General features: G+C 70.3%; 33 protein-coding genes (1 of these 33 running past the window's edge). 23 read left to right on the top strand and 10 right to left on the bottom strand.

Annotation, left to right across the window (positions count from 1 at the left end):
- From uvrB to ACTWQO_RS21050, 6 genes are all read left to right on the top strand, one after another.
- Positions 1-1487, top strand: partial view of an excinuclease ABC subunit UvrB gene (uvrB, locus tag ACTWQO_RS21025; protein ID WP_443238855.1) — the 3' portion only. It extends 652 nt beyond the left edge of the window; the window shows 1487 of its 2139 coding nt (coding positions 653-2139); the start codon falls outside the window, past its left edge; its stop codon occupies positions 1485-1487.
- A 139-nt stretch (positions 1488-1626) separates the two neighbouring features.
- Positions 1627-2205 carry a TerD family protein gene (locus tag ACTWQO_RS21030; protein ID WP_443238856.1) on the top strand — a complete coding sequence of 193 codons (579 nt, stop codon included), beginning with the start codon at positions 1627-1629 and terminating at the stop codon, positions 2203-2205.
- A 50-nt stretch (positions 2206-2255) separates the two neighbouring features.
- Positions 2256-4217, top strand: coding sequence for a TerD family protein (locus ACTWQO_RS21035; RefSeq protein ID WP_443238857.1), 1962 nt, complete (start codon positions 2256-2258; stop codon positions 4215-4217).
- A 223-nt stretch (positions 4218-4440) separates the two neighbouring features.
- A complete protein-coding gene (locus ACTWQO_RS21040) occupies positions 4441-5442 on the top strand; it encodes a TerC/Alx family metal homeostasis membrane protein (protein WP_443238858.1) in 1002 nt (333 codons plus the stop codon).
- Between the two features lie 131 nt (positions 5443-5573).
- Complete coding sequence (locus tag ACTWQO_RS21045) at positions 5574-5876, top strand: hypothetical protein (protein ID WP_443238859.1); 303 nt, start codon at positions 5574-5576, stop codon at positions 5874-5876.
- A 97-nt stretch (positions 5877-5973) separates the two neighbouring features.
- On the top strand, positions 5974-7074 hold the full coding sequence (locus tag ACTWQO_RS21050; RefSeq protein ID WP_443238860.1) for a calcium:proton antiporter: 1101 nt from the start codon (positions 5974-5976) through the stop codon (positions 7072-7074).
- Between the two features lie 69 nt (positions 7075-7143).
- On the opposite strand, the gene ACTWQO_RS21055 is transcribed toward ACTWQO_RS21050, so the two are convergent.
- Complete coding sequence (locus tag ACTWQO_RS21055; protein WP_443238861.1) at positions 7144-8448, bottom strand: MFS transporter; 1305 nt, start codon at positions 8446-8448, stop codon at positions 7144-7146.
- Positions 8449-8510: 62 nt separating this feature from the next.
- Positions 8511-9554: a S66 family peptidase gene (locus ACTWQO_RS21060; protein WP_443238862.1), complete on the bottom strand. Its 1044-nt coding sequence runs from the start codon at positions 9552-9554 to the stop codon at positions 8511-8513.
- A 103-nt stretch (positions 9555-9657) separates the two neighbouring features.
- Between ACTWQO_RS21060 and aroQ the strand changes: the two genes are divergently transcribed.
- Entirely contained in the window at positions 9658-10131 is a 474-nt protein-coding gene (gene aroQ / locus ACTWQO_RS21065) for a type II 3-dehydroquinate dehydratase (RefSeq protein ID WP_301979074.1), read from the top strand.
- Between the two features lie 253 nt (positions 10132-10384).
- On the opposite strand, the gene ACTWQO_RS21070 is transcribed toward aroQ, so the two are convergent.
- Together ACTWQO_RS21070 and ACTWQO_RS21075 are read right to left on the bottom strand one after the other, a co-directional pair.
- Complete coding sequence (locus ACTWQO_RS21070; RefSeq protein ID WP_443238863.1) at positions 10385-11041, bottom strand: MBL fold metallo-hydrolase; 657 nt, start codon at positions 11039-11041, stop codon at positions 10385-10387.
- 44 nt (positions 11042-11085) lie between these two features.
- Positions 11086-11772, bottom strand: coding sequence for a maleylpyruvate isomerase family mycothiol-dependent enzyme (locus ACTWQO_RS21075; protein ID WP_443238864.1), 687 nt, complete (start codon positions 11770-11772; stop codon positions 11086-11088).
- 224 nt (positions 11773-11996) lie between these two features.
- Here ACTWQO_RS21075 and uvrA point away from each other — a divergent pair, with 224 nt between their 5' ends.
- The gene (gene uvrA / locus ACTWQO_RS21080; RefSeq protein WP_443238865.1) at positions 11997-15026 is read left to right on the top strand and encodes an excinuclease ABC subunit UvrA; all 3030 of its coding nucleotides are present in this window, start codon (positions 11997-11999) and stop codon (positions 15024-15026) included.
- Positions 15027-15081: 55 nt separating this feature from the next.
- Here the strand turns inward: uvrA and ACTWQO_RS21085 are convergent, their stop codons facing one another.
- The 4 genes from ACTWQO_RS21085 to ACTWQO_RS21100 all read right to left on the bottom strand — a co-directional run bounded on the left by ACTWQO_RS21085 (position 15082) and on the right by ACTWQO_RS21100 (position 18778).
- The gene (locus tag ACTWQO_RS21085) at positions 15082-15993 is read right to left on the bottom strand and encodes a carbohydrate kinase family protein (protein ID WP_443238866.1); all 912 of its coding nucleotides are present in this window, start codon (positions 15991-15993) and stop codon (positions 15082-15084) included.
- Entirely contained in the window at positions 15990-17042 is a 1053-nt protein-coding gene (locus tag ACTWQO_RS21090) for a LacI family DNA-binding transcriptional regulator (RefSeq protein WP_443238867.1), read from the bottom strand. The genes ACTWQO_RS21085 and ACTWQO_RS21090 overlap by 4 nt, the downstream gene beginning before the upstream one ends.
- Before the next feature lie 206 nt (positions 17043-17248).
- Positions 17249-18196, bottom strand: a complete 948-nt coding sequence (locus tag ACTWQO_RS21095; RefSeq protein WP_443238868.1) for a hypothetical protein — start codon at positions 18194-18196, stop codon at positions 17249-17251.
- 210 nt (positions 18197-18406) lie between these two features.
- On the bottom strand, positions 18407-18778 hold the full coding sequence (locus ACTWQO_RS21100) for a response regulator (RefSeq protein WP_443238869.1): 372 nt from the start codon (positions 18776-18778) through the stop codon (positions 18407-18409).
- Between the two features lie 169 nt (positions 18779-18947).
- Between ACTWQO_RS21100 and ACTWQO_RS21105 the strand changes: the two genes are divergently transcribed.
- The gene (locus ACTWQO_RS21105) at positions 18948-20360 is read left to right on the top strand and encodes an ABC transporter substrate-binding protein (protein WP_443238870.1); all 1413 of its coding nucleotides are present in this window, start codon (positions 18948-18950) and stop codon (positions 20358-20360) included.
- Between the two features lie 199 nt (positions 20361-20559).
- On the top strand, positions 20560-23259 hold the full coding sequence (locus tag ACTWQO_RS21110; protein WP_443238871.1) for a nitrate- and nitrite sensing domain-containing protein: 2700 nt from the start codon (positions 20560-20562) through the stop codon (positions 23257-23259).
- 111 nt (positions 23260-23370) lie between these two features.
- On the opposite strand, the gene ACTWQO_RS21115 is transcribed toward ACTWQO_RS21110, so the two are convergent.
- Positions 23371-23526 (bottom strand): hypothetical protein, encoded by a 156-nt coding sequence (locus tag ACTWQO_RS21115; protein ID WP_443238872.1) that lies wholly within the window; start codon positions 23524-23526, stop codon positions 23371-23373.
- A 199-nt stretch (positions 23527-23725) separates the two neighbouring features.
- On the opposite strand from ACTWQO_RS21115, the gene ACTWQO_RS21120 reads away from it, so the two are divergent.
- The 13 genes from ACTWQO_RS21120 to pgi all read left to right on the top strand — a co-directional run bounded on the left by ACTWQO_RS21120 (position 23726) and on the right by pgi (position 40021).
- Positions 23726-24397 carry a response regulator transcription factor gene (locus tag ACTWQO_RS21120; protein ID WP_443238873.1) on the top strand — a complete coding sequence of 224 codons (672 nt, stop codon included), beginning with the start codon at positions 23726-23728 and terminating at the stop codon, positions 24395-24397.
- A gap of 53 nt (positions 24398-24450) precedes the next feature.
- Entirely contained in the window at positions 24451-26493 is a 2043-nt protein-coding gene (gene uvrC / locus ACTWQO_RS21125; protein ID WP_443238874.1) for an excinuclease ABC subunit UvrC, read from the top strand.
- A complete protein-coding gene (rapZ, locus tag ACTWQO_RS21130) occupies positions 26490-27503 on the top strand; it encodes an RNase adapter RapZ (RefSeq protein WP_443238875.1) in 1014 nt (337 codons plus the stop codon). The genes uvrC and rapZ overlap by 4 nt, the downstream gene beginning before the upstream one ends.
- On the top strand, positions 27500-28567 hold the full coding sequence (locus ACTWQO_RS21135) for a gluconeogenesis factor YvcK family protein (RefSeq protein ID WP_443238876.1): 1068 nt from the start codon (positions 27500-27502) through the stop codon (positions 28565-28567). The genes rapZ and ACTWQO_RS21135 overlap by 4 nt, the downstream gene beginning before the upstream one ends.
- A complete protein-coding gene (gene whiA / locus ACTWQO_RS21140; protein ID WP_443238877.1) occupies positions 28558-29541 on the top strand; it encodes a DNA-binding protein WhiA in 984 nt (327 codons plus the stop codon). Before ACTWQO_RS21135 ends, whiA begins: the two co-directional genes overlap by 10 nt.
- Positions 29542-29692: 151 nt before the next feature.
- Entirely contained in the window at positions 29693-32644 is a 2952-nt protein-coding gene (locus tag ACTWQO_RS21145; protein WP_443238878.1) for a M14 family zinc carboxypeptidase, read from the top strand.
- Positions 32645-32879: 235 nt separating this feature from the next.
- Complete coding sequence (gap, locus tag ACTWQO_RS21150) at positions 32880-33887, top strand: type I glyceraldehyde-3-phosphate dehydrogenase (protein WP_186281558.1); 1008 nt, start codon at positions 32880-32882, stop codon at positions 33885-33887.
- 123 nt (positions 33888-34010) lie between these two features.
- A complete protein-coding gene (locus ACTWQO_RS21155) occupies positions 34011-35222 on the top strand; it encodes a phosphoglycerate kinase (protein ID WP_443238879.1) in 1212 nt (403 codons plus the stop codon).
- A gap of 42 nt (positions 35223-35264) precedes the next feature.
- Complete coding sequence (gene tpiA / locus ACTWQO_RS21160; RefSeq protein ID WP_443238890.1) at positions 35265-36020, top strand: triose-phosphate isomerase; 756 nt, start codon at positions 35265-35267, stop codon at positions 36018-36020.
- Positions 36021-36122: 102 nt separating this feature from the next.
- Positions 36123-36353: a preprotein translocase subunit SecG gene (secG, locus tag ACTWQO_RS21165; protein ID WP_210576005.1), complete on the top strand. Its 231-nt coding sequence runs from the start codon at positions 36123-36125 to the stop codon at positions 36351-36353.
- A 199-nt stretch (positions 36354-36552) separates the two neighbouring features.
- Positions 36553-36888 (top strand): RNA polymerase-binding protein RbpA, encoded by a 336-nt coding sequence (locus ACTWQO_RS21170; protein WP_003957010.1) that lies wholly within the window; start codon positions 36553-36555, stop codon positions 36886-36888.
- A gap of 135 nt (positions 36889-37023) precedes the next feature.
- A complete protein-coding gene (locus tag ACTWQO_RS21175; RefSeq protein WP_443238880.1) occupies positions 37024-38292 on the top strand; it encodes an MFS transporter in 1269 nt (422 codons plus the stop codon).
- Positions 38293-38365: 73 nt separating this feature from the next.
- Positions 38366-40021 (top strand): glucose-6-phosphate isomerase, encoded by a 1656-nt coding sequence (gene pgi, locus ACTWQO_RS21180; RefSeq protein ID WP_443238881.1) that lies wholly within the window; start codon positions 38366-38368, stop codon positions 40019-40021.
- Positions 40022-40086: 65 nt separating this feature from the next.
- Here the strand turns inward: pgi and ACTWQO_RS21185 are convergent.
- A partial coding sequence (locus tag ACTWQO_RS21185) for an FtsX-like permease family protein (RefSeq protein ID WP_443238882.1) occupies positions 40087-41757 on the bottom strand: 1671 nt, incomplete at its 5' end.

Consider the following 41757-nt stretch of genomic DNA (forward strand, 5'->3'; position numbering starts at 1 on the left):
TGGCCGTCCGCATCGAGATGTTCGGCGACGAGATCGAGGCCCTGTCCACGCTCCACCCGGTCACCGGCGAGATCATCAGCGACGACGACCAGCTGTACGTCTTCCCGGCCACCCACTACGTCGCAGGGCCCGAGCGCCTGGAGCGGGCCGTCAACGACATCGAGAAGGAACTCGGGGAGCGCCTGGCGGAACTGGAGAAGCAGGGCAAGCTCCTGGAGGCCCAGCGGCTGAGGATGCGCACGACGTACGACCTGGAGATGCTCCGCCAGATCGGCTCCTGCTCCGGGGTGGAGAACTACTCGATGCACTTCGACGGCCGCGAGCCCGGCTCCCCGCCGAACACCCTCCTCGACTACTTCCCGGACGACTTCCTGCTCGTCATCGACGAGTCGCATGTCACCGTCCCGCAGATCGGCGCCATGTACGAGGGCGACGCCTCCCGCAAGCGCACCCTCGTCGACCACGGCTTCCGGCTGCCCTCGGCCCTCGACAACCGCCCCCTGAAGTGGGAGGAGTTCCAGGAGCGCATCGGCCAGGCCGTCTACCTGTCCGCGACGCCGGGCAAGTACGAGCTCTCGCGCGGGGACGGCTTCGTCGAGCAGATCATCCGCCCCACCGGCCTCGTCGACCCCGAGGTCGTCGTCAAACCCACCGAGGGCCAGATCGACGACCTGGTGCACGAGATCCGCAAGCGCACCGAGAAGGACGAGCGCGTCCTGGTCACCACACTCACCAAGAAGATGGCCGAGGACCTCACGGACTACTTCCTCGAACTCGGCATCCAGGTGCGCTACCTGCACAGCGACGTCGACACCCTGCGCCGCGTCGAGCTGCTGCGCGAGCTGCGCTCGGGCGAGTTCGACGTCCTCGTCGGAATCAACCTCCTCCGGGAGGGCCTCGACCTGCCCGAGGTGTCCCTGGTGGCCATCCTCGACGCCGACAAGGAGGGCTTCCTGCGCTCGGGGACGTCCCTGATCCAGACCATCGGCCGCGCGGCGCGCAACGTCTCCGGCCAGGTCCATATGTACGCCGACAAGATCACCCCGGCGATGGAGAAGGCCATCGAGGAGACCAACCGCCGACGGGAGAAGCAGGTCGCGTACAACAAGGAGAGGGGCCTCGACCCCCAGCCGCTCCGCAAGAAGATCAATGACATCGTCGCGCAGATCGCCCGCGAAGACATCGACACGGAACAGCTCCTCGGCTCGGGCTACCGCAAGATGACGGACGGCAAGGGCGCCAAGGCCCCCGTGCCCTCGCTCGGCGCCAAGGCGGCCAAGGGCGGCAAGCCCGCCAAAGGCAAGGCCAAGGAGACCGTGCCGACCGACCGCCCGGCAGCCGAGCTCGCCGGGCAGATCGAGGAGATGACCGAGCGCATGCGTGCCGCCGCCGCCGACCTCCAGTTTGAGATCGCGGCACGGCTGCGCGACGAGGTCTCCGAGATGAAGAAGGAACTGCGCCAGATGCAGGAGGCAGGGCTGTCCTGACCTCGCGTCGAACGCGCTGTGTTGCAAGACCGACACAAAGTGCGGACCGGGGTACGTCACTGTCAGTGGCTCTGCGTAGGGTTCACGTCATCCGCGGACTCCGCGGCAACAGGGGACAGTTCGAGAGGGGAATCAGCGCGTGACCGTCAACATGACCAAGGGTCAGGCCATCAGTCTGCAGAAGAACGACGGCGGCAGCCTGACTTCGGTGCGCATGGGTCTCGGCTGGCAGGCGGCTCCCCGGCGCGGCCTGTTCGGCTCGCGCACCCGGGAGATCGACCTCGACGCCTCCGCCGTACTGTTCGCGGACAAGCAGCCGGTCGACGTCGTCTTCTTCCGCCATCTGGTGAGCGACGACGGCTCGGTGCGGCACACCGGTGACAACCTGGTCGGCGGTGTCGGCCAGGGCGGCGACGACGAGGCGATCCTCGTCGACCTCGCGCGTGTCCCGGTCCACATCGACCAGATCGTCTTCACCGTGAACTCCTTCACGGGCCAGACCTTCCAGGAGGTGCAGAACGCGTTCTGCCGCATCGTCGACGAGACCAACGGCGAGGAGCTCGCCCGCTACACGCTCGCCGGCGGCGGTGCCTATACGGCCCAGATCATGGCGAAGGTGCACCGCAGCGGCCCGGGCTGGACGATGACGGCCCTGGGCACCCAGGCCAACGGCCGTACCTTCCAGGACCTGATGCCGGCGATCCTGCCGCACCTGTAACGCGCCCGGCGGGCAGCACACAACACGATGAAGCACAGGGGGACGCAGGCATGACGGCCGAGCTGGTGCGGGGGCAGAACCACCCGCTCTCCCAGGCCCGCCTCGAGATCCGGGTCTCGGCCGACAAGCCGATCGTCGCCGGAGCCACGCTCAGCGACGAGCGCGGAAAGGTGCAGGGCGTCGAGTGGGTGGCCCACCCGGGCACACCCACCCTGCCGGGCCTGGAGGTCTCCCGGCAGGCGGCCGCCGACCATCGCCTCGCGGTGGACCTCGGCGCCATGCCGGAGGCCGTGCACCGGGTCAGTGTGCTGCTCGCCCTGCCCTGCGGGGTGGGAGGCCCGGTCCAGTTCGGCGCCGTGGCCGCCCCCTTCGTCGCGGTCACCGGCCTCGACGGCACCGAGATCGCCAGCTACACCATCACCGGCCTGGAGGCCGAGTCAGCAGTCGTCGCCCTGGAGCTGTACCGCAGGCAGGGCGCCTGGAAGATGCGTGCCGTCGGCCAGGGGTACGCCGGCGGCCTCGCCGAGCTTCTCGCCGACCAGGGCCTGCCCCAGGCCCACCAGCTCGCCGGTGGCATCAACGAGGCGGTGGCCCAGGGCGTGGCCCGCTCGGTGCAGGCACCGCGCACCTCGGACGGCGACCGCTCCCGGCAGGCGGCCGCACCGGCCCTCGGCCCGGACCAGACCGGCTCTCCGTACGGCGCTCAGGGCGCCCCGGAGCCCCGGCAGGGCTACCCCACCGGATCGGCGGACCCCTCGGCCGCCACCCAGCCATCCGCGTCCGGCGCCGGCGGCCCGATCGACTACAGCCATCCACGCCGGCAGAACGCGGCTCCGCCCCCGCCCCCGCCGAGCGCACCCCCGGCCCAGCCGGGGCAGCCCGCCCGGCCCGTCGCGGGTGACGCGACCGGCTGGTCGATGGAGGAGCGGCTCTACAACCAGGTCTGGGGCATGTTCGAGGACCTGGCCCGCACCACGGCCGCCTACCGCAGTGCCGTCGACTTCGCCGACTCGCGGATGGAGAAGGAACTCGACCAGGTCCTGTCCGACCCGCGCAGCCGGATCGGGGGACAGGGTGACGCCGCGCGGGAGACCGCACGGGCCAAGCACACTCAGCTCGTCGACCAGGCCAGGATGGTCCTTGACCGGGACCTCGCCCAGCTCACCGCCGAGATCGAAGTCGTCGAGCCGGCGCTGCCCTTGGCGTTCGCCCGCTGGGACAATCCGGTGTGGCACGGCTACCGGGTGCCGATGGAGATCCCCATGGCCCTGCGCCTCGGCGATCTGCATCTGCCCGAGTGTCCCGAGCTGCGCATACCCATGCTGGTCAGGCTGCCGCTGGAGCGGGGCCTGTGGATCGACAGCGGCCGGTCCGGATCGCTCGACGGTGTGTACAGCGACTCCCATGACCTGCGGCAGTTGGCCATGGAGACAGCGGTGGCGCATGCGGCCCGGCTGCTCGCCGTCTATCCGGCGGGTGAGTTCACCGTGCATGCCATCGACCCCGCCGGTTCGGGAGCACAGGCGCTCGCACCGCTCGTGCAGACCGGCGTGCTCGCGGCGCCGCCCGCCATCGGGGCGGCCGGTGTGTCGGACGTCCTCGCCCGGCTCACTCAACGTGTCGACCTGGTGCAGATGGCGGTGCGCGGCGGCGCGGCCGACTCGCTCCCGCCCGGCCTCGACACCTCCGAGCAACTGCTCATCGTCAATGACTTCCCGCACGGCTTCGACGACCGGGCCGTGACTCAGCTGCGCTACCTCGCGGACGAGGGCCCGGCTGTCGGCGTCCATCTGATGATGGTCGCTGATCGCGAGGAGGCCGCCGGCTACGGCCCGTTGCTCGACCCGCTGTGGCGTTCGCTGATGCGACTCACGCCGGTACCCGACGACCACCTCGCCGACCCGTGGGTCGGCCATGCGTGGACATACGAGCCGTGCCTCGTACCGCACGGCAGCCAGGTGCTCCAGCAGGTGCTCACCCAGGTCGCCATAGCCCGCACCAAGCACAGGTAAAGCCTGTCTGACCAGGGTTTTTGGCCTTTCTTTTGCCAAGCGCTTTACCTTTCCTTGGTGATTGGGGTACTGTTTTTCGTGCGGAGGGGAGTACTCCCTGACTACTGCGGCGTACCCGTCAATACGGATCAGGCCAGATCCCGGGGCGTCGGCCCACTTGGGTGGAAGAGACCTCCGGCAGCGACGACGCTGACATTTGCCGTTACGTACTGCCGGAGGCGCAGTGGATGTTTCCGTGACCCTGTGGGTCCTGACGATCTTGGGGCTTGCCGCCCTGATCGCGGTCGACTTCTTCATCGGCCGCAAGCCGCACGACGTATCCATCAAGGAAGCCGGGATCTGGACGATCGTCTGGATCGTTCTGGCCGGTCTCTTCGGGCTCGGTCTGCTCGTCTTCGGCGGCGGACAGCCCGCCGGTGAGTTCTTCGCCGGGTTCATCACCGAGAAGTCGCTGAGCGTCGACAACCTCTTCGTCTTCGTCCTGATCATGGCGAAGTTCGCCGTGCCCTCGCAGTACCAGCAGCGCGTGCTGCTCGTCGGTGTGCTCATAGCCCTGGTGCTGCGCGCGATATTCATCGCCGCGGGCGCCGCGATCATCGCCAGCTTCGCGTGGGTGTTCTACATCTTCGGCGCCTTCCTGATCTGGACCGCCTGGAAGCTGATCCAGGAGGCCCGGGCCGACGAGGAGGACGAGGAGTTCGAGGAGAACAAGCTCCTCAAGGCCGCCGAGCGTCGCTTCGGTGTGGCCGACCGCTACCACGGCACCAAGCTGTGGATTCAGCAGAACGGCAAGCGGGTCATGACCCCGATGCTGGTCGTGATGCTCGCCATCGGCTCCACCGACGTCCTGTTCGCGCTCGACTCGATCCCCGCGATCTTCGGCCTGACCCAGGACCCGTACATCGTCTTCACGGCCAACGCGTTCGCGCTGATGGGTCTGCGGCAGCTGTACTTCCTCATCGGCGGCCTGCTGAAGAAGCTGGTCCACCTCAGCTACGGCCTGTCGATCATCCTCGGCTTCATCGGCGTCAAGCTGGTGCTGCACGCCCTGCACGAGTCCGGGGTCCACGTCCCCGAGATCTCCATCCCCGTCTCGCTCGGCGTGATCTGCTCGGTCCTCATCGTGACCACGATCACCAGTCTGCGGGCGTCGAAGAAGCAGGCGGCGGCCGAGGAGGCGCAGAAGGAGGCCGAAGGCGCTCCGAAGGCCGACATCGAGGCCTGACCGCTTCGGGCGTAGAAACAACCATCACCGGGAGCGGTGCGCGGCGAATTGCCGGGCACCGCTCCCGGTGCTTGTTTGGGTCTTGAGCGCGTTCCCCGCCCCGGGGACGCCGCGTCCGGGTGGAGGCACCCATGAAGTTCGTGCAGATCATCGGCTTCGAGACCGAGCGCCTTGAGGAAATGGAGCAACAGCTCCAGGAGTTCGCCCAGCGCAACGCGGGCAAGGCCGGCGGCCCCACACACCGCATGCTTCTGAAGGACCGCGACAACCCCCGCCGCTACCTCGCCGTGCTCGAGTTCGACTCGTACGACGACGCCATGCGCAACAGCGAAGACCCCGAGACGACCAAGTTGGCGGAGCAACTGGGCGCGTTGAGCATCGGTGAACGCACCTACACCAACTGCGACGTGCTGGACATGCGCGAGCTCAAGTAGCCCGGCGTCCCCGGACAGGCCCCGCAGGGCCGGAGCGGCGGGGCCCGGACGGCCGGACCGGAATGCGTGGCCTGTTCCGGTCTGCGACGATCACCGCATGATCGCTCGGCTCGGGTCGCTCACGACACAGTGGACGCTCCTCGTGCCGGTGCTCGCCGCGATCCTCCTGATCCTCACCTGGGGGCGAGACCTGCCTGGCGCGGTCGTCGCCGTGGTGACGCTGGTGCTCGCCGGCGCCGTACTGGCCGCCGTCCACCATGCCGAAGTCGTCGCCCACCGGGTCGGGGAACCCTTCGGCTCCCTCGTGCTCGCCGTCGCCGTCACGATCATCGAGGTCGCCCTGATCGTCACCTTGATGGCGGACGGCGGCGACAAGAGTTCCACCCTCGCCCGGGACACGGTCTTCGCGGCCGTGATGATCACCTGCAACGGCATCGTCGGCCTGTGCCTCCTGGTCGCCTCACTCCGTCACGGCACGGCCGTCTTCAACCCCGAAGGCACCGGCGCCGCTCTCGCGACGGTCGCCACGCTGTCCACGCTCAGCCTGGTCCTGCCGACATTCACCACGAGCAGGCCCGGCCCCGAGTTCTCCGGCGTCCAACTGACCTTCGCCGCGCTCTCCTCACTGATCCTGTACGGCCTGTTCGTCGCCACCCAGACCGTGCGGCACCGTGACTACTTCCTCCCGATCACCCGGCAGGGCGAGGTGATCACCGCCGACGAGCACGCGGACGCGCCCTCCGCCCGTGCCGCCGGGATCAGCCTGGGACTGCTCGGCCTCGCTCTGATCGGCGTGGTCGGCCTGGCCAAGGGGGTGTCGCCGACCATCGAGTCCGGCGTTGCCGCCGCCGGACTGCACCACGCCGTCGTGGGTGTGATCATCGCGCTGCTCGTGCTGCTCCCCGAGACCATCGCCGCGCTGCGCTCCGCCCGCCGCGACCGGGTGCAGACCAGCCTGAATCTCGGGCTCGGCTCGGCGATCGCCAGCATCGGCCTGACCATCCCCGCCGTCGCGCTGGCGTCGGTGTGGCTGTCCGGGCCGCTGGTCCTCGGCCTCGGCTCCACCCACATGGTGCTGCTCGCACTGACCGTGGTGGTCAGCTCCCTGACGGTCGTGCCAGGACGGGCCACGCCACTCCAAGGAGGGGTCCATCTGGTGCTGTTCGCGGCGTACTTGGAGCTGGCGATCAATCCATAAGGCAATTCATCGACTCATGGCGCATAGTCGCTTGCGCAAACGCTTGCGCAAGCGATTACGCGCCATCCGTCATCCCGCGGCAGCCTCCGTCGCCACCACCCGTACCGGGCGCGTCTCCGGCAGCAGCGCGAAGCACCCCAGACTGAGCAGTGCGATCCCCGTCAGATACGCGGCCACGCCCCATGGCACACGGCCGCTCTGCTCGGCCAGCGCGGTCGCCACGATCGGCGTCAGCGCGCCGCCGAGAACCCCGCCGAGGTTGTAGCCCACCGCGGCGCCGGTGCAGCGCACCCGCGGCTCGTACAACTCCGGCAGATACGCGGCGATCACGGCGAACATCGTGATGAACGCCAGCATCGCCCCCAGGAAGCCGAGGAACATCAGCAGCGGCGCACCCGTGGCGAGCAGCGCGACCATCGGGAACATCCACAGGGCGGCGGCAGCGCACCCCACCAGGCACAGGGGCCGTCGGCCGCAGCGGTCGCCCAGCAGCGCCGCGACCGGCGTGAGGGCTCCCTTCACCACCACGGCGGCCATGATGCAGGTCAGCATGACGGTACGGCTCACCCCGAGCCGCTCCGTCGCATAGGCGAGCGACCAGGTCGTCACGGCGTAGAAGATCGCGTACCCCACCGCGAGCGCACCGGCGGTCAGCAGGACGAGCCTCCAGTGGTCGCGCACCACCTCCGCGAGCGGCACGCGCGCGTGGTCGTCGATTTCGAGGAAGCTGGGGCTCTCGGTGAGGGAGGAGCGCAGCCACAGCCCCGCCACGGCGAGCACTCCGGCCGCCCAGAACGGGACCCGCCACCCCCAGGTCGCGAACTGCGCGTTGGTCAGCGTCGCCGACAGCGCCAGCATCACGCCATTGGCGAGCAGGAACCCCAGCGCCGGCCCGACCTGCGGAAAGCTCGACCACAGCCCGCGTCGTTCGGCGGGCGCGTGCTCCGCCGTCAGCAGCACGGCCCCGCCCCACTCCCCGCCGAGCCCGAGCCCCTGCAGAAACCGCAGGACGAGGAGCAGCACGGGAGCGGCCACACCGATCGTGTCGTACGTCGGCACGCAGCCGACCGCGACCGTGGAAGCGCCGGTGAGGAGCAGCGACGCGACAAGGACCGGACGTCTGCCGTGCCGGTCCCCGATGTGCCCGAACAGCACCGAGCCGAGCGGCCGGGCGACGAAGCCCACGCCGAACGTTCCGAACGCGGCCAGCGTCCCCGCCACCGGTGAGAAGGTCGGGAAGAACAGCGGCCCCAGGACCAGTGCCGCCGCGGTCCCGTAGACGAAGAAGTCGTAGAACTCGATGGCCGTCCCGGCGAGCGAGGCGGTCGCGAGCCGCAGCATGGAGGGTGCCCTTACGGTGCGTACGTCGTGCATGCCGCGTCAACTACCCACGGTGATCAACGGTTACGGGAGCGCGCGGGGGCGCGGGACGTGCCTCAGTACGTCACCGTGATGCGCCGGGCCGGGCCGTCGACGCGGATCGTGCCTCCGTAGGGGATGACGAGTTGGGGATCGGTGTGTCCGAAGTCCACATCGAAGACCACCGGAAGATCGGGGGCGTACGCCTCCAGCGCCCGCACCACCGCCTCGCGCTGCCCGGCCGCGTAACGCACGCTCTCCTCCGGGCTGTTGGGGTGCTCGAAGGACCAGGTCTTGGGGCGGCCCATCAGGAGCGCGGCGAACCGCTGGAGCAGCCCGCGCTCGCCCATGTTCCGCAGGGTGCGGAAGACCTCGTCGCTGCTCGGCAGATCCTCCGAGGTCTCCAGCAACAGCACTCCGCCGTCGTACTCGGTGAGGTCGTGCGAGATCTCCCGGTCGGCCATCAGCAGCCAGCCGAGGATCTCCAGGCAGCCGCCCCAGCTGCGGCCCTCGACCACCTGGTCGGCGTTCCGCCAGGTCCATCCGGTGCCCGGCCGGGTCTCCGGCTGCGCGTCGAAGGTCGCCGGATCCGCCCAGTCGCGGTCGATGTCCCGCCAGTGCTCGGCGGGCCGCAGTTCATACTCGCCCGAGGTGAACAGCGCTGCCCGCAGGGAGTCGGCGGTCTGCGGGTGCATGGCGCCGGGACGGCCCAGCTCGACCATCACGGACGCGCCGTGGTAGCCGACGATCCCCGTGTTGTGCAGATACGCGAGCAGGTTCGTGTTGTCGCTCATCCCGAAGAACGGCTTCGGGTTCGCCCGGATCAACTCCCGGTCCAGCAGCGGAAGTACGGTGATCTGGTCGTCGCCGCCGATCGAGGCGATGACTGCCTTGATGTCGGGGTCGGAGAAGGCCGCGTGGATGTCGTCGGCGCGCTCCTGGGGCGTCGAGCCCATCGTCCGGGTCGCCGGATACTCGACCGGTTCAAGGCCGAACTCCTTGCGCAGCCGCTCCATGCCCAGTTCGTACGGGCGCGGGAAGAGCCCGGCGAGACCGGCGGACGGCGAGATCACGGCGATACGGTCACCCGGCGACAGCTTGGGCGGGTACGAGATCGTCATCCAGGGAGGGTAGGGCCGGTCGCGCTGTCGGCGCACCGTGATAAACCGGGTCCGAGCAGCGGTCCTCGACGGATCGCCCCACCCGTGACGGACCGGAGGAACCGTGCCCCGCACCCTGGCCAACGCCCCGATCATGATCCTCAACGGCCCCAACCTGAACCTGCTCGGTCAGCGCCAGCCGGAGATCTACGGCTCCGACACCCTCGCCGACATCGAGGCGATGTGCGCCAAGGCGGCGGCAGCGCACGGCGGCACGGTGGACTTCCGGCAGTCCAACCATGAGGGTGAGTTGGTCGACTGGATCCACGAGGCGCGGCTGAACCACTGCGGCATCGTGATCAACCCGGGCGCCTACTCGCACACGTCGGTGGCGATTCTGGACGCACTCAACACCTGTGACGGCATGCCGGTGTTGGAGGTCCACATCTCCAACATCCACCAGCGCGAGTCGTTCCGGCACCACTCGTATGTCTCGCTGCGCGCCAACGGGGTCATCGCGGGCTGCGGAGTCCAGGGGTATGTGTTCGGCGTGGAGCGGGTCGCCGCGCTCGTGGGCGCGGCGCAGACCGAGGCGTAAGTCCCGTCGGCCAGGCGCCTGCCCCTTACCGCCGCCCCGCTTCCACGATCGCGGCACCCCGTGTGAGGCATACGCCGGGGCCGCCGGCCGAGGGCGGGGATCGAAGGACCGGCGGCCCGTGCCACGCAGGAGCCGTCATCCTGCGCGGGGCTGCTTCCAGTTGACTGCGCAACCACGTACGCCGGGAGCGTGCGCAGGGCTCCGGCGCGTGTGAAAGGTTCACACGGGGTGCGCGCGCCCTCCACGCCTGCCCTCACCACCCCCGCGCGTGCCACTCCGGCAGATGTGGTCGCTCCGCGCCAAGGCTCGTGTCGTTGCCGTGCCCCGGGTAGACCCAGGTCTCGTCCGGGAGGGCGTCGAAGATCTTCGTCTCGACGTCGTGGATCAGGCTGGCGAACGCCTTCGGGTCCTTGCGGGTGTTGCCCACGCCGCCCGGGAAGAGGCAGTCGCCGGTGAAGACATGGGGATGTCCGTGCGGGTCGTCGTAGACGAGGGCGATGGAGCCCGGCGTGTGCCCGACCAGGTGGCGCGCGGTGAGCTCCACGTGTCCCACCCGGATGGTGTCGCCGTCGTCGACCAGGACGTCGGTCGGCACGGGGATGCCGTCGGCGTCGTCCCGCCCGGCGTAGGTGCGGGCGCCGGTGGCCGCGACGACCTCGGCGAGCGCCTGCCAGTGGTCCCCGTGCTGATGCGTGGTGACGACGGACGCGATGCCGTCGTCACCGATCATGCCGATCAGCGTCTCCGCGTCGTTGGCGGCGTCGATCAGCAGCTGTTCGTCCGTGGCCCGGCAGCGCAGCAGATAGCAGTTGTTGTCCATCGGACCGACCGCGATCTTGGTGATCATCAGGTCCTTCAGCTCGTGCACCTGCGCCGGGCCGCCGACCGTCACCTCTCCGCTGTACGTCATGGCGGCAGCCTATAGCGGGGAGGTGCCGCAGAACCGACCACGCCCTACAGCGGGGGCAGTGCGGGCAGCGGACCGCCGTCCGCGGTCAGCCCGGAGCCGTCCCGGCGCCCGGCGAGCCAGCCGAGCAGGTCGGGCCGGCTCCCCGTGACGGTGACGTCCGGTGCACCGGACGCCCGGCCCGTGCTCCACACGCGCGTGCCGTTCGTGAGGCGGGTGGGCGGCACGTCGCTGTGGCCCGTGAACCGCGCCGCGAGGAAGTCGATCTCCCGCTCGACGAACTCCTCCGGCAGATCCTCCAGCTCGTACCCGATCCCGAGGTCCACATGGTGCAGCTCCACCTCGACCCACCGCCGGAACGGCACCCGGGACGCCGAGTCGGTCACTCCACCCCGCAGCTCCACCGTGCGTGACCAGTCCGCGGGCACGGCCCCCGCCTCCTGGAAGCGAGCGGCGCTGTCCCGCACATCGGCGAGCTGGACGTCGAGGGGGCGCGGGGCGTCCCGCTCGATGTCGGCGTCCCGCGCCTCTCCGGAGACGTACATGGGCCGGCCCTGGAGCACGTTCACGAGGGCGTCCGCATTGCGGGCGAGGTGGGCGAGGACATGGCCACGGGTCCAGCCGGGAAGCCGTGACGGCTCGGTCACCGCCGCGTCGTCCAGCTTGACGGCTGCGCTGAGCAGTCGTTCCGTCGCGTCACGTACAGACACCAGGTCACGAGCGTGATCAATCATGGTGCTGACCCTAGTCCCGCCACACCTTTGGGTGAAGGTGGTGAACGTGTGCCGTAAATCGAAAGCCCGTGCTATATCGTCGGTGGCGGCGTCGGGCATGCTGGATGGCCCGGGATTGTTATGCCTTCGGGAATCCGACCCGGCGTTGTCAGTGGCTCCCCCTAGTCTGAGAAAGCACGGGGGCCTCGCCCCTGTCACTTCTCTCAAGAAAGGTGCGGACCGGCGTGGCCGACCGTCTCATCGTCCGTGGCGCGCGCGAGCACAATCTCAAGAATGTCTCGCTCGACCTGCCGCGCGACTCGCTCATCGTCTTCACGGGCCTGTCGGGGTCGGGCAAGTCCTCGCTGGCCTTCGACACCATCTTCGCGGAGGGCCAGCGGCGGTACGTGGAGTCGCTGTCCTCGTACGCCCGCCAGTTCCTCGGGCAGATGGACAAGCCGGACGTCGACTTCATCGAGGGCCTGTCCCCGGCCGTCTCCATCGACCAGAAGTCGACCTCGCGCAACCCGCGCTCCACGGTCGGCACCATCACCGAGGTCTACGACTATCTGCGCCTGCTCTTCGCCCGCATCGGCAAGCCGCACTGCCCCGAGTGCGGCCGCCCGATCACGCGGCAGTCGCCGCAGGCCATCGTCGACAAGGTCCTGGAGCTGCCGGAGGGGAGCCGCTTCCAGGTGCTGTCGCCGCTGGTGCGCGAGCGCAAGGGCGAGTTCGTCGACCTCTTCGCCGATCTCCAGACCAAGGGCTACTCCCGCGCGCGGGTGGACGGCGAGACCATCCAGCTCTCCAACCCGCCCACGCTGAAGAAGCAGGAGAAGCACACCATCGAGGTGGTCGTCGACCGCCTCACGGTGAAGGACTCCGCCAAGCGCCGCCTCACCGACTCCGTCGAGACCGCGCTCGGCCTCTCCGGCGGCATGGTCGTGCTCGACTTCGTCGACCTCCCCGAGGACGACCCCGAGCGCGAGCGCATGTACTCGGAGCACCTGTACTGCGCGTACGACGACCTGTCCTTCGAGGAGCTGGAGCCCCGCTCTTTCTCCTTCAACTCGCCCTTCGGCGCCTGCCCCGAGTGCACCGGCATCGGCACGCGCATGGAGGTCGACCCCGAGCTGATCGTCCCGGACGAGGACAAGTCCCTCGACGAGGGCGCCATCCACCCCTGGTCGCACGGCCACACCAAGGACTACTTCGGCCGCTTGATCGGCGCCCTCGCGGATGCGTTGGGATTCCGGACGGACATCCCCTTCGCCGGGCTTCCGCAGCGCGCCAAGAAGGCACTGCTGCACGGGCACAAGACGCAGATCGAGGTCCGGTACCGAAACCGGTACGGCCGCGAGCGTGTGTACACGACGCCCTTCGAAGGCGCGGTCCCCTTCGTCAAGCGCCGGCACAGCGAGGCCGAGAGCGACGCCAGCCGTGAGCGCTTCGAGGGCTATATGCGCGAGGTGCCCTGCCCCACCTGTGAGGGCACGCGCCTGAAGCCGATCGTCCTCGCGGTCACGATCATGGAGAAGTCGATCGCGGAGGTCTCCGCGATGTCCATCAGTGACTGCGCCGACTTCCTGGGCGAGCTGAAGCTCAGCGCCCGCGACAAGAAGATCGCCGAGCGCGTGCTGAAGGAGGTCAACGAGCGGCTGCGGTTCCTGGTCGACGTCGGCCTGGACTACCTCTCGCTGAACCGCGCGGCCGGCACGCTCTCCGGCGGCGAGGCCCAGCGCATCCGCCTGGCCACCCAGATCGGCTCCGGTCTCGTCGGCGTCCTGTACGTCCTCGACGAGCCGTCCATCGGCCTGCACCAGCGCGACAACCACCGGCTCATCGAGACCCTCGTCCGGCTGCGCGACATGGGCAACACACTCATCGTCGTCGAGCACGACGAGGACACCATCAAGGTCGCCGACTGGGTCGTCGACATCGGCCCCGGCGCCGGTGAGCACGGCGGCAAGGTCGTGCACAGCGGTTCCCTGAAGGAACTGCTCGACAACCCCGAGTCGCAGACCGGGCAGTATCTGTCCGGCAAGAAGTCCATCCCGCTGCCCGACATCCGGCGTCCGCACGACCCGACGCGCCGGCTCACGGTGCACGGCGCCCGCGAGAACAACCTCCAGGACATCGACGTCTCGTTCCCGCTCGGCGTGTTCACCGCCGTCACGGGCGTGTCCGGCTCCGGCAAGTCGACGCTGGTCAACGACATCCTGTACACGCACCTGGCCCGCGAGCTCAACGGAGCCCGCAGCGTTCCGGGGCGGCACACGCGCGTGGACGGTGACGACCTCGTCGACAAGGTCGTACACGTCGACCAGTCGCCCATCGGCCGCACCCCGCGGTCGAACCCGGCGACGTACACCGGCGTCTTCGACCACGTCCGCAAGCTGTTCGCCGAGACGACCGAGGCGAAGGTCCGCGGCTACCAGCCCGGCCGCTTCTCGTTCAACGTCAAGGGCGGCCGCTGCGAGAACTGCGCGGGCGACGGCACGATCAAGATCGAGATGAACTTCCTCCCGGACGTGTACGTCCCGTGCGAGGTCTGCCACGGCGCCCGCTACAACCGGGAAACCCTGGAGGTCCACTACAAGGGCAAGTCCATCGCCGAGGTCCTGAACATGCCGATCGAGGAGGCCCTGCACTTCTTCGAGGCCGTCCCCGCGATCGCCCGCCACCTCAGGACACTGCACGACGTCGGTCTCGGGTACGTCCGTCTCGGCCAGTCCGCGACCACCCTGTCCGGCGGTGAGGCCCAGCGCGTGAAGCTCGCCAGCGAGCTCCAGAAGCGTTCCACCGGACGCACGGTCTACGTCCTGGACGAGCCGACGACGGGTCTGCACTTCGAGGACATCAGCAAGTTGCTGACAGTGCTGGGCGGCCTGGTCGACAAGGGCAACACCGTCATCGTCATCGAGCACAACCTCGACGTGATCAAGACGGCCGACTGGGTTGTCGACATGGGCCCCGAGGGCGGCGCGGGCGGCGGTCTCGTCGTCGCCGAGGGCACGCCCGAGGAGGTCGCCGGAGTTCCCACCAGCCACACGGGCAAGTTCCTGCAGGCGATCCTCGGCGCCGACCGCATCAGCGACGCGGCCGACGTCACGGCTCCGAGCAGGGCGGCGGCCAAAAGGACGGTCGCGGCCAAGTCGACCACCAAGAAGACGACCACGGCCAGGACCGCCAACAACACTGCGACCAAGAAAGCGGCCGGCGCCACCAAGAAGGCCGCGCCCGCGAAGAAGACCACTCGGGCCCGCAAGGCCTGAGCGGACTCACCGGTGCCGCCCGGCTCTCCGCCGGGCGGCATCACGCCGGAAGCCTCTACAGATCACCCAGCTCAGAGGCGTACGGCGGCTCCGCCCCCGCCCGTGAGCAGGTGATCGCCGCCGCGCGCGCCGCGAACCGCAGCAGTCGGGTCCAGCCCTCGGCGCCCAGCTTCGTGAGCGCCTCCGGAGACAGGGCGTCCCACGCGGACAGGCCGTGCAACAGGGCCGCGTTCACGGTGTCGCCGGCGCCGATCGTGTCGACGACGTCGACCACCTCGCCCGGCACGGAGTGCACCGAGCCGTCCCGGGTGAAGGCGGTCAGCCCGTCGCCGCCCTGCGTGATCACGACCGCCGAGGGCCCCGCGGCCAGCCACTCGCGCGGGGTGCCGCCCAGCCACAAGGCGTCCTCCTCGGAGAGCTTGAGCAGCGACACCGAAGGCAGCCAGCTCTTGAAGCGGGCGCGATAGGCGTCCGCATCAGGGATCAGTCCGGCGCGGATGTTCGGGTCGAGCGCGGTGAACACGCCCTGCGCGGAGGCGGTGCGCATCAGCTCCTCGTACGCGGTCGCGCCCGGCTCCAGGACGAGCGAGCAGGTGCCGAAGGACACCGCGCGGGCCGCCTCGGGGAGCCGGTCGGGCACGGCGAAGAGGCGGTCGGCGGTGCCCTCGACGTAGAAGGAGTAGGCGGCCGAGCCGTTCCCGTCGATCGTGGCGACCGCGAGGGTGGTCGGCTCGGTGCCGCGCTGCACGGCCGACACGTCCACGCCGGCCTGCCGCAGCCCGTCGAGCAGCGCCTCGCCGAAGGCGTCGTACGACGTCCGGGAGCAGAAGGCGGTGGGGGAGCCGAGGCGGCCGAGGGCGACCGCCGTGTTGTAGGGGCCGCCGCCGAGCGCCGGCTTCAGGCCCGCGAGGGCGCCCCGGCTCTGCGGTACCAGGTCGATCAGGGCCTCACCGGCGACGACGATCACGAGACGGTTCCTTTCGCGGGTGTGCGGGGCTGTCCGGGCTGCTCGGCGCAGCCGCACGAGGTGCGGTGGACGAAGGTGCAGTCGAGCCGTACGGTCCGGGCGGGCCGGTCCGGCGAGGCGAGGCGGTCCAGCAGCACCCGGACCGCCTGGGCGCCGATCTCCCTGCTGGGCTGGGCGATCGCGGTGAGCCGGGGCGAGAACAGATCCGCCCAGGCGAAGTCGTCGAAGCAGCACAGCGCGATGTCGTCGGGCACGGACCGGCCGTGGGCGCGCAGCGCGCGCAGGGCGCCGAGCGTCATCGTGTTGTTGGCGGTGACCAGCGCGCTGGGCGGTGCGCCGAGGGAGAGCAGGGCAGCGGTGGCCCGCTCGGCGCCAGCCGACTCGGAGTCGCCGTGCACGACGAGGCGTTCGTCGTACGGGAGCCCGGCGGCGGCGAGGCCGTGCCGGTAGCCGGTGATCCGCTCGGCGGTGGTGCTGAGCCCGGGCAGGCCCGCGACCAGGCCGATACGCCGATGCCCCAGCTCGGCGAGATGGCTGACCAACCGCGTCGTCGGTGCCGCACTCTCGGCGCAGACCTGGTCGAAGCGCGGCGCCCCGTCCGCGTCGACCACCCGGTCGAGGAGCACGGTGGGTACGGCGTGTCGGTCGAGGTACGCGAGGAGTTCACGCGGGTCCGCGGAGGGGGCGACGATCATGCCGTCCACGCGTCGCTCGTGCAGGAGTTGGACGACCTTGCGCTCGTGGCCGGGGTCGTCGTGGGGGTCGGCGATGAGCAGGCTGTAGCCGCGTTCCAGGGCGCCGGCCTCGACACCCTGGAGAATCTCCGTGAAGTACGGGTTGCTGATCGCCGACACCGCGAGCCCGATCGAGCGCGTACGGGACGTGACCAGCGAGCGGGCGAGGGTGTTCGGCGTGTAGCCGAGCTCCTCTATGGCGTCCAGGACCGCCTGACGGGTGTGGGGTAGCACCGGCCGGGTGTCGTTCAGCACGTGCGAGACGGTCGCCACGGACACGCCGGCGCTCCGTGCGACATCGGCCATGGTCGGCACTTCCCGTTCCCCTCCCCGAGCCCGCGCGGGCCCTCCGACCGGGAAGGTATCCCATCCGCCGACAGACGTAAACGCTTGCGCAAACGCTTACGCGCAAACCGCACGACAGCCCGCGCCGACCGAACCTCGGCCCCAGCACAGACCGCCCTCGGCCCCGTCACAGACCGCCCTCGGCCCCAGCACAGCCCGCCCTCAGCCCTGCCCCCTCACTCCCAGTCCCACCCGATCCCCACCATCCCCGTCCGCACCCGCGGCTCGACGATGTGCACCGAGTGGTGCCGTCCGCTGAGCGCCAGCTCCTGGCGGCCGCTGCGGGGGGCGGCCGGCGAGTGCTGATGGAACCGGTGGCAGCGCACCGGCAGGGCGTGTTCGTCGAACCGCACCTGAAGGGCGTACTGGCCGCCCGCAGGCCCGGACCCGCGGACGTACTCGCGGGACACACCGGCGGTGCCGTCCTCGACGCCGTACCGGAAGAGGAAGGTGTCGCCGGCTCGCAGCCGGGTGTCGAAGAGCAGCTCGGCCACCAGCACGCCCGTGGCGTGATCCCAACGGACGCGCCCCGTGCGGCAGTTCTCCAGGGCGTGCACGGTCATGCGCTCCGGAGCGCACCCTTCGTCGCCGTGGTGGACGGCGAAGAAGCGGTCGACGCCGTCCCGGTGGGCGCGCACGATGTGGTGCGACTCGCGGCCCTGGAGTTCGCGGTGCGCCCCGATCCGTACCCGCTCGTGGTGCCCGAGCGCATGCAGCCCGCCCTCGGATCGCGCATCGAGGTCTGCCAGCAGCCGCTCCAGGACGCCCGAAGCCTCGACGAACGAGCGGTAGGAGCGACCGGCGGACCGCTGCCCGGCGGAGGGTTCGTCGGAGTCGGCGAGCAGCCGGATCAGGGACTCCTCCGGCAGCCCGAGGATCTCCTCCAGCGCCCGCACGGCCCGCAGCGACTCGGGGCGCTGCGGGCGCCGTGCCCCCTGCTGCCAGTAACTCAGGCTCGTCACACCGACCTTGACGCCGTAGCGGGACAGATGGTGCTGCACGCGCTGCAGCGGCAGTCCACGGGCGGCGATCGCGGCGCGCAGCGCGACGTGGAACGGGCCGCCTCGCAGGGCCGTGTCCAGTTCGGCGGCGGCGACGTCCGCGGCTTGGGTGGCGTGCGGCATGCAGGGGCCTTTCTGTCGAATGTTCAACGGCTGGTCAGACCGTTCGCGCAACTGTCAGGGGCCACCCCCGTCGGCGCCGGGGAAGTCTTCACATCCGTACGCCTGCGTTCACGGCCCCGAGTTCCCCCGCATTGAAGCGTGTTGACCAGGTCCCGACAACACCTCATGCGGAACGGAGGTGCGGTCCCGGCCGTGCCGCCGTCCCCGAGGTCAAGTCGGCGCGCCGGAGCCGCCGTTGCCGAGAACCTCCTGGATCGCGCGGGCGGACAGCGCGGACTTGTGCAGGAACCCGCGCGCGGGGCTGGCCGCGATGAGCTCCTGGAAGTCCTCCCGGAAGTGGGTCGAGACCAGGATCACCGCGGGTACCCTGCCGGTCAGCAGCCGGGCCACGTCGAAGCCGTTCTCGCCGTCGAGGTCGAGATCGACCAGCGCGACGTCCGGTGCCGCCTGCTGGGCCAGCGTGAGCGCCTCAGCGCCCGTCGTGGCGAGACCGACGACCCGTACACCACCCCGCTCCAGCAAGGCGCGTGCGGCCTCCAGGAACCGGGCGCTGTCATCGACAAGGAGACAGCGCAAGGTCATGGGCCCAGATTGCCAAGCAAGGGGCGGCTGCGCCTTCCTGCTAGCCGGAAAGTGCTGAAGTCCTGTGCCGGAAGAGAGGTTCGGACTCACCCAGCGCAGTCGCCCGCCGACCGGCGGTAGCATGTCGGCACCCTGGGGAGGCCCGTGTCGCCCGGTGAGGGGGTGCGTCATGAACGCCACGAAGGTGTCGCACGAAAGCACGGGCACGCGCGCGTGGCCCGGCGTCCGCCGGGTCCGGGGTGTCCTGGTCCCGGGGACGTTGTGCGCCGCGCTGCTGCTGGCCTCCTGCGACAACGGAGGCGGTGGCACGTCGGATGACGGGCGCTCGGCGCGCAAGGACACCACCTGTGACGGGAAGATCGACGGGACCGTGCACCTCAGGGTGTGGTTCCACGCCGGCCCGAGCGGTGAGCTCAGCACACTGAAGGCGCAGGTTCGCGAGTTCAACAAGGCGCAGCGGCAGGTGCGGGTCGAGCTGGTCACGCTGCCCGAGAACCGCCCGTACACCGACCTGGTGCTGTCCGCCGCGGCCAGCGGCGACCTGCCCGACCTGCTCGACTTCGACGGGCCGAACCTGTACAGCTATGCCTGGTCGGGCAAGCTCAAGCCGATCGACTCCTGCGTCCCCGACAGCGTCCGTGACGATCTGCTGCCCTCGATCCGAAGACAGGGCAGCTACGCGGGCCGGTTGTGGGGCGTCGGCACCTTCGACTCGGGCCTCGGGCTGTTCGTGCGTACGTCGGCTCTCAAGGAAGCCGGGGCGCGCATCCCGACCGGCCCTGACGACGCCTGGACGGCCACCGAACTCACCGGCATCCTCCGGAAACTCCGTGAGCAGGGCTACAAGGCCCCGCTCGACCTCCGGCTCGTCGACTCGTCACCGGGCGAGGAGTGGAACACGTACGGCTTCGCGCCCGCCGTGTGGTCGGCGGGCGGCGACCTCATCGACCCCCGGCGCGGAGGCACGGCCGACGGCCACGTGAACGGGCCGGAGTCGGTCAAGGCGCTGACCACGATGCAGAACTGGGTCGAGGAAGGGCTCGTCGACATGGTCGAGGACGACCGGGCGTTCGTGACGGGCCGCAGCGCGATCAGCTGGGGCGGGCACTGGGTGTACGGGGAGTTCGACAAGGCGTTTCCCGGTGACGTCACGATCGTTCCGCTGCCCGACTTCGGCTCGGGCACCGTGACCGGCATGGGCTCCTGGCAGTGGGGCATCCCCGCGGGCGCCGCCGAAGGTGACGCGGCCTGGCGGTTCCTCTCGTTCCTGCTCGAGCCCGCGCAGGTGCACCGGATGAGCGTGGCCAACGGGGCGATCCCGGCCACGAACAGCGCCCTGAAGCTCTCCACGACGTACGCACCCGGCGGCGCCGAACGCCTGTTCCTCGAGCAGTTGCGGGGAGGATTCGCCCGCCCCCGGCCGCAGACGCCCGCCTATCCGACGATCACGGACGCCTTCTCCCGGGCCTTCGCGAAGATCATGCTCGACGGGGCTCCCGTCAAGTCCACCCTGGACGCGGCGGCCAAGCGGATCGACGAGGACCTGGCCGCGCACGACGGCTATCCGACGAAGGGGCCGTAGACCGCCCATGCCGCCCGTAGGGCGCGCGCCCGTGGACGGCCGCCGGGCCGAGCGGCATGCTGTTGGTCCTGCGCAAGCAAGGAGGGCCGGAGGCGCCCGCGGACTCTGCGCAAGCCGGGCCACCGAACCATTCGATTCTCCCGCGGAGTTCGCGGGGACACGCCCCCCGGAATCCGCCCCCGGAACCTGAGAGCCGGTCATGCTCCGCCCCCGACCACTCACCCCGCCCCGCATCCCCTTCCTCGCCCGTCTCCGCATCGGCCGGAAGCTGATGCTTCTCGTGCTGCTGCCGGTGACGACCATGCTGGTCTTCACCCTGGTCGGCGGCGTGAGCCAGTGGCGGGAGGCACGGGCTCTGGAGGAGTTCCGCGCCGCGACCCAGGTGTCGTTCGCGACCACATCGCTCACTGATGCGGTCGCCCGGGAGCGCATCGCGGCTGTTCAGGCCCGGCTGCGCCCCGGCTCGACCACCCTGCGGGAACGGTCCGCCGCCCAGCAGGCCACCGAGGCCGTCCTCCACAAAGCCCTTGACGACAGCGGCTCCTGGACCGGCCAGCCCGATGTCGCCGGCCGGATCGACGCCGCCGACCGCAAGCTGCACGCCCTGCGCATCCAGATCCGGACCGGCTCCCTCAGCGCCCCGCGGCTCGCCGGCCAGTACGACACGATCGAGGACGACCTGCTCAGCACCGTCGCCACTCTCGAATCCGGCCGCCCCACCCGGGAGTCGGGCCGCGCCGCCGACGCCCACCTCGCGCTCCTGGACGCCATCGAGGCCGCCGAACGCGAACGCGCCGAACTCGCCGTCCTCTTCCACGCCCCGCCCGCGCGGGCTGCTGCCACGAACCCCTGGTCGGCTCTTGAGCGGTCCCGCCTGGACGCCTTCCGGCAGACCGCTTCCGACGCCCTCCAGGGCGAGCTCTACGCGACCCTCCTGCGGAACCCGGGCCTGGTCGTGCGCAAGACCCGGGACACACTGGCGGATCCGGACGGCAGACGGGACTGGCCGTCGTACGACCGCTGGATGACCGCCTCGACGGCCCGGATCGACGCCCTGCGCGGCATCCAGGGACGGGCGGCGGCCGAGCTGGGGCGCACCGCCGCCGACGACCTCGACGCCGCCCAGCAGCGCGAGATTCGCGACCTCGTCGTCTCCTTCGGCGTCCTCGCCGCCGTCACCGCCCTCGCGCTGGCACTGCGACGTTCGATCACCCGGCCGCTGAGCGAGGTCTCCGCGGGCGCCAGGGCGTTGTCGGAGGGCGATCTGTCGTACGACATCCGGTACGCCGGCCAGGACGAACTCGGCGACGTCGCCGACACGTTCCGCGAGCTGCGGGTGACCACCGAACGGCTCGCCGCCGAGATCCACGCCATGAACGAGGCGATCGACGACAACCGGCTCCAGCACCGGGCGGACGTCGGCGCGTTCCAGGGGACCTGGGCACGGCTGCTGGGCGGCATGAACGGCACCATGGCGTCCTTCGCCGCGGCCCACGGCCGGCGCCGCCAGGCCGAGCAGGAGCTGGCGAGCATCTTCCACCTCTCGCTCGACCTGCTGTGCATCGCCGGGCTCGACGGCTTCTTCAAGCGCGTCAATCCCGCCTTCGAGCGGACCCTCGGCCACACCACCGAGGCCCTCATCGGCACGCCCTGGCTGGAGTTCGTGCACCCGGACGACCGGGCACGCACGCGTGCCGCACTCGAACGGCTCGCCGGCGGTGTGGAGCTGGCCGAGTTCGAGAACCGCCTGCTGCGGGCCGACGGGACCGAACGCTGGCTCCAGTGGAGCGCGCGCCCGGTCACCGACGAGGGCCTCATCTACGCCGCCGCACGCGACGTCACCGAGAGCCGCCGCACGGCCCGCGAGCAGGCGGCGCTGCGCCGGGTCGCCACCCTCGTGGCCCGCAGAGTGCCGCCACAGGAGGTGTTCTCCGAAGTCGCCGATCAGGTCGGGACGGTCCTGGGCAGCGGCTCCGTCGCCGTCCTGCGGTACGCCGCCGACGGCACCGCCACCGTCCTGGGCACCGCCCGCGGTCCCGCGGCCGAGGGCGAGGCGGTCGCGGCCGACGTGGCGGCGACGCGGCGCCCCGCGCGCGTGGGACGTGCCGTCGGCGCGCCGATCGTCGTCGACGGCCGTCTGTGGGGTGCCGTCGTCGCGGCCGCCGCCGGGCCCGAACCACTGCCCCCGGGCACCGAGTCGAGGCTCGCCGACTTCACGGAACTCGCCGCCACCGCCCTCGCCAACGCCGACAGCCGGGCCCAGCTCACGGCGTCACGCGCGCGCGTGGTGGCCGCCGGGGACGCCTCCCGGCGCCGTATCGAACGCGATCTGCACGACGGGGTCCAGCAGCGCCTGGTCTCGCTCCAACTGGACCTGAGGACGGCCCAGTCGATGCTGGAGGAGCAGCCCGACGCCCTGCCCGACCAGCTCGACCACATCGCCAAGGGGCTCGACGACGCCTTCGCGGACCTGCTCCAGGTCGCCCGCGGCATCCACCCGGCGATCCTCTCCAAGGGCGGCCTCGGTCCTGCCCTGCGTGCCCTGGCCCGGCGCTCCTCGGTCCCCGTCGAGCTGGACCTCCGTCTGCCGCCGGACCGGCTCGCCGAGCAGACGGAGGTCGCCGTCTACTACGTCACCTCCGAATGCCTCACCAATGCCGCCAAGCACGCGCGCGCGGGCGTCGTACAAGTGACGGCGCGGACCTACGACGACGTCCTGGAGGTGACGATCGCCGACGACGGGACGGGCGGCGCCGAGCCCGCACGGGGCTCCGGCCTGATCGGCCTCATCGACCGTGTCGAGGCGATCGGCGGCAGGCTGGCCGTCAGCAGCCCGCCGGGCCAGGGCACGACCCTGACCGTACGGTTGCCGCTGAACAGGGCCGCGACGGATACGTGACCGCCCGGAACGTACACGAGGGGAGTCGTCCGGGACGGGGGGACCCAGGACTCTGTGACGTGCGCATACGCTCCGGGCGGCCTCTTCGGACGGTGGGCCTGCCGTCCGGCTCTAGAGGCGGTCGGTACCGCCGTTCCCGGCGAGCCGCAGCCGCTTGGCTCGCACGATGTCGGGGTCCCTGGGGTCCAGGGCCCGCGGGTACAGGTCGTCCGCGTCGCGGCGGGCCCGGGCCGGCCGCCGTGCTTTCTCGATCCGCGTCCGCCGCATCCGCCGCGCCCTTCGCCGTGACCCGCGGCCTCCTGTAGAAACTGCTGGTCCGTTTGCAACCGCTGCCTAGAGCATCGCCCGCCGATGTCCCCATGTCGTCACGGCCACCCCCCAATTCCGCTTCCTGCTAGCCGTAACCCAGGCGGTCGGGCAGGCTGTTGGGGCGCAGTACATCGGTCGGGCAAGGGGAGCCGGGACCATGGACGCATCGCAGCAGCCCGCGCGGGGACGGGTCGTACTCGCCGACGACGACGTTCTGCTGCGCGAGGGTCTCGCCAGCCTCTGCGAGCGCGTCGGATACGACGTGGTGGGCCAGGCGGGTGACGCGGAACGGCTTCTGGAACTGGTCGCCGAGGAGAGACCCGACCTCGCGATCGTCGACATAAGAATGCCGCCGGACCACTCCACCGAGGGCCTGAAGGCGGCCCGCACGATCCGCGAGCGCCACCCCGGCACCGGCATCCTCGTCCTGTCCGCGTACGTCGAGGTGGAAGACGCCCTGGAGCTGCTGGCGAGCGGCCGGCAGGTCGGCTATCTCCTCAAGAGCCGGGTCACGGTGGTCGACGAGTTCATCGAGGCCCTGGAACGGATCCACCGGGGCGGCTCGGTCGTCGACCCGTCCCTGGTGCACGAGCTGTTCTCCGCCCAGCGCCGCGACGACCCGCTGTCCCACCTCAGCGCCCGCGAGCGCGAGGTCCTCGCCCTGATGGCCGAGGGCCGCTCCAACGCGGGCATCGGCCGCCGCCTGTGGGTCACCGAGGGCACCGTCGAGAAGCATGTGCGCAGCATCCTGGGCAAGCTGAACCTCCAGGAGGACACCGACGCCCATCGCCGTGTCCTCGCGGTCCTGACCTTTCTCGAGACCCGATAGGCGTTGTCCACAGGCTCGTCGCTCTGTCACCCCTCGCCAGTAGGGTGTGAAACATGGCCGACCCCTCCAGCTACCGCCCCAAGCCGGGGCAGATCCCCGACTCACCCGGGGTGTACAGGTTCCGTGACGAGCACCGCCGGGTGATCTACGTCGGAAAGGCGAAAAGCCTGCGCCAGCGCCTGGCGAACTACTTCCAGGACCTGGCGGGCCTGCACCCCCGCACCCGCACCATGGTCACCACGGCCGCGTCCGTGGAGTGGACCGTGGTGTCCACGGAGGTCGAGGCCCTGCAGCTGGAGTACTCCTGGATCAAGGAGTACGACCCCCGGTTCAACGTCAAGTACCGCGACGACAAGAGCTACCCGTACCTCGCCGTGACGATGAACGAGGAGTTCCCGCGCGTGCAGGTGATGCGCGGCCACAAGAAGAAGGGCGTGCGCTACTTCGGGCCGTACGGGCACGCGTGGGCGATCCGCGACACCGTCGACCTCCTGCTGCGCGTCTTCCCGGTGCGCACCTGCTCGGCCGGCGTCTTCAAGAACGCCGCCCGCACCGGCCGCCCCTGCCTGCTCGGCTACATCGGCAAGTGCTCCGCGCCCTGCGTCGGCCGGGTCTCCGCCGAGGAGCACCGCGAACTCGCCGAGGAGTTCAGCGACTTCATGGCCGGACGCACGGGCACGTACCTGCGCCGCCTGGAGAAGCAGATGACGGCGGCGGCCGAGGAGATGGAGTACGAGCGGGCGGCCCGCCTGCGCGACGACATCGAGGCCCTGAAGAAGGCCATGGAGAAGAGCGCGGTCGTGCTCGCCGACGCGACCGACGCCGACCTCATCGCGGTCGCCGAGGACGAGCTGGAAGCGGCCGTGCAGATCTTCCACGTCCGCGGCGGACGCGTGCGCGGCCAGCGCGGCTGGGTGACCGACAAGGTCGAGGAGATCACCACCGGCGCCCTGGTGGAACACGCACTCCAGCAGCTCTACGGGGAGGAGACGGGAGACGCAGTCCCCAAGGAGGTCCTCGTCCCGGCGCTGCCCGACCCGGTCGAACCGGTCCAGCAGTGGCTCACCGACCGCCGCGGCTCGATCGTCTCCCTGCGCATCCCGCAGCGCGGCGACAAGAAGGCCCTCATGGAGACGGTGCAGCGCAACGCTCAGCAGGCACTCGTCCTGCACAAGACCAAGCGCGCCTCCGACCTGACCACGCGCTCGCGCGCCCTGGAGGAGATCGCCGAGGCCCTCGACCTGGACAGCGCCCCCCTGAGGATCGAGTGCTACGACATCTCGCACCTCCAGGGCGACGACGTCGTGGCCTCCATGGTCGTCTTCGAGGACGGCCTCCAGCGCAAGAGCGAGTACCGGCGCTTCCAGATCAAGGGCTTCGAGGGCCAGGACGACGTCCGCTCCATGCACGAGGTGATCAACCGCCGCTTCAGGCGGTACCTCGCCGAGAAGGAGAAGACGGGGGAGTGGAGCGAGGAGGACGGCCTCGTCGAGGAGAACGGACGGCCCAAGCGCTTCGCCTACCCGCCGCAACTCGTCGTCGTCGACGGTGGCCGGCCGCAGGTCGCTGCCGCCGCGCGGGCCCTGGAGGAGCTGGGCATCGACGACATCGCCGTGTGCGGGTTGGCCAAGCGCCTGGAGGAGGTCTGGGTGCCGGACGAGGACGACCCCGTCGTGCTGCCCCGCACCAGCGAGGGCCTCTATCTGCTCCAGCGGGTCCGCGACGAGGCCCACCGCTTCGCGATCACCTATCAGCGCACCAAGCGTGCCAAGCGCTTCCGGTCGAGCCCCCTGGACGATGTGCCGGGACTCGGCGAGACCCGCAAGCAGGCACTGATCAAACACTTCGGGTCGGTGAAGAAGTTGCGATCCGCGACAATTGACCAGATCTGTGAGGTTCCGGGCATAGGTCGTAAGACGGCCGAGACCATTGCCGTGGCCTTCGCCCAGGCGGCCCCGGCGGCACCCGCCGTGAACACGGCAACCGGAGAGATCATGGACGACATGGAAGACGGGGCGCCCGAGACGACGGCGGGCACCCCGGGGGAGCCCGTGTCCGCGGGCACCCCGGACGAGCGACGGGGGATGGAGAGATGAGCGAGCAGGACAAGCAGCCCACAGCCGACCGAGATCAGCCGCACAAGGACACACGCGAGGATCCCGCTCAGCAGGCCACAGGCCAAGAAGACCAGAACGACGGAGAACAGGTGACTACGGGCATCGACACCGCCGGGGCCCCCGAGCCGGCCATCCCCGAGCTGGTGATCATCTCCGGCATGTCCGGGGCCGGCCGCTCGACGGCCGCCAAGTGTCTGGAGGACCTCGGCTGGTTCGTCGTCGACAACCTCCCACCCGCGCTGATCCCCACCATGGTGGAGCTCGGCGCCCGCTCCCAGGGCAATGTCGCCCGGATCGCGGTCGTCGTCGACGTCCGCGGCCGGCGCTTCTTCGACAACCTCCGCGAGTCCCTCGCCGACCTCGCGGCCAAGCACGTCACCCGCCGGATCGTCTTCCTGGAGTCCTCCGACGACGCCCTGGTGCGCCGCTTCGAGTCGGTGCGCCGGCCGCACCCCCTCCAGGGCGACGGCCGCATCGTCGACGGCATCGCCGCCGAGCGTGAACTGCTGCGTGAGCTGCGCGGCGACGCCGACCTGGTGATCGACACCTCCAGCCTCAACGTGCACGAGCTGCGCGCCAAGATGGACGCCCAGTTCGCCGGCGAGGAGGAGCCGGAGCTGCGGGCCACCGTCATGTCCTTCGGCTTCAAGTACGGCCTCCCCGTCGACGCCGACCTGGTCGCGGACATGCGCTTCCTGCCCAACCCGCACTGGGTCCCGGAGCTGCGCCCGTACACCGGCACCCACGAGGAGGTCGCCGCGTACGTCTTCAACCAGCCCGGCGCCAAGGAGTTCCTCGACCGGTACGCCGAACTGCTGCGGCTGATCGCGGCCGGGTACCGCCGGGAGGGCAAGCGCTATGTGACCATCGCCATCGGCTGCACCGGCGGCAAGCACCGCTCGGTCGCCATGTCGGAGAAGCTCGCCGCGCGTCTCGCGGCCGAGGGTGTGGAGACGGTGGTCGTACACCGGGACATGGGACGGGAATGACAGGACGTACACCGCGGCTGAGCAGGCTGCGCCGGGCCGTGCCCGAGGCCCGGGCCGGCCGGCCCGCCGAGGCCCGCGGCGGCCGTGCGCGCCGTCGCGGCACACAGCCCAAGGTCGTCGCCCTCGGCGGCGGCATGGGCCTGTCGGCCTCGCTCGCCGCACTGCGCCGGATCACCGGCGACCTCACCGCCGTCGTCACGGTGGCCGACGACGGCGGTTCCAGCGGGCGCCTGCGCGATGAGCTGGGCGTTTTGCCGCCCGGCGACCTGCGCAAGGCGCTGGCCGCGCTCTGCGGCGACGACGACTGGGGCCAGACCTGGTCCCGCGTCATCCAGCACCGCTTCCAGTCCCAGGGCGACCTGCACGACCACGCGGTCGGCAATCTGCTGATCGTCGCCCTGTGGGAGCAGCTGGGCGACCATGTCCAGGCCCTCGACCTGGTCGGCAAGCTGCTGGGCGCGCACGGCCGTGTGCTGCCCATGTCCGCCGTACCGCTGGAGCTCCAGGCCCTGGTCAAGGGCCACGACCCGGACCGGCCGGAGGACGTCGACACCGTCCGCGGCCAGGCCACCGTCGCGCTCACCCCCGGCGAGGTGCAGTCCGTGCACCTCGTACCGCACGGCCCGCCCGCCGTCCCCGAGGCCGTCGAGGCGGTCCTCGACGCGGACTGGGTGGTGCTCGGCCCCGGCTCCTGGTTCTCCTCGGTCATCCCGCATCTGCTCGTGCCCGAGCTGCTGGACGCCCTCACGCAGACGAAGGCACGCCGGGTACTCTCCCTGAACCTCGCGCCGCAGCCCGGAGAAACCGAGGGCTTCTCCCCGCAGCGTCATTTGGAGGTTTTGGGACGACACGCCCCTAAACTCGCCCTGGACGTGGTGCTGGCCGACGAGGCCGCCGTGCCCGACCGCGCTGTACTCACCGAGGCCGCCAAGCGGCTCGGTGCGGCGGTCGAGCTGGCGCCGGTGGCCCGGAGGGACGGCAGCCCCAGGCATGACCCGGAGCTGCTGGCCGCCGCGTACGACCGTATTTTTCGGATGCATGGAAGGATCGGCCCATGGCGATGACGGCAGCGGTGAAGGATGAGATCTCCCGGCTCCCCGTCACCCGGACCTGCTGCAGGAAGGCGGAGGTCTCCGCCGTTCTGCGGTTCGCCGGCGGCCTCCATCTGGTGAGCGGGCGCATCGTGATCGAGGCGGAGCTGGACACCGCGATGGCGGCCCGCCGGCTCAAGCGGGACATCCTGGAGGTTTTAGGCCACAGCTCCGAGCTGATCGTGATGGCGCCCGGCGGGCTGCGCCGCGGTTCGCGCTACGTCGTTCGGGTCGTCGCCGGCGGTGACCAGCTGGCCCGGCAGACCGGCCTGGTCGACGGCCGTGGCCGCCCTATCCGCGGCCTGCCCCCGCAGGTGGTCTCGGGGGCCACCTGCGATGCCGAAGCGGCCTGGCGCGGCGCCTTCCTGGCCCATGGCTCGCTGACCGAGCCCGGTCGCTCGTCCTCTCTCGAAGTGACCTGCCCGGGTCCCGAGGCAGCGCTCGCCCTCGTCGGCGCCGCCCGCCGTCTGTCGATCGCCGCCAAGGCCCGTGAGGTGCGCGGCGTCGACCGGGTCGTCGTCCGCGACGGAGACGCCATCGGCGCTCTGCTGACCCGGCTCGGCGCCCATGAGTCGGTGCTGGCCTGGGAGGAGCGCCGGATGCGCCGCGAGGTCCGGGCCACGGCGAACCGGCTCGCCAACTTCGACGACGCCAACCTGCGCCGCTCCGCGCGCGCGGCCGTCGCCGCAGGCGCCCGCGTCCAGCGCGCCCTGGAGATCCTCGGTGACGACGTGCCCGAGCATCTCGCGGCGGCGGGCCGGCTGCGCATGGAGCACAAGCAGGCCTCCCTCGAGGAGCTCGGCGCGCTCGCCGACCCCCCGCTGACCAAGGACGCCGTGGCGGGCCGTATCCGCCGTCTGCTCGCGATGGCCGACAAGCGGGCCCAGGACCTCGGCATTCCGGGCACGGAGTCCAGCCTCACGGAGGAGATGGCCGACGCCGGCTGACCCGAACGCGCTCGCAACACGCCGGTGCCGACGCTCAACTGGGCGTCGGCACCGCCGTGTTGCACAGCGTTGAGGCACCCTTGACTCGATCATGAACTGTCATGAGCCTGGCATCTGTTCGCTGCTGTGGCGACCTTTGCTAGGGGGGTTCATGAGACATAGAGCGAGATCGATCCTCGCTGTCGGCACGCTCCTGATCGGCGGAGCGAGCATCGCACCCATTGCCCAGGCACAGAGCGGTAGTTCGTCCTCCGGAGGGGACGAGGTCAAGGTCTTCCGCGCCGACGTCACCAAGAAGCAGGTACCCCTGCTGCTGGCCACCGGACAGGACGGCCACGAACTCGGCGAGCAGGTGCCCGACAAGGGCACGGCCACCGTCGAGGTCTATCTCACCGACCAACAGGCCGACAAGCTCGAGAAACAGGGCATCGGCCTCACCGAGCACACGCTCTCCGGCAAGGCCGAGGCCCGCGTCGAGGCCGCGGCCGAGGGCGTTTTCCGCCCGTACAGCTCAGACGGCGGACTGCGGCAGGAGATCCTCGCCACCGCACGGGCCAACCCGGGCCTGACCAAGGTCGTCTCCATCGGCAAGACCATCAACGGCCAGGACATCCTGGCGCTGAAGCTCACCAAGAACGCCAAGAAGACGAAGGACGGAGCCAAGCCCTCCGTCCTCTATCTCTCCAACCAGCACGCGCGCGAGTGGATCACGCCGGAGATGACCCGGCGGCTGATGCACCACTACGTGGACAACTACGCCACCGACAAGCGCATCAAGAAGATCGTCGACTCGACCGAACTGTGGTTCGTCCTCTCCGCCAACCCGGACGGCTACGACTACACCTTCGAGAACTCCGACAACCGCCTGTGGCGCAAGAACCTGCGGGACGTCAACGGCGACGGAGTCATCAGCACCGGCGACGGCGTCGACCTCAACCGCAACTTCGCCTACAAGTGGGGCTACGACGACGAGGGTTCGTCCCCCAACCCCACCAGCCAGACCTACCGCGGCGCGGCCCCGAACTCCGAGCCCGAGACCCGGGCCCTGGACGCCTTCGAGCGGCGGATCGGATTCGAGTACGGCATCAACTACCACTCCGCCGCCGAGCTCCTCCTCTACGGCGTGGGCTGGCAGGTCGCCACACCCACCCCGGACGACGTGGTGTACGAGGCCCTCGCCGGCACGCCGGAGAACTCCGCGATCCCCGGCTACCACCCGCAGGTCTCCTCGGAGCTGTACACGACCAACGGCGAGGCCGACGGGCACGCGGCGAACGTCAACGGCATGGCGATGTTCACCCCCGAGATGTCGACCTGTGAAACCGCGTCCAGCGTCGACCCCGACGACCAGTGGAACCCGGGCGACTGCCAGTCGATCTTCACCTTCCCGGACGACGAGACCCTGATCCAGCAGGAGTTCGCCAAGAACATCCCCTTCGCGCTCTCCGTCGCCGAGTCCGCCGCCCACCCCGACCAGCCGTCCTCCTCGGTCGGCCTGAAGGCCGCCGACTTCACCCCGGCCCCGTTCACAACGTCGTACTCCCGCGGAGCCGACCAGGAAGTCTCCGTCGTCGCACGGAAGTCGGTGCGCGACAAGGAGCTCAAGTACCGCGTCAACGGCGGCCGTACCCGGGACAGCGCTCTGCGGCCCTGGAAGGGCGGAGAGACCTACGGCGGTGAGGACAACATCCACTTCGACGAGTACCGGGCCAAGGTCCGGGACGGCGAGCCCGGCGACAAGGTCGAGGTCTGGTTCACCGGCAGGACCAGGAGTGGAAAACCCGTCTCCAGCAAGCACTTCAGCTACACGGTCGCCGAACGGCCCAGGGCGGACACGCTCGTGGTCGCCGAAGAGGGCGCGGCGGCCACGCAGGCGAAGACCTACGTCGAGGCGCTGAAGGCCAACGGACGCAGGGCGATCGTCTGGGACGTCGCCACCCAGGGCGCGCCCGACGCGCTCGGCGTGCTCAGTCACTTCGACACGGTCGTCCACTACACGGGCGCCGGCGTCCCCGGCAACGCCACCCAGCTCCAGCTGCGCGCCTTCCTCAACGAGGGCGGCAAGCTGATCGAGGCGGGCGAGCAGGCCGGCGGCTCCGTGGACCTCGGCGGCGGCACCCTGTCGAACGACTTCAGCCAGTACTACCTGGGCGCCTACACCCGTACGTCCCTGCCGGACGCCACGTCTTTCGAGGGCTCGGGCCTGCTCGCGGGCGCCACCACACCGCTGGGCGGCGCTGCCGGCAACCCGCTGAACGCGGCGGGGTCCTACAGCGTCACCTCCGACACGCTGCCCGTGGACACCCACCCGCAGTTCGAGAGTGCGGGAGCGGGCGCCTACCCCGGCACCGTCAACCCGTACGGCCCGTACGAAGGCGCCTCCATGGCCGCCGTCACGCACAGCGACTACGCCTGGAACCGCCTCACCCGCACCATCGACCTCACCTCGGTGAGTGCGTCCGAAAAGCCAACTCTGCGGACCAGGCTGCTCTGGGACACGGAGAAGAGCTACGACCACGCCCTCCTGGAGGCGCACACGGCCGGTGCCGACGACTGGACCACGCTCCCGGAGGCAGGCGGCGCGACCAGCACGGCGGTGCCCGCCGAGTGCAATGCCGGGTACTTCATCCAGGCGCATCCCGCCCTCAAGCGGTATCTGACGCTCTCGGGAGGGGTCTGTACGCCCACCGGCACATCCGGTTCCTGGAACAGCTTCACCGGGTCGTCGTCCGGCTGGCAGGAGGTCTCCTTCGACCTCTCCGCGTACGCCGGGAAGAAGGTCGAGGTCTCCCTCGGCTACGTCACCGACCCCGGCACCGGTGGCCGCGGCGTCCTCGCCGACAACGCGTCCGTCGTGATCGGCGGCAACGCGGTGGAGACCGAGGGCTTCGAGACGTCGCTGGGTGCCTGGAGCACCCCCGGTCCGCCCGCGGGCAGCCCCGCGGTGGTCAAGGACTGGGGACGCGCGGGTGAGCTGTTCAAGACGTACGGCGCCGTCACCACGGACGACACCGTGTTGCTGGGCTTCGGTCTGGAGCACGTCACCGCGCCCATCGGCCGTACGACCCTGATCGGCAAGGCTCTGGAGGCGCTCGAGGGGTGAACCGGCCGGTCAACGGTGACCGACTCTCCGTAGCGAAATCGAGTGATCTGTGAGTGATCACGTCTCTCGGTCGGGGCGGTCCGTACCCCTACTGGCGGGTACGGACCGCCCTGCCGTGTATGGGGCATCTCGATGTCACCACCGAGGCCACAGGGAGGTAGGGTCGTAGGCGGTCGGGGACATCCCATACAGCTCGCCGGTCTCGAAACCGGCGTACCAACGAGGAGATCGGTTCGTGACGATCCGCGTAGGCATCAACGGCTTTGGCCGCATCGGTCGTAACTACTTCCGCGCGCTGCTGGAGCAGGGTGCAGACATCGAGATCGTGGCTGTCAACGACCTGGGTGACACCGCGACCACCGCTCACCTGCTGAAGTACGACACGATCCTGGGGCGCCTCAAGCAGGAGGTCACCCACACCGCCGACACGATCACCGTCGACGGCCACACGATCAAGGTGCTCTCCGAGCGCAACCCCGCCGACATCCCGTGGGGCGAGCTGGGCGTCGACATCGTCATCGAGTCGACCGGCATCTTCACCAAGAAGGACGACGCCGCGAAGCACATCGCGGGCGGTGCGAAGAAGGTCCTCATCTCGGCCCCGGCCAAGGACGAGGACATCACCATCGTGATGGGCGTCAACCAGGACAAGTACGACCCGGCGAACCACCACGTCATCTCCAACGCCTCCTGCACCACCAACTGTGTGGCGCCGATGGCCAAGGTCCTCGACGAGAACTTCGGCATCGTCAAGGGCCTGATGACGACCGTGCACGCGTACACGAACGACCAGCGCATCCTGGACTTCCCGCACAAGGACCTGCGCCGCGCCCGTGCCGCCGCGGAGAACATCATCCCGACGACCACCGGTGCCGCCAAGGCCACCGCCCTGGTCCTGCCGCAGCTGAAGGGCAAGCTGGACGGCATCGCGATGCGTGTCCCGGTCCCGACCGGCTCGGCCACCGACCTCGTCGTGGAGCTGTCCCGCGAGGTCACCAAGGACGAGGTCAACGCCGCCTTCAAGAAGGCCTCCGAGGGCGAGCTGCAGGGCTACCTGTCCTACACCGAGGACGAGATCGTCTCCTCGGACATCGTCAGCGACCCGTCGTCCTGCACCTTCGACTCCTCCCTGACCATGGTTCAGGAAGGCACGTCGGTGAAGATCCTCGGCTGGTACGACAACGAGTGGGGCTACTCCAACCGCCTCGTCGACCTCACGGTCTTCGTCGGCAACCAGCTCTGATCCACAGATCAGGCACCTCGATGTGAACGCAGGGCTCGGGCAGCGCAGGGACGCGCCGTCCGAGCCCTGACTCACGTACAGATCAGCACTCTTGGACCACCAGCCCTCCCAGGAGCCCTCTTCATGAAGACGATCGACGAACTCCTCGCCGAAGGCGTGGCCGGCCGGCGGGTCTTCGTCCGCGCCGACCTGAACGTCCCGCTCGACAGCGGCACCATCACCGACGACGGCCGCATCCGCGCCGTGCTGCCCACCGTGAAGGCCCTCGCGGACGCGGGCGCCAAGGTCGTCGTCGCCTCGCACCTGGGCCGCCCCAAGGGCGCCCCGGACCCCGCCTTCTCCCTCGCCACCGTCGCCTCTCGCCTGGGTGAACTCCTGCGCAGGGGCGTGGCGTTCGCGACCGACACGGTCGGCGAATCCGCCAAGTCCGCGGTCGCGGGCCTCCATGACGGCGACGTCGCCGTCATCGAGAACCTGCGCTTCAACGCCGGCGAGACCTCCAAGGACGACGCCGAGCGCGGCGAGTTCGCCGACCGGCTGGCCGCCCTCGCGGACGTCTACGTAGGCGACGGCTTCGGCGCGGTCCACCGCAAGCACGCCTCGGTGTACGACCTCCCGGCCCGCCTGCCGCACTACGCCGGCTACCTCATCGCCACCGAGGTCGGTGTCCTGAAGAAGCTCACCGAGGACGTCCAGCGGCCCTACGTCGTCGCGCTGGGCGGCGCCAAGGTCTCCGACAAGCTCGCCGTCATCGACCAGCTGCTCGCCAAGGCGGACCGGCTGCTCATCGGCGGCGGCATGGCGTACACCTTCCTCAAGGCCAAGGGCTACGAGATCGGCGTCTCCCTCCTCCAGGAGGACCAGATCCCGGTCGTCCAGGAGTACATCGAGCGTGCGGAGAAGAGCGGGGTCGAACTGGTCCTCCCCGTCGACGTGGTGACCTCCACCGGGTTCCCGGACCTGAAGGCCAAGGCGCCGACGAACCCCACCACCGTCGCCGCGGACGCCATGCCCGCCGACCAGATGGGCCTGGACATCGGTCCGGAGTCCCGCAAGCTGTACGCCTCGAAGCTCGCCGACGCCGCCACCGTCTTCTGGAACGGCCCCATGGGCGTCTTCGAGCACCCCGACTACGCCGAGGGCACCAAGGCGGTCGCCCAGGCACTCGTCGAGTCCAAGGGCTTCACCGTGGTCGGCGGTGGCGACTCCGCCGCGGCCGTCCGCATCCTGGGCTTCGACGAGACCGCATTCGGCCATATCTCGACCGGTGGCGGCGCCTCCCTCGAATACCTCGAGGGCAAGACGCTCCCCGGCCTCGCCGCACTGGAGGACTGACCCTTTATGGCTGCTTCTATTTCTTCGGGGCGCACGCCGATCATGGCGGGCAACTGGAAGATGAACCTCAACCACCTCGAGGCCATCGCGCACGTCCAGAAGCTCGCCTTCGCCCTGGCCGACAAGGACTACGAGGCCGTCGAGGTCGCCGTCCTGCCGCCCTTCACCGACCTGCGCTCCGTGCAGACCCTGGTCGACGGCGACAAGCTCAAGATCAGGTACGGCGCCCAGGACATCTCGGCGCACGACTCCGGTGCCTACACCGGCGAGATCTCCGGCCCGATGCTGGCCAAGCTGAAGTGCACATACGTGGCGATCGGCCACAGCGAGCGCCGGCAGTACCACGCCGAGACCGACGAGATCGTGAACGCCAAGGTCAAGGCCGCCTACAAGCACGGCCTGACGCCGATCCTGTGCGTCGGCGAGGAGCTGGAGGTGCGCGAGGCGGGCAACCACGTCACGCACACGCTCGCCCAGGTCGAGGGCGGCCTCAAGGACATCCCCGCCGAGCAGGCCGAGTCCGTCGTCATCGCCTACGAGCCCGTCTGGGCCATCGGCACCGGCAAGGTCTGCGGTGCCGAGGACGCCCAGGAAGTCTGCGCCGCCATCCGTGGCAAGCTCGCCGAGCTGTACACCCAGGAGCTGGCCGACCAGGTCCGCATCCAGTACGGCGGCTCCGTCAAGGCGGGCAACGTGGCCGAGATCATGGCCCAGGCCGACATCGACGGCGCGCTGGTCGGCGGCGCCTCGCTGGACGCCGACGAGTTCGTCAAGATCGTGCGCTTCCGCGACCAGTAAGTATGCGCTAGCGGCGATCCGTCGTACCCTTGCGGGGGCACAGCTCGGTGGCTGTGCCCCTGTCGTCCATCCAGATCCGAGGAAGTTGGTCCAGCCGTGGTTATGGGGTTCTCGATCGCCCTGATCGTCTTCAGCGGTCTGCTGATGCTGCTGGTGCTGATGCACAAGGGCAAGGGCGGCGGCCTCTCCGACATGTTCGGTGGCGGCATGCAGTCGTCCGTCGGCGGCTCCTCGGTCGCCGAGCGCAATCTCGACCGCATCACTTTGGTGGTCGGGCTGCTCTGGTTCGCGTGCATCGTTGTACTCGGCCTTCTGATGAAGGTGAACAACTGATCGGCACGCACATTCCGTACGTAAGGCCCCATGTTCGGTACGCGCAGCTGAGCGCGGCCTATCATGGGGCTTGCGTCTAGGTGTGGGGGCTGTAACTCCAATCACTGGACGCGCGTTGGGCCTTACGTAGACTGAGGCGCTCGCAGCGAAGCGAAACGCCGACTCGCTTCGCGGCACCATCACGCAGGGAGTTACGACCGTGGCAAGTGGCAACGCGATCCGAGGAAGCCGGGTCGGGGCGGGGCCGATGGGCGAGGCCGAGCGGGGCGAGTCCGCGCCCCGGCTGCGCATCTCCTTCTGGTGCTCCAACGGGCACGAGACGCAGCCCAGCTTCGCCAGCGACGCGCAGGTTCCCGATACCTGGGACTGCCCGCGCTGCGGCTTCCCCGCAGGACAGGACCGGGACAACCCGCCGGACCCGCCGCGCACCGAGCCGTACAAGACGCACCTCGCGTATGTACGGGAGCGGCGCAGCGACGCGGACGGCGAGGCGATCCTCGCCGAGGCACTCGCCAAACTGCGGGGCGAAATCTAGGAGTTGAGGACCGGCCGGGTACCGAGAGAGGTACCTGGCCGGAGCTGTTTGCGGGCCGCCGGGCCCCCGCTCCCCGGCCGATTGTCAGTGGTGCCCTCTACGGTTTGTGCATCGGGCGAATCGTGAGGGGGAGACGTGGCGACGGTCGTGACGGGGGACGGGTGCGCGCCGACGTGGCGCGGGGGGTTCGGGCGGCTGTGGAGCGCCGCCGTGCTCTCCAGCTTCGGTGATGCGCTGCGTACGGCCGCACTGCCGCTGCTCGCCGCGACGCTGACCGAGCGGCCGATGCTGATCGCCGCGGTGACCGCGTGTGGCTATCTGCCCTGGATCGTCTTCGGGCTGCTGGGCGGCGCCGTCGCCGACCGCGTGGACCAGCGGCGCGCGATGTGGATGGTCGATGCGGTACGAGGGCTGCTGGTCGCTTCCTTCGCGGCGGCCGTGGCTCTCGGCCACGCCTCGATCGCCCTGCTGATCGCACTGGCCTTCGCCCTGACCACCCTCCAGACCCTCTTCGACAACGCGTCGACGGCCCTGCTGCCCGCCCTGGTGGACCGCGCGGCACTCGGCAGCGCGAATGCGCGCCTGATGACCGGGCAGCGCCTCGCGGGCGGTCTGCTGGGTGCGCCGGTCGTGCCCCTGCTGATCGCGGCCGGAGCGGCGGTGCCCTTCGCGGCCGACGCGGTCACCTATCTGGTGGCGGCCGCGCTGGTCGCCACCCTGCGGACCGCCCCGCCCGAGCGGAAACCGAGACCGGCGGGCAGCACCCTGCGCCGGGAGATCGCGGAAGGGCTGCGCACCCTGTGGCGGGACCGGGCCCTGCGCGGCCTGTGCGCCGCCACCGCCCTGTGCAACATCGGCATGGGCGCCCTCATCGCCACGCTGGTGCTCCTGGTGACGGGCTGGCTGGACGCGGGCACCACGGGATACGCGGTGGCCATGACGGCGTACACGGTCGGCAGCCTGGCCGGCGGAGTGGCCGGCGGACCGTTGATCGCCCGGATGGGGCGGGTCCGCGGGGTGCTGCTCGCCGGAATCGTGCAGATCGGCGCGCTCGTGGTGATGGGCTCGGTGCGCAGCCTCGTCGGGCTGGCCGCGGCGCTGGCCGTGTTCGGCTTCATGGGCATGGTGTGGAACGTCAACACCACGACCCTGATGCAACAGCGCAGCCCCGCCGAACTGCTGGGCCGGGTCAGTTCCGCCTTCCGCACCGTCGGGGTCGCCGGGGCACCGCTGGGCGCCCTTCTCGGCGGAGCCGTCGCCACCACCTGGGGACTGAACACCCCGGCCCTGCTCGCGGCCGCCTTCTTCGTCCTGTCCGTCACCGCGCTGATACCCGCGCTCAAGGCGAACGTACTTGTTGTTGCACCGCACGACGACACCACGACAGCTCACGTCACGCGCTGATCAACTAGGTTGGGACCGGCAGCGGGGCAAGGTACGCAGGCAGGACAGGTAGGAAAGAAGGCTGAAGTCCGAGATGAACGCAGAAAGCCGTACCCGGCTCAACCAGAGGCCCGAGTGGACCGCGCTGGCCAAGCACCGCGAGGAACTCGGCGAAGTGCAGCTGCGCGAGCTGTTCGCCGCCGACCCCGGCCGCGGCTCCGGCTACACGCTCCAGGTCGGCGACCTGTATGTCGACTATTCCAAGCACCTCGTCACCGACGAGACGCTGCGGCTGCTGCGTGAGCTGGCCGCCGCCACGGATGTGTTCGGCCTCCGGGACGCCATGTTCCGCGGCGAGAAGATCAACACCACCGAGAACCGCGCCGTGCTGCACACCGCGCTGCGCGCGCGGCGGGACGCGGTGATCGAGGTCGACGGGGAGAACGTGGTCCCCGGTGTGCACGCCGTCCTCGACAGGATGGCCGACTTCGCCGAGCGGGTCCGTTCCGGCGCCTGGACCGGCCACACCGGCAAGCGCATCAAGAACGTGGTCAATATCGGCATCGGCGGCTCCGACCTCGGCCCTGCCATGGCGTACGAGGTGCTGCGCAGCTACACCGACCGCGACCTGACGGTCCGCTTCGTGTCGAACGTGGACGGGGCCGACCTGCACGAGGCCATCCGTGACCTGGACGCCGCGGAGACGCTGTTCATCATCGCCTCCAAGACGTTCACCACGATCGAGACGATCACCAACGCGACCTCGGCCCGCAACTGGCTGCTGGGTGAACTGAAGGCCGGTCAGGAAGCCGTCGCCAAGCACTTCGTGGCGCTGTCGACCAACGCCGAGAAAGTCTCCGACTTCGGTATCGACACGGCCAACATGTTCGAGTTCTGGGACTGGGTCGGCGGACGGTACTCGTACGACTCGGCGATCGGCCTGTCCCTGATGATCGCCATCGGGCCGGACCGGTTCCGGGAGATGCTCGACGGGTTCCGGATCGTCGACGAGCACTTCAGGAGCGCGCCCGCCGAGGACAACGTGCCGTTGCTGCTCGGCCTGTTGGGCATCTGGTACGGCAACTTCCACGACGCCCAGTCGCATGCGGTGCTGCCCTACAGCCACTATCTGTCCAAGTTCACCGCCTACTTGCAGCAGCTGGACATGGAGTCCAACGGCAAGTACGTCGGGCGGGACGGTCTTCCGGTGGAGTGGCAGACCGGGCCGGTCGTCTGGGGCACGCCCGGCACCAACGGGCAGCACGCCTACTACCAGCTGATCCACCAGGGCACGAAGGTGATCCCGGCCGACTTCATCGGCCTCGCCGAGCCGGTCGCCGAGCTGAGTGACGAACTGGGTGCGCAGCACGACCTGTTGATGGCGAACTTCTTCGCGCAGACGCAGGCGTTGGCCTTCGGCAAGACGCCTGAGGAGGTGCGTGCCGAGGGTGTGCCCGAGGAGTTGGTGGCGCACAAGACGTTCCTGGGCAACCACCCGACGACCACCATCCTCGCGCGCGGGCTGACCCCGTCGGTGCTCGGCCAGCTGATCGCGCTGTATGAGCACAAGGTGTTCGTGCAGGGCGCCGTCTGGAACATCGACTCCTTCGACCAGTGGGGCGTCGAACTCGGCAAGGTCCTCGCCAAGCGCGTCGAGCCCGCTCTGACCGAGGGCGCGGACGTGCCGGGCCTGGACGCGTCCAGCAAGGCACTGGTCGCCAAGTACCGGGAGCTGCGCGGCCGGCAGTGACCGCGATGCGGGAAGCGGACGGCGCGCGGCCGTCCGCTTCCGCTGAGCCGGCTGCCGCCGCGGCCCTACGCCACGGCGCTCAGGGTGTCGGCGAGTCGGCGGCCGGCCGCGCGGGCCGCGGGCAGGGCGGCGAGAGCGGCGGCGCCCACCACGGCGGCTGCGCCGAACAGCACCAGGAGTACGGGCGACGGACCCTGGGCTATCCCGGCGCCGATGCCGCTGGACCTGCCCTGGGCGTCGATGAGCCAGTGCGCGAGGGGCAGCCCCAGCGCTGTGCCGAGCAGGACCGCGGCGAGGGCGGTGCAGGCGGTGGCCGTGACGGTGACGGCGGTGATCTGCCGCGGGGTCAGGCCGACGGCCTTGAGCGCCAGCAGATCCCGCTCCCCCTCGCGGACGGAGCCGCCGATCACGGTCAGCAGTTCGACGATCCCGATCAGCGCGAGGACGCCGATCAGCCCGAGCACGACTCCGCGCAGCGATGACAGCCCGTCCGCGGGATTCGGCACGGCGTGCACGTCCAGGTGCCCGCGCGCGGCGGTGGCCAGGTCGCCCGCGACCTCGCGGGGGGCGGCGCCCGGCTGGAGGCGCAGCTGGTAGAGGGTGGGGCGCAGCCGGGGGTCGTTCTCGCGGAGGGTGTCGAGCGAGGTGGAGATGACCCGGCCGGCGTTGTCCGGCTCGATGCTGCGGCCCACGATGTGCAGGATCTGCGGTTGGTCACCCACGGTCATGCGCACCCAGTCGCCGACGCGCACGTCCAGCAGATCGAGCAGCCCCTGCCCGGCCACCGCCTCGTCCCGGCCGTGTGCCGGGCGGCCCTCGGCCAGGGCGTACGGGTAGGGGTCCTGGCGGGTGCCGAGACCACGCAGGGCGATCGTGGCCGTCTGCCCTGGTACCAGGGCCGCCACCTCGACGCCCGGGTGGGCCGCGGTGATCCGCGGGTCGCGGTCGAGGAGGGCCCGGACGTCACGGTCGCCGATCTCGCTGTCGGGGCGGACGGTGAGCGCGGCGGCGAGGCCGACCTGGTCCGGCCTGCTGTGGAAGCGGTCGATGGTGGTCCAGGCGCTCATCGCCACCACGATCAGCAGCAGGGGCAGCGCGAGGCGGGCGACGGTGGCCGGCGTCCGTGGCCGGCGGGGGAACGCCTTGTGCCAGCCCAGGACCAGGGCCGGCGGCAGCCGCAGCCCGAGCGCCCCGCGCGCCAGACCCGACAGCCGGCCGGCCGCCGGCGCGGCGGTCCGTGGCACGGGTACCGGGGGCACCCGGCCCGCGCGCCAGGCCGCGAGCCCGGTGGTCGCGGCGATGAACAGCACGGCGCCCACCGGTATCGCGAGCAGCGCGGCGGTGTGCCCCGGCAGTCCCTGCCACACGCCGACCGCGTCACCGAGCCGGCCCGGGATCCGGCGTCCCAGTGCCTGGGTGAGCGCCGCCGCGGCCACGGCGCCGAGCAGGGCGTAGGCGACGTGCTGGAGCAGGAAGACGCGGACGACCTGGCCGGGCGTGAAGCCGATCGCCTTCAGTACCGAGATGTCGCGCAGATGGCCCCGGATGCGGGTGCCGATCGCCCCGTGCACGGCTAGTCCGGCGGCGAGCAGCGCGCCGAGTCCGAACAGGCCGAGCACCTGGCCGAGGAGCCGGGTGTCGCCCTGTGCCTCGGACCGGGCCTGCTGCCAGGTGGTGACCTCGCTGACCGCGCCGGCGCCGAGCACGGTGACGGCACGCTGGACGGCGTAGTCCGT

It is taken from the genome of Streptomyces sp. 4N124 (genome assembly GCF_052245395.1).
GTDB lineage: Bacteria > Actinomycetota > Actinomycetes > Streptomycetales > Streptomycetaceae > Streptomyces.

Excerpts from the sequence above, each read along its gene's own strand:
- ACTWQO_RS21035 (WP_443238857.1), top strand. The coding sequence starts at position 2,256 with ATGACGGCCGAGCTGGTGCGGGGGCAGAACCACCCGCTCTCCCAGGCC.
- ACTWQO_RS21045 (WP_443238859.1), top strand. The coding sequence starts at position 5,574 with ATGAAGTTCGTGCAGATCATCGGCTTCGAGACCGAGCGCCTTGAGGAA.
- ACTWQO_RS21050 (WP_443238860.1), top strand. The coding sequence starts at position 5,974 with ATGATCGCTCGGCTCGGGTCGCTCACGACACAGTGGACGCTCCTCGTG.
- ACTWQO_RS21055 (WP_443238861.1), bottom strand. The coding sequence starts at position 8,448 with ATGCACGACGTACGCACCGTAAGGGCACCCTCCATGCTGCGGCTCGCG.
- ACTWQO_RS21060 (WP_443238862.1), bottom strand. The coding sequence starts at position 9,554 with ATGACGATCTCGTACCCGCCCAAGCTGTCGCCGGGTGACCGTATCGCC.
- ACTWQO_RS21070 (WP_443238863.1), bottom strand. The coding sequence starts at position 11,041 with ATGACGTACAGCGGAGAGGTGACGGTCGGCGGCCCGGCGCAGGTGCAC.
- ACTWQO_RS21075 (WP_443238864.1), bottom strand. The coding sequence starts at position 11,772 with ATGATTGATCACGCTCGTGACCTGGTGTCTGTACGTGACGCGACGGAA.
- ACTWQO_RS21095 (WP_443238868.1), bottom strand. The coding sequence starts at position 18,196 with ATGCCGCACGCCACCCAAGCCGCGGACGTCGCCGCCGCCGAACTGGAC.
- ACTWQO_RS21100 (WP_443238869.1), bottom strand. The coding sequence starts at position 18,778 with ATGACCTTGCGCTGTCTCCTTGTCGATGACAGCGCCCGGTTCCTGGAG.
- ACTWQO_RS21105 (WP_443238870.1), top strand. The coding sequence starts at position 18,948 with ATGAACGCCACGAAGGTGTCGCACGAAAGCACGGGCACGCGCGCGTGG.
- ACTWQO_RS21110 (WP_443238871.1), top strand. The coding sequence starts at position 20,560 with ATGCTCCGCCCCCGACCACTCACCCCGCCCCGCATCCCCTTCCTCGCC.
- ACTWQO_RS21115 (WP_443238872.1), bottom strand. The coding sequence starts at position 23,526 with ATGCGGCGGACGCGGATCGAGAAAGCACGGCGGCCGGCCCGGGCCCGC.
- ACTWQO_RS21120 (WP_443238873.1), top strand. The coding sequence starts at position 23,726 with ATGGACGCATCGCAGCAGCCCGCGCGGGGACGGGTCGTACTCGCCGAC.
- uvrC (WP_443238874.1), top strand. The coding sequence starts at position 24,451 with ATGGCCGACCCCTCCAGCTACCGCCCCAAGCCGGGGCAGATCCCCGAC.
- rapZ (WP_443238875.1), top strand. The coding sequence starts at position 26,490 with ATGAGCGAGCAGGACAAGCAGCCCACAGCCGACCGAGATCAGCCGCAC.
- ACTWQO_RS21135 (WP_443238876.1), top strand. The coding sequence starts at position 27,500 with ATGACAGGACGTACACCGCGGCTGAGCAGGCTGCGCCGGGCCGTGCCC.
- whiA (WP_443238877.1), top strand. The coding sequence starts at position 28,558 with ATGGCGATGACGGCAGCGGTGAAGGATGAGATCTCCCGGCTCCCCGTC.
- ACTWQO_RS21145 (WP_443238878.1), top strand. The coding sequence starts at position 29,693 with ATGAGACATAGAGCGAGATCGATCCTCGCTGTCGGCACGCTCCTGATC.
- ACTWQO_RS21155 (WP_443238879.1), top strand. The coding sequence starts at position 34,011 with ATGAAGACGATCGACGAACTCCTCGCCGAAGGCGTGGCCGGCCGGCGG.
- tpiA (WP_443238890.1), top strand. The coding sequence starts at position 35,265 with ATGGCGGGCAACTGGAAGATGAACCTCAACCACCTCGAGGCCATCGCG.
- secG (WP_210576005.1), top strand. The coding sequence starts at position 36,123 with ATGGGGTTCTCGATCGCCCTGATCGTCTTCAGCGGTCTGCTGATGCTG.
- pgi (WP_443238881.1), top strand. The coding sequence starts at position 38,366 with ATGAACGCAGAAAGCCGTACCCGGCTCAACCAGAGGCCCGAGTGGACC.